Annotated in this window: 46 protein-coding genes (2 of these 46 cut by a window edge); 30 read left to right on the top strand and 16 right to left on the bottom strand. The window is 71.4% G+C overall.

The features are described 5' to 3' along the window. Positions 1-823, top strand: the 3' portion of a protein-coding gene (locus HTV45_RS00930; RefSeq protein WP_215203757.1) for a sensor histidine kinase. Its footprint begins 449 nt before the window's first position; the window shows 823 of its 1,272 coding nt (coding positions 450-1,272); its start codon lies beyond the left edge, outside the window; its stop codon occupies positions 821-823. Further along, on the top strand, positions 811-1,470 hold the full coding sequence (locus HTV45_RS00925; protein ID WP_215203604.1) for a response regulator transcription factor: 660 nt from the start codon (positions 811-813) through the stop codon (positions 1,468-1,470). Before HTV45_RS00930 ends, HTV45_RS00925 begins: the two co-directional genes overlap by 13 nt. A gap of 203 nt (positions 1,471-1,673) precedes the next feature. Here HTV45_RS00925 and HTV45_RS00920 read toward each other — a convergent pair whose 3' ends face one another. Together HTV45_RS00920 and HTV45_RS00915 are read right to left on the bottom strand one after the other, a co-directional pair. Further along, positions 1,674-2,030, bottom strand: a complete 357-nt coding sequence (locus HTV45_RS00920) for a MazG-like family protein (RefSeq protein WP_215203603.1) — start codon at positions 2,028-2,030, stop codon at positions 1,674-1,676. A gap of 93 nt (positions 2,031-2,123) precedes the next feature. Beyond that, positions 2,124-2,666, bottom strand: a complete 543-nt coding sequence (locus tag HTV45_RS00915; RefSeq protein ID WP_215203602.1) for a DoxX family protein — start codon at positions 2,664-2,666, stop codon at positions 2,124-2,126. Positions 2,667-2,795: 129 nt separating this feature from the next. Here HTV45_RS00915 and HTV45_RS00910 point away from each other — a divergent pair, with 129 nt between their 5' ends. The 6 genes from HTV45_RS00910 (at position 2,796) to HTV45_RS00885 (ending at position 13,535) form a co-directional block, all read left to right on the top strand. Next, positions 2,796-3,122, top strand: coding sequence for a nuclear transport factor 2 family protein (locus HTV45_RS00910; protein WP_215203601.1), 327 nt, complete (start codon positions 2,796-2,798; stop codon positions 3,120-3,122). Positions 3,123-3,434: 312 nt separating this feature from the next. Next, positions 3,435-4,643 (top strand): S8 family peptidase, encoded by a 1,209-nt coding sequence (locus HTV45_RS00905; RefSeq protein WP_215203600.1) that lies wholly within the window; start codon positions 3,435-3,437, stop codon positions 4,641-4,643. Positions 4,644-4,822: 179 nt separating this feature from the next. After that, positions 4,823-8,197 (top strand): pyruvate carboxylase, encoded by a 3,375-nt coding sequence (locus tag HTV45_RS00900; protein ID WP_215203599.1) that lies wholly within the window; start codon positions 4,823-4,825, stop codon positions 8,195-8,197. A gap of 519 nt (positions 8,198-8,716) precedes the next feature. Then, positions 8,717-9,529: an SAM-dependent methyltransferase gene (locus HTV45_RS00895; RefSeq protein WP_215203598.1), complete on the top strand. Its 813-nt coding sequence runs from the start codon at positions 8,717-8,719 to the stop codon at positions 9,527-9,529. A 59-nt stretch (positions 9,530-9,588) separates the two neighbouring features. Further along, entirely contained in the window at positions 9,589-10,332 is a 744-nt protein-coding gene (locus HTV45_RS00890) for a bifunctional 2-polyprenyl-6-hydroxyphenol methylase/3-demethylubiquinol 3-O-methyltransferase UbiG (RefSeq protein ID WP_215203597.1), read from the top strand. Between the two features lie 191 nt (positions 10,333-10,523). Next, positions 10,524-13,535: a family 16 glycoside hydrolase gene (locus tag HTV45_RS00885; RefSeq protein WP_215203596.1), complete on the top strand. Its 3,012-nt coding sequence runs from the start codon at positions 10,524-10,526 to the stop codon at positions 13,533-13,535. On the opposite strand, the gene HTV45_RS00880 is transcribed toward HTV45_RS00885, so the two are convergent. Together HTV45_RS00880 and HTV45_RS00875 are read right to left on the bottom strand one after the other, a co-directional pair. Beyond that, entirely contained in the window at positions 13,532-15,172 is a 1,641-nt protein-coding gene (locus tag HTV45_RS00880; protein ID WP_215203595.1) for an MFS transporter, read from the bottom strand. The genes HTV45_RS00885 and HTV45_RS00880 overlap by 4 nt on opposite strands. Before the next feature lie 215 nt (positions 15,173-15,387). After that, the gene (locus HTV45_RS00875) at positions 15,388-16,164 is read right to left on the bottom strand and encodes an IclR family transcriptional regulator (RefSeq protein WP_215203594.1); all 777 of its coding nucleotides are present in this window, start codon (positions 16,162-16,164) and stop codon (positions 15,388-15,390) included. A gap of 75 nt (positions 16,165-16,239) precedes the next feature. Here HTV45_RS00875 and HTV45_RS00870 point away from each other — a divergent pair, with 75 nt between their 5' ends. The 8 genes from HTV45_RS00870 to HTV45_RS00835 all read left to right on the top strand — a co-directional run bounded on the left by HTV45_RS00870 (position 16,240) and on the right by HTV45_RS00835 (position 23,381). Next, positions 16,240-17,400, top strand: coding sequence for a cupin domain-containing protein (locus HTV45_RS00870; RefSeq protein WP_215203593.1), 1,161 nt, complete (start codon positions 16,240-16,242; stop codon positions 17,398-17,400). Between the two features lies 1 nt (position 17,401). Then, the gene (locus HTV45_RS00865) at positions 17,402-18,229 is read left to right on the top strand and encodes a fumarylacetoacetate hydrolase family protein (protein WP_215203592.1); all 828 of its coding nucleotides are present in this window, start codon (positions 17,402-17,404) and stop codon (positions 18,227-18,229) included. Next, the gene (locus HTV45_RS00860; protein WP_215203591.1) at positions 18,226-18,858 is read left to right on the top strand and encodes a maleylpyruvate isomerase N-terminal domain-containing protein; all 633 of its coding nucleotides are present in this window, start codon (positions 18,226-18,228) and stop codon (positions 18,856-18,858) included. Before HTV45_RS00865 ends, HTV45_RS00860 begins: the two co-directional genes overlap by 4 nt. Positions 18,859-18,869: 11 nt before the next feature. Then, positions 18,870-20,138, top strand: coding sequence for an FAD-dependent oxidoreductase (locus tag HTV45_RS00855; protein ID WP_251690866.1), 1,269 nt, complete (start codon positions 18,870-18,872; stop codon positions 20,136-20,138). Then, positions 20,135-21,328: a thiolase family protein gene (locus tag HTV45_RS00850; RefSeq protein WP_215203590.1), complete on the top strand. Its 1,194-nt coding sequence runs from the start codon at positions 20,135-20,137 to the stop codon at positions 21,326-21,328. Before HTV45_RS00855 ends, HTV45_RS00850 begins: the two co-directional genes overlap by 4 nt. Further along, complete coding sequence (locus HTV45_RS00845) at positions 21,325-22,017, top strand: 3-oxoacid CoA-transferase subunit A (RefSeq protein WP_215203589.1); 693 nt, start codon at positions 21,325-21,327, stop codon at positions 22,015-22,017. Before HTV45_RS00850 ends, HTV45_RS00845 begins: the two co-directional genes overlap by 4 nt. Next, the gene (locus HTV45_RS00840; RefSeq protein WP_215203588.1) at positions 22,017-22,679 is read left to right on the top strand and encodes a 3-oxoacid CoA-transferase subunit B; all 663 of its coding nucleotides are present in this window, start codon (positions 22,017-22,019) and stop codon (positions 22,677-22,679) included. The genes HTV45_RS00845 and HTV45_RS00840 overlap by 1 nt, the downstream gene beginning before the upstream one ends. A gap of 93 nt (positions 22,680-22,772) precedes the next feature. After that, the gene (locus tag HTV45_RS00835; RefSeq protein WP_215203587.1) at positions 22,773-23,381 is read left to right on the top strand and encodes a TetR/AcrR family transcriptional regulator; all 609 of its coding nucleotides are present in this window, start codon (positions 22,773-22,775) and stop codon (positions 23,379-23,381) included. A 15-nt stretch (positions 23,382-23,396) separates the two neighbouring features. Here HTV45_RS00835 and HTV45_RS00830 read toward each other — a convergent pair whose 3' ends face one another. Next, positions 23,397-23,882 (bottom strand): LysR substrate-binding domain-containing protein, encoded by a 486-nt coding sequence (locus tag HTV45_RS00830; protein ID WP_308308947.1) that lies wholly within the window; start codon positions 23,880-23,882, stop codon positions 23,397-23,399. Positions 23,883-24,450: 568 nt separating this feature from the next. Between HTV45_RS00830 and HTV45_RS00825 the strand changes: the two genes are divergently transcribed. The 7 genes from HTV45_RS00825 to HTV45_RS00795 all read left to right on the top strand — a co-directional run bounded on the left by HTV45_RS00825 (position 24,451) and on the right by HTV45_RS00795 (position 32,135). After that, entirely contained in the window at positions 24,451-25,425 is a 975-nt protein-coding gene (locus tag HTV45_RS00825; RefSeq protein ID WP_215203586.1) for a phosphotriesterase, read from the top strand. A 49-nt stretch (positions 25,426-25,474) separates the two neighbouring features. After that, positions 25,475-26,431: a phosphotriesterase gene (locus HTV45_RS00820; RefSeq protein WP_215203585.1), complete on the top strand. Its 957-nt coding sequence runs from the start codon at positions 25,475-25,477 to the stop codon at positions 26,429-26,431. A gap of 13 nt (positions 26,432-26,444) precedes the next feature. Next, a complete protein-coding gene (locus HTV45_RS00815; RefSeq protein ID WP_215203584.1) occupies positions 26,445-27,560 on the top strand; it encodes an NAD(P)/FAD-dependent oxidoreductase in 1,116 nt (371 codons plus the stop codon). Between the two features lie 4 nt (positions 27,561-27,564). Continuing rightward, positions 27,565-28,488: an alpha/beta hydrolase gene (locus HTV45_RS00810; protein WP_215203583.1), complete on the top strand. Its 924-nt coding sequence runs from the start codon at positions 27,565-27,567 to the stop codon at positions 28,486-28,488. A gap of 35 nt (positions 28,489-28,523) precedes the next feature. Beyond that, a complete protein-coding gene (locus HTV45_RS00805) occupies positions 28,524-29,468 on the top strand; it encodes an MBL fold metallo-hydrolase (RefSeq protein ID WP_215203582.1) in 945 nt (314 codons plus the stop codon). Between the two features lie 29 nt (positions 29,469-29,497). Continuing rightward, the gene (locus tag HTV45_RS00800) at positions 29,498-31,234 is read left to right on the top strand and encodes a CocE/NonD family hydrolase (protein ID WP_215203581.1); all 1,737 of its coding nucleotides are present in this window, start codon (positions 29,498-29,500) and stop codon (positions 31,232-31,234) included. Positions 31,235-31,334: 100 nt separating this feature from the next. Continuing rightward, the gene (locus HTV45_RS00795) at positions 31,335-32,135 is read left to right on the top strand and encodes a VOC family protein (protein WP_215203580.1); all 801 of its coding nucleotides are present in this window, start codon (positions 31,335-31,337) and stop codon (positions 32,133-32,135) included. A 125-nt stretch (positions 32,136-32,260) separates the two neighbouring features. Here the strand turns inward: HTV45_RS00795 and HTV45_RS00790 are convergent, their stop codons facing one another. Continuing rightward, entirely contained in the window at positions 32,261-32,926 is a 666-nt protein-coding gene (locus HTV45_RS00790) for a phosphoribosyltransferase (protein WP_215203579.1), read from the bottom strand. 86 nt (positions 32,927-33,012) lie between these two features. On the opposite strand from HTV45_RS00790, the gene HTV45_RS00785 reads away from it, so the two are divergent. Beyond that, complete coding sequence (locus HTV45_RS00785; protein ID WP_215203578.1) at positions 33,013-33,438, top strand: VOC family protein; 426 nt, start codon at positions 33,013-33,015, stop codon at positions 33,436-33,438. 374 nt (positions 33,439-33,812) lie between these two features. Further along, positions 33,813-34,253, top strand: coding sequence for a nuclear transport factor 2 family protein (locus HTV45_RS00780; protein ID WP_215203577.1), 441 nt, complete (start codon positions 33,813-33,815; stop codon positions 34,251-34,253). Between the two features lie 84 nt (positions 34,254-34,337). Here HTV45_RS00780 and ligA read toward each other — a convergent pair whose 3' ends face one another. Further along, positions 34,338-36,425 (bottom strand): NAD-dependent DNA ligase LigA, encoded by a 2,088-nt coding sequence (ligA, locus tag HTV45_RS00775; protein ID WP_215203576.1) that lies wholly within the window; start codon positions 36,423-36,425, stop codon positions 34,338-34,340. A 107-nt stretch (positions 36,426-36,532) separates the two neighbouring features. Between ligA and HTV45_RS00770 the strand changes: the two genes are divergently transcribed. The 3 genes from HTV45_RS00770 (at position 36,533) to HTV45_RS00760 (ending at position 41,999) form a co-directional block, all read left to right on the top strand. Further along, complete coding sequence (locus HTV45_RS00770) at positions 36,533-37,105, top strand: TetR/AcrR family transcriptional regulator (RefSeq protein WP_215203575.1); 573 nt, start codon at positions 36,533-36,535, stop codon at positions 37,103-37,105. A 69-nt stretch (positions 37,106-37,174) separates the two neighbouring features. Further along, positions 37,175-38,365, top strand: coding sequence for a GDSL-type esterase/lipase family protein (locus HTV45_RS00765; protein ID WP_215203574.1), 1,191 nt, complete (start codon positions 37,175-37,177; stop codon positions 38,363-38,365). Between the two features lie 364 nt (positions 38,366-38,729). Next, positions 38,730-41,999 carry a LamG-like jellyroll fold domain-containing protein gene (locus HTV45_RS00760; protein ID WP_215203573.1) on the top strand — a complete coding sequence of 1,090 codons (3,270 nt, stop codon included), beginning with the start codon at positions 38,730-38,732 and terminating at the stop codon, positions 41,997-41,999. A gap of 67 nt (positions 42,000-42,066) precedes the next feature. Here the strand turns inward: HTV45_RS00760 and HTV45_RS00755 are convergent, their stop codons facing one another. From HTV45_RS00755 to HTV45_RS00715, 9 genes are all read right to left on the bottom strand, one after another. Beyond that, a complete protein-coding gene (locus tag HTV45_RS00755; RefSeq protein ID WP_215203572.1) occupies positions 42,067-43,569 on the bottom strand; it encodes a family 43 glycosylhydrolase in 1,503 nt (500 codons plus the stop codon). Positions 43,570-43,652: 83 nt separating this feature from the next. After that, the gene (locus tag HTV45_RS00750; RefSeq protein ID WP_215203571.1) at positions 43,653-46,013 is read right to left on the bottom strand and encodes an AbfB domain-containing protein; all 2,361 of its coding nucleotides are present in this window, start codon (positions 46,011-46,013) and stop codon (positions 43,653-43,655) included. Between the two features lie 141 nt (positions 46,014-46,154). Beyond that, a complete protein-coding gene (locus HTV45_RS00745) occupies positions 46,155-47,192 on the bottom strand; it encodes an ABC transporter permease (protein WP_215203570.1) in 1,038 nt (345 codons plus the stop codon). Beyond that, complete coding sequence (locus HTV45_RS00740) at positions 47,189-48,151, bottom strand: ABC transporter permease (RefSeq protein WP_215203569.1); 963 nt, start codon at positions 48,149-48,151, stop codon at positions 47,189-47,191. The genes HTV45_RS00745 and HTV45_RS00740 overlap by 4 nt, the downstream gene beginning before the upstream one ends. Then, complete coding sequence (locus HTV45_RS00735) at positions 48,144-49,703, bottom strand: sugar ABC transporter ATP-binding protein (protein ID WP_215203568.1); 1,560 nt, start codon at positions 49,701-49,703, stop codon at positions 48,144-48,146. Before HTV45_RS00735 ends, HTV45_RS00740 begins: the two co-directional genes overlap by 8 nt. A gap of 70 nt (positions 49,704-49,773) precedes the next feature. Then, positions 49,774-50,871 (bottom strand): ABC transporter substrate-binding protein, encoded by a 1,098-nt coding sequence (locus HTV45_RS00730; protein ID WP_215203567.1) that lies wholly within the window; start codon positions 50,869-50,871, stop codon positions 49,774-49,776. 697 nt (positions 50,872-51,568) lie between these two features. Next, on the bottom strand, positions 51,569-52,600 hold the full coding sequence (locus HTV45_RS00725; protein ID WP_215203566.1) for a LacI family DNA-binding transcriptional regulator: 1,032 nt from the start codon (positions 52,598-52,600) through the stop codon (positions 51,569-51,571). Between the two features lie 362 nt (positions 52,601-52,962). Next, positions 52,963-54,528 carry an MDR family MFS transporter gene (locus tag HTV45_RS00720; RefSeq protein WP_215203755.1) on the bottom strand — a complete coding sequence of 522 codons (1,566 nt, stop codon included), beginning with the start codon at positions 54,526-54,528 and terminating at the stop codon, positions 52,963-52,965. 147 nt (positions 54,529-54,675) lie between these two features. Beyond that, the gene (locus tag HTV45_RS00715; protein ID WP_215203565.1) at positions 54,676-55,362 is read right to left on the bottom strand and encodes a TetR/AcrR family transcriptional regulator; all 687 of its coding nucleotides are present in this window, start codon (positions 55,360-55,362) and stop codon (positions 54,676-54,678) included. 99 nt (positions 55,363-55,461) lie between these two features. Between HTV45_RS00715 and HTV45_RS00710 the strand changes: the two genes are divergently transcribed. Together HTV45_RS00710 and HTV45_RS00705 are read left to right on the top strand one after the other, a co-directional pair. Continuing rightward, the gene (locus HTV45_RS00710) at positions 55,462-56,652 is read left to right on the top strand and encodes an MFS transporter (RefSeq protein WP_215203564.1); all 1,191 of its coding nucleotides are present in this window, start codon (positions 55,462-55,464) and stop codon (positions 56,650-56,652) included. A 115-nt stretch (positions 56,653-56,767) separates the two neighbouring features. Then, positions 56,768-57,671 carry the 5' portion of a pirin family protein gene (locus HTV45_RS00705; protein WP_215203563.1) on the top strand. It continues 68 nt past the right edge of the window, so the window shows 904 of its 972 coding nt (coding positions 1-904); its start codon is at positions 56,768-56,770; the stop codon falls past the right edge of the window.

Below are 57,671 nucleotides of genomic sequence, written 5' to 3'. Positions count from 1 at the left end.
CCTGCCGGAGCAGGAGGCCACCGCGGCCGTGGGCTGGTGGACCGTGCGCGACTGGCCCGGCGCCCTCTTCATCACGCTGCTGGGAGCGCTGTGGGTCGGGATCATCGTGCTGTGCGCGCCCCCGCTCGCACGGCTGCAGGCGTGGCCCGGCCGACGGCTGCTGACCCCGGACTCCGGGACCGACCTCGTCCTGCGGGTCGCGGAGCTCACCGCCACCAGGGCCGCCGCCCTCGACGCCCACGCCACCGAGCTGCGCCGCGTCGAGCGCGCGCTGCACGACGGCACACAGAACCGGATCGTCGCGGTCACCGTGCTGCTCGGCGTGGCCCGCCGCGCCCTGACCCGGGACCCCGCGGAGGCCGAGGCCGTCCTGGCGCGCGCCCAGGACGCCGCCGAGCAGGCGCTCGCGGAGTTGCGGGGGGTGGTCCGCAGCATCCTCCCGCCCGTCCTCGCCGACCGAAGCCTGCCCGACGCCCTCACCGCCCTGGCGGCCGACTGCCCGGTGCCCTGCAGCCTCGACGCCGACGTGCCCGGCCGGTGCGCCGCGGCGGTGGAGGCGACGGCGTACTACGTGGTCGCCGAGGCACTCACCAACGTCGCCAAGCACAGTGGCGCCGGTACGGCCGGAGTCGTCGTGCGGTGCCTGCACGAGCGGCTGCACGTGGAGATCCACGACGACGGCCGCGGCGGCGCCGACGAGCGGGGCGGTTCGGGACTCACCGGGATCCGCCGCCGCACCGAGGCGCACGACGGAACACTCGAGCTGGCCAGCCCACCCGGCGGCCCGACCACCCTGAAGGTGACCCTGCCATGCGGATCGTGATCGCCGAGGACGACGCGTTGCTGCGTGAGGGGCTCGCGCTGCTGCTGCGCGCCGAGTCCCTGGACGTGGTGGCCACGGCCGAGAACCCCGAGACCTTCCTGCAAGCCGTGGACGCGGAGCGGCCGGATGTCGCCATCGTCGACGTACGGATGCCGCCCACCCATACGGACGAGGGGATCACGGCGGCCGTGGAGGCCAGGCGGCGCCGCCCCGAACTCGCCGTCCTCGTCCTGTCCGCATACGTCGAACAGGCCTTCGCGACGGAGCTGCTCGCCCAGGGCACCGCCCGGATCGGCTATCTGCTGAAGGAACGGGTCGGCCGCGTCGAGGAGTTCCTCGACGCACTGCACCGGGTGGCCGGTGGCGGTACCGCCATCGATCCGGAGGTCGTCGCGCAACTCCTCACCCGCACCCGGCCCGACGCCCGCCTGCAGCGGCTGAGCCCCCGTGAGCGGGAGGTACTGGCGCTGATGGCGGAGGGACTGGGCAACACGGCGATCGCGGAACGGCTCGTCGTCTCCGACGGTGCCGTGCACAAACACATCCGCAACATCTTCGCCAAACTCGATCTGGCACCCACCGACCGGACGGACCGCCGGGTCGCCGCCGTGCTGCACTACCTGGACGACGCCCGGCACCGGGACTGACGGCGCGCCGGGCGTCCCCGGGGGCACCGTGCCGGGCCGTCCGGCCAGTGCCGGGGTGCCCGGTTCCCGCGACCGGTCCGGCCGCGTCCCGCGCAGCGGCCCCACCGGACGCGCGGCCGGCGCTCAGGGGCCGGGGGGCGGCCGCCGGCACGGGGCCGCAGGGGTCCTCGGCCTTCCGGCTCCGTGCCCCGGCCGGACGGGCGCTACCCGCCGAGCGAGCGGCGGGTGAGCCCGTCCAGGTGGCGGGTGAGGACCTCGCGGGCGTCGGGGGTGAGCGTGCGCAGCGCCACCAGCGCCGTGACGGCGACATCGCACAGCTCGGATCTGACGTCGTCCCAGGTGTGGGTGGTGCCCTTGCGCGGGTTCTGGCCGGTCGCACCGATGACGGCCTGGGCGACCTCCCCGACCTCCTCGGACAGTTTCAGGATGCGCAGCAGTACACCGTCCGGGCCGTCGACGGGACGGTTCGCGTCCAGCCAGCCGCACAGGCCCTCGACGGACTCCCACAGATCCGCTCCGGCCGCCGCCGGCGGCGGGGGAGGAGGCGCGTGTTCGCTCATGGCGTCGAGCCTGACACGGGCCACTGACAACCCACGGCGCGGCGGTCCCGCGGCCGTCCCTCGACGGCCCACCACCGGCCCGGACAGCACTCGTTACTCGAACAGCACCTCCTGCTCGCCCTCCCTGGCCTTCCGCAGGCGGCGGTCGCGCGCTCCCAGGATCACCGCCGTGGCCGCCGCCATCGCCGCGAAGGCCGCCGGAATCATCCAGTTCCGGTTGACCGTATGGCCGAGGACGTGGTCCAGGGAGAGCCGGCCGGGTCCCGTGACGGCGAGACCGGCGGCCGTCAGGCCGAGGGACGCGGCATACTCGAAGCCGCCCTCCTGGTTGAAGAAGCCGTTGGGCGCGTGCACGGCGGACGCGCCCGCCATCGCACCGGCGGCCGCCGCGCCCGCCGCGGGGGTCGCGAGGCCGAGCGCGAGCAGCGTGCCGCCGCCCGTCTCCGCGAGGCCCGCCACCGTGGCACTGGTCCGGCCGGGCGCGTAACCGATGGACTCCATGAACTGACCGGTGCCCTCGATTCCGCCACCGCCGAACCAGCCGAAGAGCTTCTGCGCGCCGTGCGCCGCGAGCACCCCGCCCGTTCCCAGCCGGAGCAGCAGCAGTCCCAGATCGCCTCGGTCGTAACAGGTCACGTCGTCTCCCCGGGAGCGTTGGCTTGGCCGGACCACCGTCGCACCCCCGGCACGGGCCGGGCCCGTCGCCGGTCGCCGTTCGGGTGACGCGGGTGGCGGGGTCCGGCGGCCGGTACGACGCTGGCGGACATGACCATTCAGATCACGCGTCTCAGCGACCCGGCGGTGCGTGGCTTCGTCACGGCCGTCAACCACCACGACCGGGAGAAATTCATGGCCCTCCTCGCGCCCGGCGTCACGATGGCGGACGACGGCACCGAGCGGGACCTCGAGGAGTGGACCGACCGGGAGATCTTCTCCTCCAACGGTCACATGGAGGTCGAGAACGAGTCCGACGGCGGCCGCCGCCTCGTCGCCCGCTACAGCAACGACACCTACGGCGAGATGCGCACCCGCTGGAGCTTCACCGTCGACGAGGACGGCCGCATCTCCCGCTTCGAGACCGGTCAGGCCTGACCGGTCCCGACGGTACGGGGTGCGGACGGGGCGGCACAACAAACGTCCCCGCCGTGAGAGTTGGGTGAGGGGACGGTCACAGACCTCGCCCAGCCGCTCATCGAGGGTTTCGAGCAACGCGCTCAGCTCGGTCTTTGCCCGGCGGTTGGCTCCGACTTGGGCGGACGTTGTGGAGATCGGCCGGCACAGCGCCCCGGCCGCCGGACCGGCCCATTGAACTGACCGCGACAAGTAGTCACTCTTCTCGTCAGCCTCCGGAGCGACACCGCGCCGGAGGCCCACCCCCCACACCTGACGAGGAGATCCCTCTTCATGACCCATCAGACGCGCACCGCCGCCATGAAGGTCACCGCCGCCGCCTGCGCGGTCACGGCCGCGACCACGGCAGCCCTGCTCGGGGCGTCCTCCGCCCGGGCGGCCGAACCCGCCCAGGGCACCGTCCTCGGCCTGAACGCCGAAGGAGCCGTCGCCGGCAGCTACATCGTCCTGCTCGACGAGAAGACCACCTCCGCCGACAAGGAGGACCTGGCCCAGGAGTACGGCGGTGAGCTCAGCCGGTCCTACCGGGCGGCCCTCGACGGGTTCGCCGCGGACGGCCTGAGCGAGACCGAGGCCAGGCGCCTCGCCGCCGACCCGGCCGTCGGCGCCGTCGTGGCCAACCGCACGTACCGCACCACGGCCACCCAGGACGACCCGCCGTCCTGGGGCCTGGACCGGGTGGACCAGACGGACACCGCCGGAGACAGCAAGTACACCTACCCCGACCAGGCAGGCGAGGGGGTCACCGCCTACGTCATCGACACCGGCGTACGCGTCACGCACCAGGACTTCGAGGGCCGTGCGACCCACGGGTACGACGCGGTCGACAACGACGACACCGCCGACGACGGCAACGGCCACGGCACGCACGTCGCCGCCACCATCGCCGGCTCCGCGCACGGCGTCGCCAAGAAGGCGAACGTGGTGGCCGTCAGAGTCCTGGACGACAACGGCTCCGGCACCACCGAGCAGGTCATCGCCGGCATCGACTGGGTCACCGAGAACCACCGGGGCCCCTCGGTGGCCAACATGAGCCTCGGCGGCGCGGCCGACCCCGCCCTCGACGCGGCGGTCCAGAAGGCCATCGCCTCCGGGGTCACCTTCGCCGTCGCGGCCGGCAACGAGTCCGCCGACGCCTCCGGGGGCTCACCCGCCCGCGTTCCCGAGGCCCTCACCGTCGCCTCCAGCACCGAGGACGACGCCCAGTCCGACTTCTCCAACTTCGGCACGGCCGTGGACCTCTACGCGCCCGGCTCCGACATCACCTCTGCCTGGAACGGCAGCGACGAGGGCACCAGGACGATATCCGGCACCTCGATGGCCTCCCCCCACGTGGCCGGCGCGGCCGCCGTGTACCTGGCAGGCCACCCGGACGCCGGCCCGGCGGCCGTGGCGGACGCGCTGACCGGCGGGGCCACCGCGGACAGGATCGGCAACCCCGGCACCGGCACCCCGAACAAGCTGCTCAAGATCACGGAATGATGTGCGGCGTCCCGGGTAGGGGTCGCTGACACGCGTGCGGGGCCGCAGGAGGACGAATCGTTCCTCCCGCGGCCCTCACACACCTCGGCGGCCAGGTGTGAGTGGCCCGGCTCACATGGCGTACCGGACCTGCCACGGACACGATGGTCTTCGTCAAAGGCAGGCTGAAGGGATCGAGAATGTTCCGCAAGGTGCTGGTCGCCAACCGCGGTGAGATCGCGATTCGGGCGTTCCGGGCGGGCTACGAGCTGGGCGCCCGAACCGTCGCCGTCTTCCCCCACGAGGACCGCAACTCGCTGCACCGCCTGAAGGCGGACGAGGCGTACGAGATCGGCGAGCCAGGGCACCCGGTGCGGGCCTACCTCTCCGTGGAGGAGATCGTCCGCGCCGCACGGCGGGCGGGCGCCGACGCCGTCTACCCGGGCTACGGCTTCCTGTCCGAGAACCCGGAACTGGCCAGGGCCTGCGAGGACGCGGGTATCACCTTCGTCGGACCCAGCGCCGAGATCCTGGAACTGACCGGGAACAAGGCCCGGGCCGTGGCCGCCGCCCGCGAGGCCGGCGTGCCGGTCCTGGGCTCCTCGGCACCCTCCACCGATGTCGACGAACTCGTCCGCGCCGCCGGTGACGTCGGCTTCCCCGTCTTCGTCAAGGCGGTCGCGGGCGGCGGCGGTCGCGGTATGCGCCGCGTCGAGGACCCCGCCCAGCTGCGGGAGTCCATCGAGGCGGCCTCCCGGGAGGCCGCCTCGGCGTTCGGCGACCCCACGGTGTTCCTGGAGAAGGCCGTCGTCGAACCGCGCCACATCGAGGTGCAGATCCTCGCCGACGGACAGGGCAACGTCATGCACCTGTTCGAGCGGGACTGCTCGGTGCAGCGCCGCCACCAGAAGGTGATCGAACTCGCGCCCGCGCCGAACCTCGACCCCGCGCTGCGCGAGCGCATCTGCGCCGACGCCGTACGCTTCGCCCGGCAGATCGGCTACCGCAACGCCGGCACCGTTGAGTTCCTCCTCGACCGCGACGGGAACCACGTCTTCATCGAGATGAACCCGCGCATCCAGGTCGAGCACACGGTCACCGAGGAGGTGACCGACGTCGACCTGGTCCAGTCGCAGCTGCGCATCGCCGGCGGCGAGACACTCGCCGACCTCGGTCTCTCCCAGGACACCGTCACCCTGCGGGGGGCCGCGCTGCAGTGCCGCATCACCACCGAGGACCCGGCCAACGGCTTCCGCCCGGACACCGGACGGATCAGCGCGTACCGCTCGCCCGGCGGCTCCGGCATCCGGCTGGACGGCGGCACCACCCACGCGGGGACGGAGATCAGCGCCCACTTCGACTCGATGCTGGTGAAACTCACCTGCCGGGGGCGGGACTTCGGTGCGGCGGTGGGCCGGGCCCGGCGCGCGGTGGCCGAGTTCCGCATCCGCGGCGTCGCCACCAACATCCCCTTCCTGCAGGCGGTCCTCGACGACCCGGACTTCCAGGCCGGACACGTCACCACCTCGTTCATCGAACAGCGTCCGCAGCTGCTCACGTCGCGTCACTCCGCCGACCGCGGCACCAAACTGCTCACCTTCCTCGCCGACGTCACGGTGAACAAGCCGCACGGCGAGCGTCCCGAGCTGATCGACCCGCTGACCAAGCTGCCGCCGGCCGCCACCGGTGAACCACCGGCCGGCTCCCGGCAGCGGCTGGCCGAACTCGGCCCCGAGGGCTTCGCGGCCTGGCTGCGCGCCTCGCCGGCCATCGGCGTCACCGACACCACGTTCCGCGACGCCCACCAGTCGCTTCTCGCCACCCGGGTCCGCACCAAGGACCTGCTCGCCGTCGCCCCCGTGGTGGCGCGCACCCTGCCCGGACTGCTCTCCCTGGAGTGCTGGGGCGGCGCCACGTACGACGTCGCCCTGCGCTTCCTCGCCGAGGACCCCTGGGAGCGCCTGGCCGCCCTGCGGGAAGCCGTACCGAACATCTGCCTGCAGATGCTGCTGCGCGGCCGCAACACGGTGGGCTACACCCCGTACCCCACGGAGGTGACCGACGCCTTCGTCCAGGAGGCGGCGGCCACCGGCGTCGACATCTTCCGCATCTTCGACGCGCTCAACGACGTCTCCCAGATGCGGCCCGCCATCGACGCCGTACGCGGGACCGGCACGTCCGTCGCCGAGGTGGCCCTGTGCTACACCGCCGACCTGTCCGACCCGTCCGAGCGGCTCTACACCCTGGACTACTACCTGCGGCTGGCCGAGCAGATCGTCGAGGCGGGGGCCCACGTCCTGGCCGTCAAGGACATGGCGGGACTGCTCCGGGCACCCGCGGCGGCGACCCTCGTGTCGGCCCTGCGGCGGGAGTTCGGCCTGCCGGTGCACCTGCACACCCACGACACCGCCGGCGGTCAGCTCGCCACCTACCTCGCCGCGATCCAGGCGGGCGCGGACGCGGTCGACGGGGCGGTGGCGTCCATGGCCGGCACGACCTCCCAGCCGTCCCTGTCGGCGCTCGTCGCGGCGACCGACCACTCGGAGCGGCCCACCGGCCTGGACCTGGCGGCCGTCGGTGACCTGGAGCCCTACTGGGAGAGCGTCCGCAAGGTCTACGCCCCCTTCGAGGCCGGCCTCGCCTCACCGACCGGCCGCGTCTACCACCACGAGATCCCCGGCGGTCAGCTCTCCAACCTGCGGACCCAGGCCATCGCGCTCGGCCTCGGCGACCGTTTCGAGGACATCGAGGCGATGTACGCCGCCGCCGACCGGATGCTCGGCCGTCTGGTGAAGGTCACCCCGTCCTCGAAGGTGGTGGGCGACCTGGCCCTGCACCTGGTCGGCGCGGGCGTCTCGCCGCGCGACTTCGAGGAGGAGCCGGACCGTTTCGACATCCCCGACTCCGTCATCGGCTTCCTGCGCGGCGAGCTGGGCACTCCGCCCGGCGGCTGGCCGGAGCCCTTCCGCAGCAAGGCCCTGCGGGGTCGCGGCGAGGCCAAGCCCGTGCAGGAACTGTCCGCCGACGACCGGGAGGGCCTGGCGAAGGACCGCCGGCCGACCCTCAACCGGCTGCTGTTCCCCGGCCCCACGCAGGAGTTCGAGACGCACCGGCAGTCCTTCGGTGACACCGGCGTCCTGGACAGCAAGGACTTCTTCTACGGACTGCGCCCGGGCAAGGAGTACAGCGTCGACCTCGAACCCGGTGTCCGGCTGCTGATCGAACTGCAGGCCGTGGGCGACGCCGACGAACGGGGCATGCGGACCGTGATGTCCACGCTGAACGGGCAGTTGCGGCCGATCCAGGTCCGCGACCGGTCGGCGGCCTCCGACGCACCGGTCACGGAGAAGGCCGACCGCACCGACGCCGGCCATGTCGCGGCGCCGTTCGCCGGTGTGGTGACGCTCGCGGTCGCCGAGGGCGACGAGGTGGAGGCCGGCGCCACGGTGGCCACCATCGAGGCGATGAAGATGGAGGCGTCGATCACCGCGCCGAAGTCCGGCACGATCGCCAGGCTGGCGATCAACCGGATCCAGCAGGTGGAGGGCGGAGACCTGCTGGTGGAACTCGGCTGAGCGGCGGAGCCCGCCGGGCTCTCGCGGCCCACGGCGACATCAGGGCCCTGGGCCGTGACAAGCTGCGGCGCGTCACGCCGTCCGTCGCTGCTCGCGGCGGTCACCGCCCTCGGCCCCCCCCGCGCCCGCGCGGCGGAGCCGGCAGTTCCGCGCGCCCCCGCAGGGGCGCGCGGAACTGCGCGAGCAACCCCACTCACCTGACCCGCACGTCGGGGGGGGCAAGGGTGCAGCGCACCTCGAGGACGGGACGGGACGGCGGGGGCGGTCAGCGCCCCGCTCGGCGCGGGCCCGCTCCCCGGACCGCCCGGCGGCCACCGCGCGGTGGGGTGGGGGAGCCACAGGAAGGCGGGCGGGCATCCCCGCCGGATCCGCCGCGCGGCGCAGGACCTGACCCTTCGCGCAGGCCGGGCCGTGTGAAGTCGCCGGGTGTCCCTTTCGAACAAGCCTGCGCCGACAAGCTGTGGGAACGTAGATTATGCGTTGGCCAGAACAGCCCTCGAACAACTACGGACGGTACACATGACCGACCCCGCCGCGGCGCCCGGATCAGCGCAGCAGAAGATCGACACCTCGGTGCCGCACTCGGCCCGCATCTGGAACTACTGGCTGGGGGGGAAGGACAACTACCCCGTCGACGAGGAAGCCGGTGACGCCTACACCGCCGTCTTCCCGGGGATCGTCACCATCTCCCGCAGCAGCCGGGCCTTCCTGCGGCGCAACATCACCCATCTGGTCGCCGAGCAGGGCATACGCCAGTTCCTGGACATCGGGACGGGGCTGCCCACGGCCGACAACACCCACCAGGTCGCCCAGCGGATCGCGCCGGACTCCCGCATCGTCTACGTCGACAACGACCCGATGGTCCTGGCCCACGCCCGTGCGCTGCTCTACTCCACTCCGGAGGGGGCCACGGCCTATGTCGACGCGAACGTCCTGGACCCTGACCGCATTCTTGAAGCCGCGGCCCAGACACTGGACTTCACGCGTCCCACCGCCCTGATCCTCAGCAACATCCTGGGCCACATCGCGGACTACGACCAGGCGCGGTCCATCGTGACCCGTCTGATGGCGGCCCTGCCGTCCGGCAGTTATCTCTCCATCAACGACGGCTCGCGCGGTATCGACCCGGACTTCGAGCAGGCCCAGGACGCCTACAACGAGAGCGGCGCCGTGCCCTACAACCTGCGTACCGTCGAAGAGATCACGGCCTTCTTCGACGGGCTGGAGCTCGTCGACCCCGGCGTCGTGTCGGTGCAGCTGTGGCGTCCGGACGCCACCGCGCCCGAGCCGGTCGTCATCGCCGAGCACGGCGGCCTCGCCCTCAAGCCCTGACCTCCGGGCCTGACCCAAAGCATTGGACAACGCCCCGCCCTGCGGGGAGCGTTGACGGTATGAATCAGGAGGAAATCTGGAACGCGGACGCCGCCCGGCGTTATGACACGCCGGGTACGGGCATGTTCGCGCCCGAGGTTCTGGGGCCGGCCGTGGACCGGCTGGCCCGTCTCGCGGAGGAGGGAGCGGCCCTCGAGTTCGCCATCGGCACGGGCCGGGTGGCCGTTCCGCTCGCCGGCCGCGGAGTGCCCGTGACCGGTATCGAGCTGTCCCCGCCGATGCTGGCGCAACTGCGCACCAAGGCGGACGAGTCGGCGATCCCGGTGGTCATCGGGGACATGGCGACCACCACTGTGCCCGGCGAATACACCCTCGTCTACCTCGTGTACAACACGATCTCCAATCTGCTCACCCAGGCCGAGCAGGTCGAGTGCTTCCGTAACGCCGCCCGTCATCTCGGGCCCGGCGGACGGTTCCTGGTCGAGCTGTGGGTGCCCGAACTGCGCAAGCTTCCCCCGGGCCAGGAGGCAACGGTCTGGGAGTGCGCGCCCGGCTACATCGGCCTGGACACCTATGACGTCCTGCGCCAGCACGTCGTCTCGCACCACTTCCGGTTCGACGCGAGTGAACAGGCCCGGCTGCTGCGCAGCCCGCACCGCTACATCTGGCCGGCCGAGCTCGACCTCATGGCCCAACTGGCTGGTTTCGAGCTGGAGTCCAGGCACGCGGACTGGAATGGCGCGCCCTTCACGGCCGATTCGCGCTCCCACGTCTCCGTCTACCGCCTTCCCGCGGCCCCGTAGCGGCGCACCGGTCCGGCGGCACGCCCGGTCGCCGGGGAGATGCTGCCCACGGGACGGACTTTGAACTCATCGATGACAAAGTATGGACGAGTTCAGTAGAAGTCTCCTAGCGTGTCGGCCGCAACCGTTGACGTTTCGCCTATTCGGCACCGGAGTTATCCGGCCCTCCGGTCGACTCAGCAGGAGGAAGCATGGACGCACGGCTGTACCGGCGTGCCCGAAGATGGCTGACAGGGCTCGTCGTCGGCACGTTCGTCGCGGGAGGGCTCTGGGTGTCTCCCGCGGCATCGGCCCGGCCCGGCTCCGCGCAGGCGGCCGATGTGCCGCCCCAGGAACCCGGTGTCACCCTGCGTGTCTTCGACGTCCAGGTCCCGCTCGACGAGATCTGCACCCTCAAGCCCGGACAGACCCCCAACGTCGACAAGCTGATGCCCGTCGTCGACTGGAGCACCACCGACGACTTCGGCGGGTTCAGCGACAACTTCGTCACCCAGGTCACCGGCAACATCCATGTGCCGGCCGACGGCTCGTACACCTTCCGGCTGACCAGTGACGACGGCTCACGGCTGCTGATCGACGACCACCTGGTCATCGACCACGACGGACTGCACGGCGCGGAGCCCAAGGACGGCACCGTCCAGCTCACCGAAGGCATCCACCCGCTGCGCATCGACCACTTCGAGCGCGGCGGCGGGGAGCAGCTCACCCTCGCCTGGCAGCCGCCGGGCGCCGACGGATTCGCGACCGTGCCGAACGCGGCACTGAGCACCGACGCCGGCGTGGTCCGCGTCACGGCCCCGGGCCGCAAGGAGTGCGAGGGCATCACCGATTCCCCGGGTGACGGCCTTCCGCTCAACGCGGTACGCCCCGACCACACCCTCACCGACCTGCGCCCCGAGGGCTTCGAACCGCAGGTCACCGGCATGGACTGGCTGCCCGACGGCCGTCTGGTGGTGAGCACCTGGGGCGGCACCGACAACACCGCCGGCGAGGTCTACGTCATGGACGAGGTCACCGGCACCACGGGCCCGGACAAGGTGAAGGCCACCAGGATCGCGGAGGGCCTCAAGGAACCGATGGGCCTCAAGGTCGTCGACGGCACCATCTTCGTCTCCCAGAAGCACGAGCTGACGGAGCTGGGCGACAGTGACGGCGACGGCGTCATGGACAGGTTCAAGACGATCGCCACCTGGCCGTACGGCGGCAACTTCCACGAGTTCGCCTTCGGACTGCTGTACAGCAAGGGCTACTTCTACCTGAACCTGTCCGTCGCCATCGACTACGGCGGCGCCACCACGGACCCGCAGCCCGCACCCGGCCGCGGCGCGACCATCAAGGTGAACAAGAAGACCGGCAAGGTGAGTTACATCGCCGGTGGTCTGCGCACCCCGAACGGCATCGGCTGGGGGCCCGGAGGCGACATCTTCGCCACCGACAACCAGGGCGGCTGGCTCCCTTCGTCGAAACTGGTCCACATCAAGCAGGACCGCTTCTTCAACCACTTCACCAACCCCGCGGGCCCCTTCGACTCCGAGCCGGTGACCCGGCCGGTGCTCTGGCTCCCGCAGAACGAGATCGCCAACTCGCCCAGCACGCCGCTCTACCTGACCAAGGGCAGGTTCAAGGGGCAGATGCTGTTCGGTGACGTCACCTACGGCGGTCTGCAGCGTGCCTACCTGGAGAAGGTCAAGGGCCAGTACCAGGGCGCCGTCTTCCGCTTCACCCAGGGCCTCGAAGCCGGCGTCAACCGGATCACCATGGGCCCCGACGGCGCGATCTACGCCGGCGGACTGGGCGCGGACGGCAACTGGGGCCAGGAGGGCAAGCTCCGGTACGGCCTGCAGAAACTGTCGCCCAACGGCAAGAACACCTTCGACATCCAGGCCATGCGGGTGAAGAAGGGCGGCTTCGAGCTGGAGTACACCCAGCCCCTGTCACAGGAGACCGCTGACGACCTCGTCAGCCACTACGAGGCCGAGCAGTGGCTCTACACCCCGACACGCGACTACGGCGGAGCCAAGATCGCCGAGGAGACCCTGGAGGTGACCTCGGCCAGGCTGTCGCGCGACCGCACGAAGGTGACCCTGGCCGTCGACGGACTCGAGCCGGGCCGCGTCGTGCACCTGCGCTCCCCGCGTCCGTTCAGCTCGGCCTCGGGCGAGACCCTGTGGAGCACCGAGGCCTGGTACACGCTCAACGCACTGCCGGGCAAGCAGCCCGCGCCGGGCCCGCTGTACGAGGCCGAGGAAGCGTCCCTCACCGGCGCGGCCGGCATCAACACGGACCACCGGGGTCACTCCGGCAGCGGCTTCGTCGACCGGTACGGCACCGAGGGGGCCACGACCACCTTCGACGTCGAGGCCCCGCGAGGAGGCACGTACGACCTGGGGCTGCGCTACTCCAACGGTCCGAACCCCTTCCAGGGCACCAAGTCGCTGTCCCTGTACGTCAACGGGAAGAAGGTGAAGCAGACCGCACTGCGCAGCACCGGTGACTGGGACACCTGGTCGACGCAGACGGAGACGGTGCGGCTGCGGGCCGGACACAACACCGTCGCCTACCGGTACGACACGGGCGACACCGGCCACGTCAACCTCGACCTTCTCACCGTCCGGCGGCACGGCGGTCCGGTCACCCTGTTCGACGGCGACGGCCTGGAGGAGTGGCAGCACACCGACGGGCGTCCGGCGCAGTGGCCGGTCACCGGCGGGGCGATGGAGGTCTGCTGCGGGGACATCCGCACCAAGAGCGGCTACGACGACTTCCGACTGCACCTGGAGTACTGGCTGCCAGAGCTTCCCCCGGACGTGACGGGGCAGGACCGCGCCAACAGCGGCGTCTACCTCCAGGACCGCTACGAACTCCAGATCCTGGACTCCTACGGCGACACCACACTCGCCGACAACGAGGCGGGAGCGATCTATCTGAAGAAGGCCCCCGATGTGAACGCCGCCCAGGCGCCCGAGACCTGGCAGTCGTACGACATCGTCTTCCGTGCGGCGCGCTACGACGCCGCGGGGAACAAGACCGCCGACGCCCGGGTCACCGTGGTGTGGAACGGCAAGAAGATCCACGACGACGTCGCCATCGACGGTCCGACGGGAGGCGGAGCGCCCGAAGGCCCCGCGGCCGGGGCGATCCGGCTGCAGGACCACGGGAACGCGGTGCGCTACCGCAACATCCGTATCGAGCCGCTGAGTTAGCGCGCGGTGACCGGGTCCGGCGTCCTTCCGTCCGCAGCGGGCGGGAGGACGCCGGACTCCGCGTCGCCGGCCCCCAGTGTGCCCTTGAGGCCGATCATGCCGAACGCGGTCAGGGCGGCGGCGGCGACGGCCGCCACGGCGCACACCACGTACGCGGTGCTGAAGCCGCTGCCCAGGGCCTCCAGCGCGACGCCCTGCGCCGCGGAACCGGGGGCGCCGGGCGGCAGGCTGTTCACGGCGATGGGCCCACCGGCGGTGGCGATCTCCCGCGCCGCGCCCAGCTGGCCGCCGTTCAGGCCCGCGCCGGCCAGGTTGGCCGTGAACGCCGAACCGGCGCCGCTGAAGGCGACCGCGCTGACGACCACGGGACCGAGGACGAAGCCGAGGTCGCGCAGCATGTTGGTGGTGGCGCTGGCCATGCCGGCCAGGTGCGCCGGAACGCTGTTGAGCGCCACGGCCGTCACGGAGCTCACGGTCAGGGCGAAGCCGATGCCGATCAGCAGGGACGGCGCGACGAACGCGCCGAGCCCGGTGTCGGTGACGTCCATCCGGGAGAACAGCAGGCTGCCCGCCGCGATCAGGAGGAAGCCGGAGGTCAGCAGCCAGGTCGCGGCGACCCGGTGCAGCAGTCGGGAGACGACCGGGATGAGCAGGAAGGCGGGCCCCTGGAGCAGCAGGAAGGGAACCGCGACCCGGATCGGGTCCTGGTGCTGCACCGGACCCAGCCACATGCTCGTGGCGAAGCAGGCGCCCAGGAAGGCGAGCATGCCGATGACCGCGACGACGGAGGACACGGTGAAGGCCCGGTTGCGGAACAGCTTCAGGTCGAAGATCGGGGACGGGGCGCCCAGTTCCACCAGGACGAACGCGGCGAGGAAGCACGCGCCGATGGCGAAGGCGAGCATCACGGGGAGCGTCGTCCAGCCGGACTCGGGGCCCTCGACGGCGGCGAACAGCACCAGGACGAGGCCGATGGCGAAGGTGATCTGACCGGGGACGTCGAGTTGGCGGCCTTCGGGGGCCTTGGACTCCGTGGCCAGCAGGGCGGTCAGCGCCATGCTGACCAGGGCGAGCCCCACGAGCACCCAGAAGGAACCGCGCCATGATCCGACCTTGGCGAACACGCCGCCGACCAAGGGGGACACGGCGGCGCCGGCGGACAGGAAGCCGCTCCAGAGGGCCACCGCCTGCGCACGTTCCCGCGCGTTGCGGGTGACGGAGCTGATCGCGGTGAGCGAGCCGGGGAACATGGCGCCGGCGCCCAGGCCGTTCAGCGCGGCGCCGATCCACAGCACCTGGACATTGGGCGCGAGCGCGGCCACGGTGCTGCCCACGGCGACCAGTGCCGTACCCGCCATGATGAGCCTGCGCCTGCCGAAGAGATCGCCGAGGACACCGAAGGTGAACTCGAAGCAGACCACGGCGATCATGAACGCCGCGGTGATCCAGGTGAGTTGTGAGCCATGGGTGTTCAGGTCCTGCTGGAAGAGACCGTTCAGGGAGACCGGCAGGGCGTTCGCGACCTGGGCCACGAAGACCGCGGCGCAGGCGGCGGCCAGTGTTCCCGCGTAGCCCGGCGTCCGGGCGGCCCCCGCGGTCGGGCCCTGGGACGTTCTCGCCCCGTTGTTGAGCGTCATTGCTGTATCTCCCTGGCTGGGAAAGCGGGGCCCGGTAACGGGCACCCTGAGAGCGTGAAGGCGCTCGGCACTGTGGACGTGGTGGGGGAGGGCACGTCGCGAGTCCGGCGTGGTGCCGTGGAGAATGACACTTCGCTTTACGTCGCGTCAATGAAATCTGCACAACTTAAGGTGAGTGGCCGATACGTAAGACAACGTCCCGTCCGGGCGGGCGCTCAGTGCCCCGGCGCGAGGTCCGTCTCCAGGGCGCGCGCCGCGGCCTCCAGCGTGGCCACCAGGGGCTGCAGGCGGTGCGGGTCGTAGCGCACGCCCGGCATCGACACCGACAGGCCGGCCAGCGCGGAGCCGTCACGGTCACGCACCGGCACCCCGACGGCGACGAGGCCACGCTCCGACCGCTCCTGGTTGACGGCGAAACCGTTGCGGCGCAGCCGCGCCAGCTCGGTCCGCAGCCGGGCGAGGTCGGGCCGGTCGCCCGGCCGGTCCCGGTACCGCTCGGGGGCGTACACCCCGTCCAGCTCGTCCTCGGACAGGTCGGCGAGCAGCAGCAGTCCCGCCGTCGTGCGGTGGGCCGGGAACACCATGCCCTCACGGGACCCCACCCGCAGGGCCTGCCTGCACTCGACGCTGGCGATGAACCGGGCCGTGTCTCCGGTGCGCACGATCAGGTTCGCGGTCTCGTCCAGCAGATCGACGATCCGGTGCAGATGCGGCAGGGCCGCCGCCCGCAGCCGTGACACCAGGGACTGCGAGTGCGCCGCGAGCTCCAGCACCGGCCCCGCCCGGTAGACCCGGTCCTCGCCCTGCACCGCGAAGTCCCGGTAGACCAGCATCGCCAGGACCCGGTGGGCGGTCGACCGGGCGACGCCCAGCCGCTCCGCCATCCGGGAGACGGTCGCGCCCCCCTCCATCTGCAGGATCGTCGCCGCCCGCAGGGCGTGGTCCACGCTGGCGATGGGGTAGGGCGGGGGTGTCTTGAGCGGCTTGTCCATGGCGTGGCCTCACTCGGGATTCTGCTCTCCAGAATCTACAGGTTCTCCAGGAAGACACGGTGCACGCTGAGCCATGTGACTCAGTCCTCCATCGCACCAGACACCGCTACGGGTTCCCCGGTCCGGCTGCAGGCCGTCTCCGCGGAAGGGCAACCCGAGGTCACCCCGGCGCTCGAAGAGCTGTACCGGGGCTTCGAGCAGGAGCTGCTCGTCCCGCTGTGGACCGAGATCGGCGACCTGATGCCGGCCCAGCCGCGCTCGCGCGCCGTGCCGCACCTGTGGCGCTGGGAGAGGCTCCGGGAGCTGGCGGACCGGGCCGGCGCACTGGTGCCGGTCGGCCGCGGGGGTGAGCGCCGCGCCATCGCGCTGGCCAACCCCTCCCTCGGCGGCCGGCCCTTCGCCACCCCGACCCTGTGGGCGGCCATCCAGTACCTGATGCCCGGCGAGGACGCCCCCGAGCACCGGCACACCCAGCACGCCTTCCGCTTCGTCGTCGAGGGCTCGGGCGTGTGGACGGTCGTCGGCGGCGACCCGGTGCCCATGAACCGGGGTGACTTCCTCCCCCAGGCGGGCTGGAACTGGCACGCCCACCACAACGCGACCGCCGAACCGATGGCCTGGATCGACGGCCTCGACATCCCCTTCCAGTACGTCACCGAGGCACAGTTCTTCGAGTTCGGCCGTGACGAGATCACCGACGCCGAGCGGATCACCCCCGAGCGGTCGCGCTCCGAGCGGCTGTGGGGCCATCCCGGCCTGCGCCCGCTGTCGGCCGTACCCGCCACGCCGGGCAGCCCGCTGCTGTCGTACAAGTGGGCGTACACCAACGCGGCCCTGCGCGAGCAGCTGCTGCTGGAGAAGGAGGGCTTCGGCGGCACCGTCGAGCCCGGCCACGCCGCGGTGCGCTACTCCAGCCCGCACGACGGCTCGGACGTGCTGCCGACCCTGCGCGCCGAGTTCCACCGTGTCGCCCGGGGCGCCGAGACAGCCCCGGTGCGCGAGACCGGCTCGTCCGTCTACCAGGTGTTCGACGGATCGGGGGTCGTGACCGTCGGTGACACGTCCTGGACGGTGACCCGCGGCGACCTGTTCGTCGTCCCCTCCTGGGAGCCGTTCACCGCAAGGTCCGAGGCCGGTACGACCGACTCCGACGAAGGCGCCCTCGACCTGTTCCGCTTCTCCGACGCGCCCGTCCTCGCGGCGCTCAAGCTCGACCGCACCCAGAAGGACGCCTGACATGAAGCTCGCCACCATCCGCACCGCCGACGGCACCCGCGCGGTCCGCCTCGACGGCGAGAGGCACGTCGACCTCGGACACGCCGACCTGGGCGAGCTGTTCGCCGAGGCGGACTGGCAGGACCGGGCCGCCGCCGCCTCCGGTCCCGCGTACCCGGTCGAGGGGGCGGACTTCGCCCCGGTCGTGCCGAACCCCTCCAAGGTCGTCTGCGTCGGCCACAACTACACCGAGCACATCAAGGAGATGGGACGGGACCTGCCCAGCTACCCGACCCTCTTCCCGAAGTTCGCCGAGACCCTGCTGGGCGCGAACGACGACATCGTCAAGCCGGCCGAGACCGAGGCGTTCGACTGGGAGGTCGAGCTGGCCGTCGTGATCGGCAGGCAGGTGCGCCGCGCCGACGAGCAGCAGGCCGCCGACGCCATCGCCGGCTTCACCGTCATGAACGACATCTCGGTGCGCGACTGGCAGTTCCGCACCATCGAGTGGACCCAGGGCAAGATCTGGGAGGCCACCACTCCGGTGGGCCCCTACGTCGTCACCCCGGACGAGGTCGGCGGCGTCCGTCCCGCACTCGAGGTCAGGACGGTCGTCGACGGCGAGGTCATGCAGCGGGACGACACCGGCACCCTGCTGTTCGACCCGGTCTTCCTGGTGCGGTACATCTCCACCGTCATCACCCTGAAGCCCGGGGACATCATCGCCACCGGCACCCCGGCAGGCGTGGGCAACGCCCGCGACCCCAAGGTGTTCCTGCTCCCCGGCCAGGACGTGGTCACCGAGATCGCCGGCCTGGGAGCCTGCGCCAACAAGGTGGTCGCGGGATGACCGGCACGCGGACCCTCACCGAGGCGCGCGCGTGGGCGCGCACCGGTACCGAGCTGATGATCGACGCCGTCGCGGGCCTCGACGAGGACGGCTTCTCGGCCCCGAGCGTGCTGCCGGGGTGGACCCGCAAGCACCTGGTGGCGCACGTCGCCGCCAACGCCGACGCCCTGGGCAACCTGGTGCACTGGGCGGCCACCGGCGAGGAGAGGCCGATGTACGCCTCCCCCGAGGAGCGCGCCGCCGGCATCGCCAGGGGGCCCGCCCTCCCGGCCGGCGAACTCCGCTCCTGGCTCACCGACTCCGCGCACAAGCTCGCGGCGGGACTCGACGGGCTCACCGACGAGCAGTGGCACCACGAGGTCGTCACCGCTCAGGGCCGCACCGTCCCCGCCACCGAACTCCCGTGGATGCGCGCCCGCGAGGTGTGCGTCCACGCCGCCGACCTCGGTACCGGAGTCGTCACCTTCGCCGGCCTCCCGAACGGCTTCCTGACCGCCCTGGTCGCCGAGATCAGCGCGCGACGGGAGCTGACCGGACTTCCCGGCGGCCCGCTCCCCGAGGTGGCGGCCTGGCTGGCCGGCCGTCCCCACTCGCTCGCCGACGCTCCCGAGCTCGGCCCGTGGCTGTAGAGGTGAGTCATATGTCCCACCCTGATGTGATCGTGGTCGGCGGCGGCATCGGCGGCCTCGGCGCGGCGTTCTCCCTGACCCGCCAGGGCCTACGCGTCCGCCTGCTGGAGAGCGCCCCCGCCTTCGGCGAGGTCGGCGCCGGCATCCAGCTCGCCCCCAACTGCACCCGCATCCTCGACGACTACGGCCTGCTGGACGAGGCCAGGAGCCTCGGCGTCGTCCCGGACGCGATGGTCATGCGCGACGCCGTCGACGGCGAGGAGCTGACCCGGCTCGACCTGCGTGACCTCGAGCGGCGTTACGGCTACCCGTACCTGGTCATCCACCGCAGCGACCTGCACGGCCTGCTGCTGCGCGCCTGCGAGCGCGCAGGTGTCGAGCTGGTCAACGACGCGCACGTCACCTCGTACGAGAACACCGTCGGTGGCGCCCGTGTGACCGTCGCCTCCGGCGGGACCCACGAGGCCGGTATGGTGATCGCCGCCGACGGCATGCACTCGGCGGCACGCGGACTGCTCGTCGACGACCGGCCCGTCTCCTCCGCCTACGTCGCCTACCGGGGCACCGTCCCCGCCGACCAGCCGCGGGTGAAGTCCGTCGACCTCAGTGAGGTCGTCGTCCACGTCGGCCCCGGCTGCCACTTCGTCCACTACGGACTGCGCGGCGGCGCGATGCTCAACCAGGTCGCCGTCTTCGAGTCGCCCAAGGCGCTGGCCGGACGGGACGACTGGGGCACCCCCGACGAGCTCGACGCGGCCTTCGCCCGGACCAGTGAGTTCGTCCGCGACGGCCTGCCCTTCATGTGGCGGGAGAAGTGGTGGCGGATGTTCGACCGCGACCCGGTCATGACGTGGGTGCACGGCCGGATCGCGCTGCTCGGCGACTCCGCGCACCCGCCGCTGCAGTACATCGCCCAGGGCGCGATCATGGCCCTCGAGGACGGCTGGGTACTGGGCGAGCACGTCGCCCGCAACCGCGCCGGGGACGGCACGGTCGACTGGGGTGCCGCACTCGCCGCCTACGAGGCCGTCCGCCCGGAGCACTGCCGCCGCGTGCTGACCACGTCCCGCACGTGGGGCGAGCTCTGGCACCTGGACGGTCCCGCCCGCGAGCGGCGCAACGCGCTGCTGCGCGCCCGCGACACCTATGACTACGGCTTCACGGACTGGCTGTACGGTCCGACCGCGCTGACCCCGGACCAGGAGCCGGAGATGTTCACGCCGATCCCGCTGGACTCGGTGTCCGCCGGGGACGCGGTGCCGGCGGGGGAGGCGGCATGAGCGACGCCTACCTCTACGCCACGGCCCGCACCCCGTTCGGCCGGTTCGACGGCGCCCTCGCCGGGGTGCGCCCCGACGACCTCGCCGCCACCGCGCTGACCGGCCTGCTGGACAGGGCGCCCGCCCTCGACCGCGCCGCGATCGGCGACGTGGTGTGGGGCAACGCCAACGGCGCGGGTGAGGACAACCGCAACGTCGGCCGGATGGCGGTGCTGCTGGCCGGACTGCCGGTGAGCGTCCCCGCCACCACCGTCAACCGGCTGTGCGGCTCCGGCCTCGACGCGGCGGTCATGGCCGCCCGCACCCTGGAGTCCGGCGACGCGGACATCGTCGTCGCCGGCGGTGTGGAGTCCATGACCCGCGCGCCCTGGGTGCTGCCCAAGCCGGACCGTGCCTTCCCCGCCCGCGATGTCACGGCCGTCTCCACCACCCTCGGCTGGCGGCTGGTCAACCCCGCCATGCCGAAGGAGTGGACGGTGTCGCTGGGGGAGAGCAACGAACTCCTCCAGGAGAGGTTCTCGATCTCCCGGGAACGGCAGGACGCGTTCGCCGCGCGTTCCCACCGGCTCGCGGACGCGGCCTGGGACGACGGTTTCTACGACGACCTGGTCCTCCCCATGGACGGCCTCACCCGTGACGAGGGCATCCGGCCCGGCACCGACCCCGGGAAGCTGGCCGCGCTGAAGCCGTCGTTCCGCCCGGACGGGACGATCACGGCGGGCAACGCCTCCCCGCTGAGCGACGGAGCCTCGGCCGTACTGCTGGGCACCGGGTCGGCCGCCGGCCGGATCGGACTGGAGCCCGTCGCGCGTGTCGCCGGACGCGGTGTGCACGCGGTCGAGCCGCAGATGTTCGGATACGCCCCCGTGGAGGCGGCCGCCAAGGCGTTGCGCCGGGCCGGGATCGTCTGGGGCGACGTCGGGGCGGTCGAGCTGAACGAGGCGTTCGCGGTGCAGTCGCTCGCCTGTGTGGACGCCTGGGGCATCGACCCCGGGATCGTGAACACCCGGGGCGGCGCGATCGCTCTCGGGCACCCGCTGGGAGCCTCGGGTGGCCGGCTGCTGGGCACCCTGGCCAAGGTGCTGCGCGAGCGGCGGCGGCGCTGGGGCGTCGCGGCGATCTGCATCGGCGTGGGCCAGGCCCTCGCCGTGGTCCTGGAGAACGTGACGGACGAGGTGAGCCAGGGATGACCACGGCCATCGCCGCCACGACCGACGAGGCCGTCGCCGGCATCGAGGACGGCTCGACGGTGCTGGTGGGAGGATTCGGTCTGGCGGGAATGCCGTTCGACCTGATCGACGCCCTCATCCGCCAGGGGGCCGGCGGTCTGACCATCGTCTCCAACAACGCCGGCAACGGCGACGTGGGCCTGGCCGCGCTGCTCGGGGCCGGCCGGGTACGCAAGGTGATCTGCTCGTTCCCCCGGCAGAGCGACTCCTACGTCTTCGACGACCTGTACCGCGCGGGGCGCGTCGAACTGGAGGTGGTCCCGCAGGGCACCCTCGCCGAGCGGATGCGGGCCGCCGGAGCGGGCATCGGCGCCTTCTACAGTCCCGTCGGCGTCGGCACCCCGCTGGCGGAGGGCAAGGAGACGCGGGAGATCGACGGCCGCGTCCACGTCCTCGAGTACCCGATCAGGGGAGACGTGGCCCTGATCTCCGCACACCGGGCGGACACCCTGGGCAACCTCGTCTACCGCAGGACCGCCCGCAACTTCGGCCCCGTCATGGCCACCGCGGCGACCACCGTCGTCGCCCAGGTCGCCGGGATCGTGCCCGCCGGCGGGATCGACCCGGAGGCCGTGGTCACCCCGGGCATCTACATCGACCGACTGGTACGGGCCGAGGCCCGCCGGCTGACCGTGCAAGGAGCCCGCTGATGACCGCCACCGTGCCGGAGCGGACGGACCGGGGACCGCTCACCACCGACGAACTCGCGGCCCGTATCGCCCGCGACATCCCGGCCGGTTCCTACGTCAACCTCGGCATCGGTCAGCCGACCAGGATCGCCGAGCACCTCTCGCCGGACGCGGGGATCGTGCTGCACACCGAGAACGGCATGCTCGGCATGGGCCCGGCCGCGACCGGCGACGAGGTCGACCCCGACCTCACCAACGCGGGAAAGGTACCGGTCACCGAGCTGCCCGGAGCGGCGTACTTCCACCACGCCGACTCCTTCGCGATGATGCGCGGCGGTCACCTGGACGTGTGCGTGCTCGGGGCGTTCCAGGTCTCCTACCGCGGCGATCTGGCCAACTGGCACACCGGGGACCCCGGCGCCATCCCCGCCGTGGGCGGCGCGATGGACCTCGCGGTCGGGGCGCGGCAGGTCCTGGTGATGATGAAGCTGTTCACCCGGGACGGCGCCCCCAAGCTCGTCCCCGCGTGCACGTACCCGCTCACCGGGCCCGGCTGCGTCCACCGTGTCTACACCGACCACGGCGTCTTCGCGGTCGGTCCGGACGGGCTCCGGGTGCTGGAGACGTACGGGGCCTCGGTGGCGGAACTGGGGGAGCGGCTCTCCGTCGAGCTGCGCACCTGAGTGCTTGACGTCACGTAAGGATCGCATCTTCGGTGTCAGGTTCGAGGTCGGCGCGTGTGTTCGCCGTGCGCGGGCGGCGTTAGGATCTCCGGCATGGCGAACCTTCGTGAGGCGCAGAAGCAGATGACCCGCCGTCTGCTCCTGGAGTCGGGACTCGAGCTGTTCAAGGCGAAGGGGTATGCCGCCACCACGGTCGACGACATCGCGACCGCCGCGGGCACCACACGCGTGACCTTCTACGCGTACTTCCCCTCCCGCAGCGAACTGATGAAGGCGCTCATCGACGAGCAGCTCAACGAGACGCTGCAGCGGGTCCGCTCGCCCGAGCACGGCTCCACGGCCCGGGACCTCGTCGCCACCGTCGCCGCCGGAACACCCGAGGCGATCATGGCGTGGCTGCGGCGCACCGCCGACATCTGGCCGGCCATCCGGCCGATCATCCGCGTCGGCCGCGACGCCTCGGTGGTCGATCCGGAACTTCCCGACCTGGTCGAGCGCTGGATGGAGGAGGCCATCGGCGACATCGAGGAGGGACTCACGGCGGCCGGGCGCCTCGAACCCCACCAGCGTCACTTCCGCGGCGTGCTCGCCATGTCCCAGCTCGACTACGTCGCGCAGCACTGGGACCGCGCCGACTGGAAGCTCGACCGCGAGCAGATGCTCGACGAACTCGGCGCCAGCTGGGTACGACTGCTGACCTGACCGCCTCGGCCGCCGTCAGGAGGGCTCCGCCGCGTCGAACAGCAGCGCGCGGAGCCACTCGGCGAAGTACTGGTCGCTCAGCCGGGGGTTCCACACCATGTCGATCCCGAGCCCGGGGAGCGGGAACGGGAACTCCTCGATCCGCAGGGCGGCGAGCGTCCGCATGGTGACGGCGACCCGGTGGCGCCGCAGGGCGACGCCGCCCGCGCGTGCGACCAGGAACGGAACCAGCAGGTGGTCGGAGCTTAACTGGCCGACCCGGTAGGGGATGCCCTCGTCCTCCAGCGCCGAACAGGGGAGGACCCGCCGCTCGGTGTCGACGACGACGTGCGGCTGGGTGGGCAGGAGGTCGAGCGCGCCCGCCTCCGGTGGCGTGTCCGCCGAGGCCACCACCACACAGCGGTCGTCGTACAGCCGCTCGCGCGGGTGCGGCGAGGAGTGCCTCGCGGAGATCAGCACCACGTCGACGCCCTGGTCGGCGAAGGTGGCCTCGGAGGGCACCGCGATCGTGCTCAGCCGCCGTGAAGCCGATCAGGTCGGCGACGACCTCCAGCGGGAAGGTCCGGGCGAGGGCGTCGATGTCCTGGAAGGAGCCCTTGAGTTCTTCGGGATCAGCCCGGCGACGAGGGCGTCCGCCTTCGTGTCGATCCCGGCCTTGAGACCGCGCAGCGCACGCGGCGAGAGGTTCTCGGTGAGCGTGGCGCGCGCGGCTGGGTGCGCACGGGCGGGTCGGACGGGCGGGTCGGAGGCGAGCGATGTGCCGGTGAGGGCCTCGTTGGCCATCGGATCGAACGCGATCGAGGCCGACGACAACGACTCCCGGTCAGCGAGGGCGTCACGGACGACGTCGTATCGCGTCAGCGCGTAGGCGTCGTTCTCCGGGAGGCGGACGGCGGGGCCCCGTTCCCGCAGGTCGCGGGTGGAAGAGATCGGCGGAGGTTCGCACGACCCCCGGAACTTTCTTTTTTCGTGGCGTTCGTTTCATTGACGTCATGTAAAGCGAATGGCTACCGTGACGGCAGCCACAGGGAGTGCGAGCCGCACCCCCACCGGAAGACGTGAGGCAGGCATGAGCGTCAAGAGCAACACCGTGAACACCGTCCTGGGCCCGGTGCCGGCCGATGAGCTGGGCGTCGTCTCGGTCCACGAGGCGCTGCTGTCGGTGGTGCCGGGCGCCGAGCACGGCTACGACATCCGCTTCGACCGCGCGGAGATCTTCGAGACGCTCGCCGCGAAGCTGAAGGACTTCCGCGCCCACGGCGGCGGCACGATCGTCGACAGCACCGGTATGTTCCACGGCCGGGACGTCCGGCTGTACGAGTCCCTCGCCCGCGTGACCGGCGTGCACATCGTCGCGTCCACCGGCCAGGGCCCGGAGGAACTGCTCGGCGGCTACTTTCTCACGCCGCAGACCGACCCGCCGGCGCCGTGGCCGGCCGAGAAGTTCGCCGGCCTCTTCACCCGGGAGGTCACCGAGGGCATGGTGGTTCCGCGCGTGGAGCGCCGCGGGGCGGCCGGCCTGGTGGCCACCACGGCGACCCGCGAGGGCATGACCGCGACCGACGAGAGCCTGTTCCGGGGTGCGGCCCGGACCGCTCTGAGCACCGGCGTCGCGCTCTCCGTCCGCTACGGCGATGACGCCCTCCACGACCTCGACGTCGTCCTCGACGAGAAGCTCCCCGCCGACCGCGTCGTCGTCGGCGGCCTCGACCGCAGGGACGCCGCAGCCACCGGAGCGCCCCACGAGGTCGCCCGCCGCGGTGCCTACGTCGCACTCGACCACGTGGGCACCGAGGACGACGCCCACCTCGGCGACGCCGGGCGCGCCGATCTGGTCACCGGCCTCGTCGAGGCCGGCTTCGCCGACCGGATCCTGCTGTCGGCCGGCGCGACCGGCGTGGCGAAGGGCCACACCGGCAACGACCTGCCGTACAGCTACCTCCTGACCACCTTCGTCCCGCTTCTGAGGACACGGGGTCTCAGCGACGAGGACGCGCGGCGGATTCTCGTGGAGAACCCGCGCGACCTGCTGTCGGTGCGCTGAGCGCACCGGCACCGAAGACCATCTGGCTACTTACTCGAAGGTGAGTGTTGTGTCGAGAGTGAACACGGTCCTGGGACCGGTCCCGGCCGAGGAACTGGGACTCGTGGCCGTCCACGAGCACATCGGGTACGGCATGCCCGGCTCCGAGCTGGACACCACATGGTGGAAGACGCCCGAGCAGCGGTACGAGGAGACCGTCCCGAAGCTGCGCGCGTTCCACGAGTACGGCGGCGGCACCTTCGTCGACGCGACCGGCATCTGCAACGGGCGTGACGTCGACCACTACAGGTCGCTGTCCGCGAAGACCGGCGTCCACATCGTCGCCTGCACCGGCTTCGTCGGCGGCGACACCGCTCTGCCGCACTTCGCGAACGCCGGCGTGGACTACCTGACGCGGCAGTTCGTCCACGAGATCACCGTCGGCATCGGGGCCACCGGGGGCCTCGCCGGTGTCATCAAGGTCGGCGTCAGCCGCGGCGGACGCATGACGGACCTGGACAAGCGCATCTACCGCGCCGCCGCCCGCGCCTCGCTCACCACCGGCGCGCCCCTGCTGACCCACCTCGCGATCGACGCCGAGAACGCGATCTCGATCTTCGACGAGGAGGGCCTGCCGCTGCACCGCGTCCTCTTCGGACACGTCGACGACGGTGTGAACGCCGAGAAGACGCGCGACGTCTGGATCGCCGAGCAGGGCGGACGCATCGGCTTCGACACCTTCGGCTACGAGACCGAGCTGCCCGACCCGCCGTTCTGGGCCCGCCCCCGCAAGGAGCGCCTCGACCACTTCCTGCGGTTCATCGACGGAGGACGGCGGCTGAAGCAGGTCCTCGCCTCCGCCGACGCCAACTGCAGCCCGCTCGGCTGGCCGGGCGTCAGGGGACACACCGTCAACTACCTCTTCGAGGACCTCATCCCGGACCTCCGCGCCGCGGGTCTCGACCACGCCGCCATCGAGACGATCTTCGTCGACAACCCGGCCGGCTTCCTCACCCTTCAGAAGTAGAGAGAGAACCACCATGCAGTCCTCAGAGCTGAAGAACCTGAAGATCGCCGTCGTCGGAGCGGGGTACGGCGGCGCGGCGGCGGCCAAGGCCCTCAGCCTGCTCGGCGCCCGGGTCGACGTCTACGAGCAGGCCCACCGGATCCGCGAGGTGGGCGCCGGCATCGGGCTGCGTCCCGCCACCATGAACCGGTTCCGCGAGTGGGGGATCTTCGACGCCATCGCGAAGGTGACCTCGCCGAGCGAGTACTTCGAGATCCTCACCGCCACCGGTGACCCGATCATGAAGGAGGCCTGGCCGGCCGACGGCGAGCAGACCCGCACCCACCTGATCCACCGCGGCGACTTCATCGAGGCCCTCATGGGCGTGCTCCCCGAGGGCATGGTGCACCTCGGTCACAGACTGGAGAGCATCGAGGACAAGGGCGACCGCTCCGTCCTCACCTTCGCCGGCGGCGGGACCGTCGAGGCCGACCTGGTCGTCGGCGCCGACGGCATCAAGTCGGTCGTCCGACAGGAGCTGTCCGGCGACCGGGGTCCCGTGTTCGCCGGCGAGCACGCCTACCGTGCCGTCATCTCCCTCGACGCCGCCCACGGCATGGTCACCGACGACAACCTCCGCATGTACATCGGCCGGGGCACCAAGGTCTACCTGCTGCCGCTGCGCCACCGGGGCCAGGTGTCGTTCGACATCACCGCCCTGTGTCCGGACGGCGCCTGGACGCCCCAGGTCACCAGGGACGACCTCCTGAAGACGGTGGAGGGCTTCGACGAGCGTCTGGTGAGCATCACACGCGACCTCGACATGGACACCGTGAACGTCCGCGCCGTGTACGACATCGACCCGGTCGACCGGTGGCACTCGGACTCCGTCGTCCTCGTGGGCGACGCGGCCCACTCGATGCTGCACCACCAGGGCCAGGGCGCCAACTCGGCCATCGAGGACGGCGGCGCGCTCGCCGACGCCCTGCGCCGGGCCGGCTCCGTGAAGGAGGCGCTCGCCCTGTACCAGGCCACCCGCAAGCCGGTGACCGACGAACTGCAGCGCGTCTCGCGCCAGGGCTGGTCCGAGGACGAGATCAACGAGGTCTTCCCCGGCCAGAAGCCCGCCGCCGCTGCCCCGCAGGAGTGACACCATGACACTGCATCCCGAGATCGCCGCCTTCCTCGCCGGCCTGCCGGCCCCGGACGGGGGCCCGCTCGACCCGGCCGCCCTGCGCGCCGCCGACGAGGCCCACGTACCCCCGCCCGAGGAGCGCCTGCCGCTCCACGCGGTCGAGGACGTCACCGCGAGGACGGCCGCCGGCGAGGTGCCGGTGCGCGTCTACACCCCGGCCGAGGCCGACAGCCACGGCGTGCTGGTCTACTTCCACGGCGGAGCGTTCTTCCTCGGCAGCCTGGAGACCCACGACCACGTCGCGCGCTCGCTGGCGAAGGAGACCGGCCTCAAGGTCGTCTCCGTCGGCTACCGTCTGGCCCCCGAGGCGGCCTTCCCGGCCGGCCTCGACGACTGCTGTGCCGTGGTGCGCTGGGTGGCCGAGCAGGGCACGGGCCTGGGCTGGGACGGTACGACCCTCGCGGTCGCCGGTGACAGCTCCGGCGGCAACTTCGCCGCCGCCGTCGCGGCCAGGGCACACGACGAGGGCTTCGACCGCATCACCCACCAAATCCTCTACTACCCCTCGCTCGACCTGGACTTCGACGTCGAGCGCTACGCCTCCCTGCGGGAGAACGCCAAGGGGTACGGCCTGGAGACGGAGGGACTGAAACCCTTCAACGCCTTCTACCTCGACAGCGGCGCCGACCCCGCGGATCCGCGGGTGTCACCCGTCAAGCGGGCCGATCTCACCGGGCTGCCGCCCGCGCTGGTCGTCACCGCCCGGTACGACCCGATGCGCGACGAGGGCGAGCTGTACGGCGAGCGGCTGCGCGAGGCCGGGGTGGAGGTGAGGGTCAGCCGCTACGACGGCGCGGGCCACGGTTTCGTCCAGCACTTCTCCTGGATCCCGGAGTTCCACCAGGTCTTCGCGGAGACGCGCGACTTCCTCGGCCGGCGCTGACCCGGCCGGCCCGGTACGAGTTCGGAAAGAGGACCATGACGCAGACAGTCGACGTCCACCCCCTGGTGTCGCCGTGGGGCCGGTTCGGTCTGTACAGCTTCTTCATCGACGCACCCGAACCGGCGATCGTCGACACCGGCATCGCCTCCTCGCCCGCCGAGGGGATGGCCCCCGCGCTCGAGGCGATCGGGCGCCGCATCGAGGACGTGCGCTGGATTCTGCTGACCCACGGTCACATCGACCACGTCGGCGGCGCCCACGCCCTGTGGGAGCTCACCGGGCGGCGCGCCCAGGTGGTCATCCACGAAGCGGACGCGCCGATGCTCCGCTCACGCCGGGCCCATGTGGAGGAGTACCTCACGGGCCGGGGCCGGTACCTCGGCGACCCCGGGGGCGAGGCGAAGGTGACGGCCGCGACCCGGGCCGTCATCTCCGGGGAGATGGAGCCGTCCCTGCTGGTCAAGGGCGGCGAGACGCTTTCCCTCGGCGGCGCGGTCACCGTCTCGGTGCACGCGGTGCCGGGGCACACGCCCGGATCGGTCGCCTATGCCGTCGACGGGCAGCGCTCGGTGTTCACCGGGGACGCCGTCCAGGTCCACGGGGCGGCCAACGGCTTCCCCGGCTACACCGACCCGGTCGCCTACCGCGCGAGCCTCGCCCACCTGCGCGACGAGATCCGTCCGCGCCGTCTCTACCTGGGGCACCCCTACCGCCGCGCCGACGGTACGCCGTACGGCGTCGAGCTCGACGAGGCCGAGGCGAGGGAGGCCATCACCCAGAGCCTGGACAACGAGGCCCGTGTCGCCACGGCTGCCCGCGGATGCCTGGAGGCGGGTCCGCGGGAGACGGATTCGCCGTACTCCCCCTTCGCCGCAGCCGCCGGGGAACTCGGTTACACGGGCAACCCCGCCCTCGAGCCGTCACCGTTCTTCACCTCGATGGCCGGCTACCGCACGCACTTCGAACAGAACCTGCAGTAACAGACCTTGCAGTACAGGAGCCCCACCTCATGACCGACCTTCATACGATCCGGGCGGGCGCCCGGCCGATCGGTGTCCGCAAGGATCTCCGGGTGCCGATGCGCGACGGCGTCACACTGGCCGCGGACGCCTACAGTGGCGTGGACGACACCCCCCGGCCCGCCCTGGTGGCCCTGAGCCCGTACGGCAAGGAACTCCAGGCCCTGGCCCTGACGACCCCGCCGCAGCGCAGGCCGAGCCCCATGTGGGACGGCTGCATCGAGGCCGGCGACATCGCGCGCGTCGTCGAGGAGGGTTACGTCCACGTCATCGGTGACCTGCGCGGCTCCGGTGCCTCCGGCGGTGAGCACATCGGCAACTACAACGCCGGCGGCGTCTCCCTCGGCCAGGACGCGTACGACTTCATCGAATGGGTCGCCGCGCAGCCGTGGTGCGACGGCAGCGTCGGCATGATCGGCATCTCCTACTTCGGCTCGATGCAGGTGCTGGCGGCGGCCGAACGGCCCCCGAGCCTCAAGGCGGTCTTCGTCAGCGGCGGCCACTACGACTTCTACGAGACCACCTACCACGGCGGCGTGATGTGGTTCATGCCGCGCGCCGCCCGTGAGGGCCGCGGCGGCGACTCCGGCTGGGCCTTCACCGACGGGGTGAAGTCCCGCATGCTGGAGACCTGCTCGCCCGAGGAGATCAGGAGGCGCGTCGCCGAGCGCCTGGAGGACCCGGACGTGGCCGCCTGGCCCAACCTGGTCCATGTGCTCAACTACCCGAAGAACCACGAGGCCTGGTTCGACATCGTGATGAACGAGGTCGACGGCCCATGGTACGGGGAGCGCAACCCGGTCACCCTCGCGCCGGACATCGACATCCCCGTCTGGCTGCAGATCGACCAGGGCCGCGGCTGGACCCTGGACGGCACCATCGAGCTCTACAGCCGGCTGGGCGGCCCCAAGAAGCTGGACATCGGCCCCTACCCGCCCATGCAGTCGCGCCCCTTCATCGAGGAGCACGACAAGATGTTTCGGTGGTACGACCACTGGATCAAGGGCATCGACAACGGGGTCATGGACGAGCCGGCCGTCACCGTCCACGTCGAGGGCTCGCGCCAGTACGTCACCGGCGCGCAGTGGCCGCCGAAGGCGGTGGAGTACAGGTCCCTCTACCTCCGCCCGCGCCACCGGCTCTCCTTCGAGCCCGAGCCCCTGGGCGCCGAGCACGCCGCTCCCGACGGCTTCTACCAGGCGCCGCTCACGGTCACCGACAAGGTGGAGATGCTGAGCTGGAGCACCGAGCCGTTCACCGAGCCCACCGAGATGATCGGCCAGGGCGCGGCGCATCTCTTCGCGGAGATCGACCAGAGCGACACCAACTTCATCCTGCGGATGTGGGACGAGGCGCCGGGCGGCAAGCGGCAGCTCATCACCACCGCCTATCTCAAGGCCTCGCACCGCGAGCTCGACGAGGAGCGCACCACCGAGGGCGACCCCCACCACCCGCACACGCGCGCCGTGCCGGTCGAGCCGGGGAGGATCCACGAGTACGTGCTGCGCGTCTACCCGTTCGCGGCGGCGTTCCTGCCGGGCCACCGGCTGGTCGCGGAGCTCTCCAACAACGAGCCGCCGGCCGACGCGCACAACGCGCTGCTCCCGCCGGACGCCTTCCACCTGCCGGTGGGCCGCCCCGTCACCCACAAGATCTACCGTGACGCCGCCCACCCCTCGCGGCTCGTGCTGCCGTTCACGCGGCGCGAGGCGGCGGACGGGGCGTAGCACGGCACGCCCCGGAAACGACCGGACGGCGAAGCCGGAGGGCGAGTGCCGGTGCCCGGTGGCAGGCTGAGACAGAAGGAATCAGCGAAAGGACACCGCGGTGATCACCACTGACTTCGCCCCCGGCTCGCCCTGCATGCTCGACCTCGGTACCCCCGACGTCCCGGCCGCGGCCGCCTTCTACGGCGCGGTCCTCGGCTGGGACTACGAGCCCATGGGGGCCGGGGACGACGGGGAGGACATGGAAGGCGGCATGTTCAACCAGAACGGCAAGATGGTCGCCGGCCTCGGCAAGCTCACCGAGGAGGGCGCCCGCCCGGCCTGGATGATCTACTACAGCGTCTCCGACGCGGACGCCACCACCCGGGCGGTGGAGCAGGCCGGCGGGACCGTGCGGGTGCCGCCGATGGACCTCGAGCAGTGGGGCCGCATGGCGCAGTACAGCGACCCGCTGGGCGGCCAGTTCGCCGTCTGGCAGCCGGGCGAGAGCAAGGGCGTCGACCTGGTGGACGAACCGGGCTCACTGTGCTGGACCGAGCTGTACACGAGCGACGCCGCCGCCGCGAAGGAGTTCTACGGCGGAGTCCTCGGCTGGCAGTACAGCGACACACAGATGCCGGGAGACGAGGGTACCTACACCATGATCACGCCATCCGGTCTGCCCGAGGAGCGGATGCACGGCGGCCTGATGGAGCTCGGCAAGGAGGACCTCGACCTCGCGGGCGGGCGCCCCTACTGGCACCCGGTCTTCAGGGTCACCGACTGCGACGCGGCGGTCGCCAAGGTGACGGAACACGGAGGGAGCGTGCAGATGGGGCCCGAGACCGCGGAGGGCGTGGGCCGCCTGGCCGTCTGCCTCGACCCCTTCGGCGCGGACTTCGTGGTGCTCGCCGAGAGCTGAGGACGCCGCCGCCGGGCGCCGGTCCGACGATGTGGGCCGGCGGACGCGCACCCCGGTCCCGATCTTCGTACGGGGGCGGCCGGAGCCCGCATCGGGTTTCCGCCCGCCCCGCGACGACGGGCAACTCACCGCGGGCTCCGGCCGGCCGCGCGCGGCTCCCGGAGGGTGTCGAGTACTTCCTGGTCGGAGATCTGATGGAAGTCGTCGTACCACTCACCCACGGAGCGCAGCCGCTCCGGCTGGTGCAGGGCGACGACGTCATCGGCCTCGTCCCGCAGCGCCGCGGCGGTCCGTGGAGGGCACACCGGAACCGCGAGAGTCAGACGCAGCGGACCGGAGCGCCGCAGCTGCCGCAGCGCCGCGCGGGCCGTGATCCCCGTGGCCAGCCCGTCGTCCACCACCACTACGCTGTGACCGTGGTTGTCCGGGGCGGAACGTCCGTGGCGGTAGACCGCCGCACGCCGGTGCACCTCGACGCGTGCCCGGGCCACCTCCGCCCCGAGCTCGTCCTCGGAGAGATCCAGGGCACGCAGCCCCGTGCGGTCGAACACCGGCGGATCGTCCCCGGCCACCGCCCCGATCCCCACCTCGGGGGAGCCGGGAGCCCCTATCCTGCGGACGACGAGGACATCCAGCGGCACGGACAGCACCCGGGCGATCTCCGCCCCGACCGGAACACCGCCGCGCGGCAGCGCCACGACGGTCACATTCGCGAGATCGCCGCTGCTCGCCCACTCCAGCAACCTGACGGCCAGCTCCTGGCCGGCTTCCTCACGGCTTGGGAATCGCACGGCTCGCTCCCTTCCTCGGGCCCCGGGTGCCGGGTAACCGCGGGCTCCCCCGTCACTCACGTGCCTGCGTGCGGCACAGTGGAGAGATGAACGAACGCGAGGAAGGGCTGGCGGCCGGGGCCCGCGTGGCGGCCCGGCTCCCGGCCCGGGATCTCGGCCGGGCACGGCGCTTCTACGCCGAGCGGCTCGGCCTGGAGCCGGTCGACGAACGGCCGGGCGGGCTGCTGTACCGCTGCGGAGGTGCGGAGTTCGCCCTGTACCGGTCCACGGGCGCCTCACCGGGTACCTTCACCCAGATGGCGTTCGAGGTCGATGACATCGAGCGCGTCATGGCGGAGCTGCGGCGGCGCGGCGTGGTGTTCGAGGAGGTCGACACTCCCGGTCTGCGCACCACCGGCGGCGTCGCCGAGGTCGACGGAAACTATCCGACCAAGGGTTACCGGGCCGAGCGCGCCGCCTGGTTCCACGACAGCGAGGGCAACCTCCTGGGCGTGGGCGAGCCGGTCGCCTGAGACGGCGGACCGGTCCCGCCGGTCACCACCCAGGGCGCGACGCTGGTGCGGCCCTCGGGAGCGGCAGAAGTCTGCGCGATGATCAGGCGGTGTGCATTCGCCGTGGTCGGATGCCCAGCAGGCCATGGAGGCAGTGGGTCGCTCGATGTCCTCCCTGGGCACGGTCGGGGAAAGCGGCGGATCGAAGGGGACGGGGCGCAGCTCCTTCTGCCGGGCCGGCGTGCGTGCTCGGTGGCCGGGGCAGCCGCCGGCCCCCGTCGCCGGAGCGCATGACGTCCGAGGTAATCGACCGTTCCCCCCGCCTGGCGAGAGGATCGACCGCGTCAACCGGAACGCCCCGGCCGTCACCCGGCCGCAGCCGTGAGGAGAGCGCCATGCGCACCGACCCCGCCGCCACCACGACCTCCGTCGCCGAGGCCACTCGCGCCGTCGTGCAGCGGTTCCTCGCGGCCCGGCTGTCCGGGGACACCGGACGGCTCGTCACGCTCTTCGCCGACGAGGTCGACTGGCTGCTCGCCGACAATCCCGCCGTCCCCTGGATCCGCCCGCGCTCGACCGCCGCCGAATGCGCGGCCCAGTTCACGGAACTGACGGAGCACACCGTGCCCGAGGACGCGCGTGCGACCGTCGACACCTTCCTCGTCGACGGCAGGGACGCGGTCCTGCTGGGGCAGCTGTCCGGGAGGGTACGGGCGACGGGACGGTCCTTCCAAGGACCGTTCGCCCTGCGCCTCACCGTGGAGGACGGCCGGATCACCCGCCACCACCTCTACGAGAACAGTCTGTCCATCGCCGAGGCCTGTGCGACGCCCTGACGGCCGGCGCGGTGCGGCCACAGCCGCCAGGTGTCTCCGGAGCACCTCGCCGGCCCGAACTCGTCAGGCGGGGCGGACACGTGTTCAGCCGAGGAGCCCGGAGACCATGGCCGCGAACTCGTCGGGGGTGGCCAGGCGCACGCCGAGCTGTTCGGCCTTGGCCCGCTTGGAACCGGCGCCCTCGCCCGCGACCACCAGGGTCGTTCTCCTGGAGACGCTGGAGGAGGAGCGGCCGCCGGCCCGCTCGATGAGTTCGTTCATCTCGTTGCGGGAGAGCTTCTCCAGGCTGCCGGTCATCGCACCGGTGACCACCACCGCCATGCCGTCCAGCGGGCCGCCCGCCGGCGCCGCGGCCGGACCGTCGTCGTCGGACGCGGCTTCGGCGGCCGGGGGCCAAGTGGCCCCGGGCTCGGTCATGTTGACGCCGGCGGCGGTGAGCTTGTCGATCAGCGGGGCCAGTTCGGCCATCTCCGCCACGATCGAAGGTGCCTTCTCCGATCCGATGCCGTCGACCCGCTGCATGGCGTCGGCGTCGGCCGCGCGGACGTGGTCCATGGTGGCGAAGTAGCGGGCGATGCGCCGTGACATGGACCGTCCGGTGCCCCGGACACCCAGCGCACAGAGCACCCGGGACAGCGGCTGCTCCTTGGCCCTGGCGATCGCGGCGAGCAGATTGTCGGTGCTGGTCTCTCCCATCCGCTCCAGTCCGAGCAGCTGCTCCCGCCGGAGCGTGAACACGTCGGCGAGGTCGGAGACGAGGCCCGCGTCGACGAGCTGCACGACACGGGTGGCACCGAGGCCCTCGATGTCGAGCTGGTCCCGGCCCGTGGCATAGGCGAGGGAAGCGACCAGGTGGCAGTTGCGGCCCTGGGCGCACCGCCAGCGCTCCTCCCGGGTGTCGATGTCCGAACCGCAGCGCGGACACTGCGCCGGGAACTCGATCGGCCGCTCCTCACCGGTGCGCAGATGCGCGACCGGGGCCTCGATGCGGGGGATGACGTCACCGGCGCGGTGCACCATGACCTGGTCGCCCAGGCGCAGATCGCGGCGGGTGATGTCGGCCGGGTTGTGCAGCGTGGCGTAGGTGATCGTGGAGCCGTCGATGACGACCGGCTCGAGGACACCGCGCGGAGCGATGATGCCGGTGCGGCCGACGTTCCACTCCACCTCGAGGAGCCGGGTGATCTTCTCCACGGCCGGCAGCTTGTAGGCGATCGCCCAGCGGGGCGCGCGGGTGCCCGATCCGGCGCTCTCCCGGTCGGCGGCGAGGTCCGCCTTGATGACGATGCCGTCGATGCCGAACGGCAGCTCGGCGCGGAGCGCGGCGATCTCCTTCACCCGGAGCAGGACCTCCTCGGGCGTCTCGGCGAGGGTCTCCGGGACGGCGGTCCGCGCGCTGGTGTGCACCCCGAGGCCGGCGGCCAGCCCCATCAGGTCGCTGTGGGCCATCCCGTGCATCCGCTCCGCCGGCGCGGAACCGGTGCCGGGCAGCGGCAGCAGTCCGTAGCCGAAGAACGTCATCGGCACCGTGTAGGCCCGCTCCTTCGCCCGCAGGGTGCCCGCGGCCGCGTTGCGCGGGTTGGCGAAGGGCTGCCCGCCGTGTCCGGTGCGCACCTCGTTGGCATGCTCGAACTGGGCGGACGTCATGAGGACCTCACCGCGCACCTCCACGGTGACCGGCTCCTCCAGCGTCTCGGGAAGGCCCTCGATGGTGCCGATCGCGTGCGAGACGTCCTCCCCGGCCGTCCCGTCCCCGCGGGTGATCAGCCGGCTCAGCCGGCCGTCGGTGTAGCGGGCGGCGATCGCCAGCCCGTCCAGCTTCGGCCCCACACTGAAGCGTGTCGTCTCCCGGCCGGTCCGGCGCGCCAGCGACGCCGTCCAGGCGGTGAACTCCTCCTCGGAGAACACGTTGTCCAGGCTCAGCATCGGCACCGTGTGCGGCACGTCGCCCTCGATCGCGCCACCGGCGACCTTCCCGGTGGGGGAATCCGGGAGGACCCCCTCGGGGTGTTCCGCCTCCCAGTCGGCGATGCCCCGTACCAGCCGGTCGTACGTGTCGTCGTCCAGCGCCGAGGTGCCGCCCTCGTAGTAGGCGGCTGCCGCGCGCACGGCGTCCTGGACCGCCTGGGCGTAGGCGGCGGCGTCGACGATCACTGCTGCAGGAGTTGTCATACGTCACATCCTGCCGTCTGCCACTGACAATCGATCACACAGACTAGGCATTTGCCTAAAGGTATTAGGCGAATGCATACTCGAATCAGCTGACCGGAAGGATGGGCATGGCACGCGCGCGACTGACCCCGGAACGCCTGACCCGGGCGGGAGCGGATCTGGCCGACGAGCTGGGCTTCGAGCAGGTGACCGTCTCGGAGCTCGCCCGGCGCTTCGACGTCAGGGTGGCGAGCCTGTACTCCCACCTGAAGAACTCGCACGACCTCAGGACGAGGATCGCGCTGCTCGCCCTGGAGGAACTCGCCGACCGCGCCGCGGACGCCCTGGCCGGGCGGGCGGGCAAGGACGCCCTGACCGCCCTGGCCAACGTGTACCGGGACTACGCGCGCGAACACCCCGGCCGCTACGCCGCCGCCCAGTTCCGCCTCTCCCCGGAGGCCGCCGCCGCCGGCGCGGGGGTGCGGCACGCGCAGATGACCCGGGCCCTGCTGCGCGGTTACGACCTGGCGGAACCCGACCAGACCCACGCGGTCCGGCTGCTGGGCAGCGTCTTCAACGGCTACGTCAGCCTCGAGATGGGGGGCGGATTCAGCCACAGCGCCCCCGACACCCAGGAGACCTGGTCGCGCATCCTCGACGCGCTGGACGCCCTGCTGCGCAACTGGCCCCCGGCCCCCTGACGGCGTCCCCCGCCCACGCCCCGGCCGGCCGTGCACCCACCCCACACCGACAACAGACGGACGAAGAAGATGCCCTCCACCCCGTACACCTGGATCACCACGCCCATCACCGCCGCCCTGGTCCGCGGCGCGCTCGACCTGGAGCCCACCCCGCGGGGACTGCTGCCGCACCGCCTGCCGGCCTGGGCCCGCGCCCAGAACACCGACGGGCAGCTCGCCATGGCCGAATCCCAGCCGTCCGGCGTACGACTGGCCTTCCGCACCCGCGCGACCGCCGTCGAGCTGGACACCCTGCCCACCAAGCGCATCTACGTGGGCGCCCCGCCCCGCCCGCCCGGCCACTACGACCTGCTCGTCGACGGACGCCCGGCCGGCCGGGCCACCGCGGCCGGCGGCAACACCCTGACCGTCGACGTGGGCACCGGGACCGCCGAGCACGGCACCGGCCCCGCCGCCACCCTCCGTTTCACCGGCCTGTCCGGGGACGACAAGCACGTCGAGATCTGGCTGCCGCACAACGAGACCACCGAACTCCTCGCCCTGCGCACCGACGCACCCGTGGAACCCGCGGACACCTCCGGTCGCCGGACCTGGCTGCACTACGGCAGCTCCATCAGTCACGGCTCCGACGCGGCGAGCCCCACCACCACCTGGCCGGCACTCGCCGCGGCCCACGGCGGCGTGGAACTGATCAACCTCGGACTGGCAGGCAGCGCCCTGCTCGACCCGTTCGTCGCGCGCACCATGCGCGACACACCCGCCGACCTGATCAGCGTCAAGATCGGCATCAACGTGGTCAACGCCGACCTGATGCGGCTGCGCGCCTTCGCCCCCGCCGTCCACGGCTTCCTCGACACGATCCGTGAGGGCCACCCCACCGCGCCGCTGCTGGTCGTCTCGCCGGTCCTGTGCCCCGTCCACGAGGACACGCCGGGCCCCACCGCCTTCGACTTCACCCGCCTCGGCGAGGGGCAGCTGCTCTTCACCGCCACAGGCGACCCCGCGGAGCGGGCGGAGGGGAAGCTGACACTCAACGTCATCCGCGAGGAACTCGAGCGCGTCGTGACGCGCCGCGCGGCGGACGACCCGAACCTGTACCACCTCGACGGCCGCGAGCTCTACGGTGAGGCCGACCACGCGGAACTGCCGCTGCCGGACCGCATCCACCCCGACGCGGCCACCCACCGCCGCATCGGCGAACGCTTCGCCGCCCACGCCTTCGCGCCCCGAGGCGGCCCGTTCGCCGAGGCCGCGGTCTGACCCGCCCGCAGTACCCGTGGTCTCGGCCGGTGTCCGTACGCCGTGGACGGGGTCCGCCCCCGTGCACGGTGCGCCTTCGCCCGCCGCGCGGGACCTCGCGGTCCGTGGGCGGACCCGCTCCGGTGCCGTGGCGGGGTCAGGACACACCGGCTGCCGGGGTGCTTCCCCCGCGCGCACGCACGTTCAGCCCGGCGCAGGTTTTCTGACGTCACATCAGCTTTTGCGCGAAGCCTGGACAGGCGTCGGGCGGCGTGTTGTCATTCCGCTGCACGGCAGATTTCCAACGTTGGAAGGAACCTCACTCCGAGCCGTGGCCGTGCCCGCTTCGTCCTGGCCCCCTGCCCCCTGCGCGAGGAAAGGTTCGATGACAAGACAACACAGCCGCCCGACGTCCCGATGGTGGGCTCTGCTGACCGTGACGGCTCTGGCCCTGTCCACCGGCGCCCTGGCACCCGCGGCGACAGCCGCGGCGCCGGCGGCCGGCGACTCCGTCCGCGCGGCCGCCGAGGCCGACGTCCGGGTGCACGGCCTCAAGGGCGAGTACTTCAGCATGTCGGCGCCGGGCGCCCGGGACTTCGCCGAGCTCGGCGGCACCCAGCTCGAGCCGCAGATCAACTTCGCCGGCCTGACCGGCACGTTCGAGGAGCTCACCGGGCGGACGGAGCACACCACCGCCCGGTGGACCGGCCAGATCGAGGTGCCGAAGACCGACGACTACACCTTCTACGCGATCGGTGACAACGGCTTCCGCCTCTTCATCGACGGCGAGCCGGTCATCGACCACTGGGAGCCCGACTGGGACCGGGAGCAGACCAGCGCCGCGGTCAAGCTGACCGCCGGCAAGAAGTACGACTTCCGCATGGAGATGTTCCAGGATCTCGGCGGGTCGAACATGTACCTGCGCTGGTCGACGCCGACGCTCGCCAAGGAACTCGTGCCGATGACGGCGTTCACCCCGCCCGCCGACTTCGAGGTCTACCCGGTCGAACTGACCGTGGGCCAGGACGGACGCAGGCTGCGCGCTCGCTTCGACGGCCGGGTGAGCGACCTCGCCGGGGTGGCGGAACACCTCAAGGTCGAGGCCGACACCACCGCCATGCCGATCAAGTCGGTGAGGACCGTCCCCGGTGACCGCACCTCCCTCCAGGTCACCCTCTCGGAGGCCGTCCAGAAGGCCCAGACGGTCCGCTTCGTCTACGACGGCGAGGGCGGCCTCAAGGCCGGCGGCGAGACCGTGCCCCGCGTCGCCCGCTACGCCGAGAACGTCTCCACCCACCGCATCACCACGCCGTGGGGCGACAAGGTCGACAGGAGGAATCCGCTGCCGGAGTACCCGCGCCCGCAGCAGGTCCGCTCGCAGTGGAAGAACCTCAACGGGACCTGGCAGTTCAGCGCGGCCGAGGCGGGCCAGCAGCCCGTCTTCGGAAAGAACCTGAACGAGAAGATCACCGTGCCGTTCCCCGTCGAGTCCCAGCTCTCCGGGATCGAGCGGCACGAGGACCACATGTTCTACCGCAGGCTCGTGGACGTGCCGGAGAACTGGAGAGTCGGCAAGGGCGGCAAGGAGCGGCTGAAGCTCCATTTCGGCGCCGTCGACTACCAGGCCCGCGTCTGGGTCAACGGCAAGAAGGTCGCCGACCACACCGGCGGTTACAACGCGTTCAGCGCCGACATCACCGACGCGCTCAAGCGCAAGGGCCGGCAGGAGATCGTCGTCGCGGTCACCGACACCGGCGGCGCCGACCAGCCGCTGGGCAAGCAGTCCACCAGCCCCAGCGGCATCTGGTACACCCAGTCCTCCGGCATCTGGCAGACCGTGTGGATGGAGCCGGTCGCCGAAACGGCCATCGACAACGTCGTCACCACGCCCGACATCGACACCAAGACCCTCGCGGTGACCGTCGAGTCCGCCGGCGCCTCCAAGAAGGCGCGCGTCGAGGCCGTGGCCCGCGACCACCGCGGCAAGGTCGTCGGAAAGGTGACCGGCCCGGCCAACAGCAAACTGCGCCTGCCGGTGGCGAAGCAGCACCTGTGGAGCCCGGACGACCCCTACCTGTACGACCTCGACGTCAAGCTGACGGACGGCAGGTCGACCGACAAGGTCGGCAGCTACTTCGGCATGCGGAAGATCGGCATCGAGGACGTGGGCGGTTACAAGAAGCTCGTCCTCAACGGCAAGCCCGTCTTCTCCCTCGCCACGCTGGACCAGGGCTTCTGGCCCGACGGCCTCTACACCGCGCCCAGCGACGACGCCCTGGCGTTCGACCTGAAGGCGCACAAGCAGCTCGGCTTCAACGCCGTCCGCAAGCACATCAAGGTGGAGTCGCCGCGCTGGTTCTACCACGCGGACCGGCTCGGCCTGCTGGTCTGGCAGGACTTCGTCTCCGGCGACATCACCAACGAGACCGGCCAGAAGGCCTTCATCGACCAGGGCCGGGAGATGATGCGCCAGCACCACAACTCGCCCTCCGTCATCGGCTGGATCGTCTTCAACGAGGGCTGGGGGGAGTGGAACCGCGAGGAGACCGGCGAGCTCACCGACGCCGTCAAGGCAGCCGACCCCTCCCGCGTCGTCAGCGCCCACAGCGGTGTCAACTGCTGTAATTCCAAGGGTGACTCGGGCAAGGGCGACATCATCGACCACCACGACTACAACAATGAGGACCCGCCCTTCCCGGACCACCGCGCGGCCATGGACGGTGAGCACGGCGGCTTCACCCTGCGCACCCCCGGGCACATGTGGCCCGGCCCGCCCACCGTCATCTACAGCGGCGTCGACAGCAAGGAGGCGCTGACCCGCAAGTACGTGGAGAACACGGAGGAGTTCTACCTCGAGCAGGCCCGCGAGGAACTCTCCGGATCCGTGTACACGCAGATCACCGACCTGGAGAACGAGCTCAACGGCCTCTACACCTACGACCGCCGGGAGATCAAGGTCGACCCGGTCAAGGTCCGCGAGGTCAACCGCAAGGTCATCGCGGCCGGCGCCGCGGCAGGCCAGCGCGAGCAGCTCAGGGGCGGCGGCCACTGGTCCCTCGACGAGGGCTCCGGCACCACCGCGAAGGACGACGGGCCGAACACCAGGGCGCTGACCCTGTCCGAGGGCACCGCCTGGGCCGACGGCGTCAGCGGGAGCGCGCTGGAGTTCGACGGGCGCGGCCAGTACGCCGAGACCGGCAAGCCGGTACTCGACACCACCGGCAGCTACACGGTCTCCGCCTGGGTCACCCTGGACGCGCTGCCGGACAACTACGCCACCGCCCTCAGCCAGGACGGGCGGCACCAGGCGAGTCCGTTCTACCTCCAGTACGGACAGGGCGCCTTCGCCTTCAGCACGCCCGGCGGACAGCGGGCGCGGCTGGAGACCGTGCCCGAACTCGGCCGCTGGTACCACCTGGTCGGCGTGCGGGACGGCGCCACCGGTCAGATCACGCTGTACGTCGACGGCAGGAAGGCGGCGACCGTCAGCAGCGGTCCGAACTACGTCGGCTCCGGGCCCCTCGCGGTCGGCCGCGCCAAGTGGAACGGTGACAACACCGACTTCTGGAACGGCTCCGTGGACGAGGTGCACGCGTACGACAAGGTGCTCACCGACGACGAGGTGAGCGCTCTGTACCAGGCGGAGAAGCCGTAGCCGCCAGGGACACCACGCACGAGGGGGCGGGCGCCCGATGGCGCCCGCCCCTTGGCGCGTTCCGCGGTCAGGCCGCGGGACCCACCGCCACGTTGTCGAACGTGGCCGCCGTGTCGAACACCCGCACCCCGTTCGCCCCCGTGGGGAACGTGGCGTCCGTGACGGAGATCCTCGGTGTCCGCATGTCGTCGACGTACACCTTGAGGGAGGAGCCGACGGCCGTCACCCGCAGCCTGTGGGTCGAGCCGGGGTCGATCCGCAGGGGCACGGTCCGCAGCGGGGTCCACCCGTTGTCGACCCTGCCGAGCACCACCTTGCCGTCCGCGCCGATGCCCGCGTAGTAGCCGCGGTAGCTGTCGGTGCCGACCGCGGGCGCGGTCACCCGGAACGTGAGGCCGGCGTCACCGCCGCGCGCGGACACGGTGACGTCCGCCTCCTGCGTCAGGTCCCCGAAGTTCGTGTCCAGCAGCGCTTTGCCGCCGGCGGAGCTGCCCGCCCGGTAGGCACCCCCGGACGCGGTCCAGGTGCCGCCGTAGGTCTTCCAGCCCAGCGCGTTGCCGTCGGCGAAGTTGTCCCGCACCTTCATCTGGATCCGCCGGATCGTGCCGTCCGAGTTGAAGTACATCCGGTCGTAAGCGAGTTGGCGGTGGTTGCCGTCGGTCTCGCCGAGCGGGCGCCGGTGGTAGAGGATGTACCAGATGTCCGTGCCGGGCACGTTGACGACCGAGTTGTGGCCGGATCCCTTGGCGACCGCCGGGTCCTGGGCGAGCACCTTGTCGAGCTTGGTGAACGGGCCCGTCGGGGAGTCCGCGACGGCGTACGACACGGAGTAGTCCGGGCCGGTCCAGCCACCCTCGGACCACATCAGGTAGTACCTGCCGCCCCGCTTGAACATCTGCGGGCCCTCGACGTAGTCGGCGGGCGTGATCTCCTTGTAGGTGCTCCCGTCGGCGAACGTGCCGAGGCTCGTCATGTCCGGGTTGAGCCTGACGACGTTCGCGTGCCCCCAGCCGCCGTAGTACATGTACGCCTGGCCGTCGTCGTCGATGAACACGTCCTGGTCGATGGGCTGGGCGCCGTTGTGGAACCGCGATATCAGCGGCCGTCCGATCGCGTCCTTGTAGGGTCCCTCCGGCCGGTCGGACACCGCCACGCCGATGCCGCCGAGCTCCGCGTCGCTCTGGATGTCGTTGGCCGCGAAGTACAGGTAGTACCTGCCGTTGCGCTCGATCGGCGCGGGCGCCCACACCGCGTACTCGGCCCAGCTGACGTCCTCGGTGGTCAGGGCGTCGCTGTGCTTGGTCCAGTGCACGAGGTCGGGGGAGGAGAAGGCGTCGAGCCTGGTCTGCTCCCGGTAGACCTTCGAGGTGGTGGGAAACACCCAGTAGGTGTCGTCGTAGATCGCCACGTCGGGGTCGGCGTACCAGCCGTCGACGAACGGGTTGCCGGACTCGGCGGTGGTGTACTCGGGCACCGCGGCGGCGGGCGGCGCGGTGACGGCCGCGATCATGCCGGCGGCGAGGAGGGCGGTGCAGGACCGGGCGACCAGCCCGGTGGTTCGGGCACTCATGCTTGGCTCCCTCGGAGGTGGGGGACACGGGCGCGGTGACGGCCACCGGGCCGCCACCGCGCGTGCGGGGACGTGACGGGACATCAGGGGGTCCAGGGGGCCTCCACGGCCCAGGTGCTGTCCTCGGTGAACAGGGCAGGGGTGTCGTGGGCGCGCGTCCCGCCCGGGACGGCCAGCCACAGCTCGGCGTCGTAGTGCCGCAGGTACTGCCCGGGGAAGTTGTACGCGGACAGCCGGACCCCGCCGTTCGCTCCCTGGACCGGGCAGAACGTGGCGTCCGCGCGGAACAGGTCGCCGCTCCCGGACTCCTTGTACACGCGGGAGTCGCGGTGCCGCAGGTACTCGCCCGGGTAGTTGCGCGACTCGAAGGAGTAGCAGGAGGTGTCGGCCAGGCCGGGCACGATCCGCCAGGTGGCGTCGGCCTTCAGCAGTCCGTCACTGCCGCTGGTGACGACCTCGGTGAAAGCGGCGCCGTCCTGGTGCCGTGCGTAGCGGTCGGTGTACCCCGGCGTCGTCACGCGCAGGGACCTGAACTGGTCGACGGGCAGGGTCACCGGGGCGGACGGCGAGCGGGAGGCGTCGATCAGGGCGCGGTTGGCCGCCCGGACCCGGGACTCGTCCACCTTGACCACCTGACGGTCGTAGGTGAGCAGGCCGTTGGCCTCGTTCTCCACGTCGGTGATCTCGGTGTAGACGGCGGCGGACAGGCCCCGGGGCAGGCGCACCTGGCGGATGCCGTCCAGGAGCCCGATGAAGCGGTCGTTCAGGTGGGCGAGGTCCGGCTGGTCCTCGTAGCTGAAGCCGCCGCCCGGGTACCACTCGTGGCCGGCCACCTTGAAGCCCAGCCCGCCGTACTCGCCGAGCACCGCGGCCCGGGTGCTGCTGGGCTCCGTGGTGCCGGGGCCCACGTAGACGTGGTGGTCGACGACGTCACCGTTGCCGCCGTCCACGGCGCCGCAGCAGTTGACCCCGCTCATGTTGTTCACCAGCCGGGACGGGTCGTACGCCTTCACCTCGTCGGCGATACGCGCCTGGTCGTACTGGCCCCAGCCCTCGTTCTGGTTGACCCACATGATCAGTGAGGGGGAGCTGCGGTGCTGGTCGATGACGCGGTCGTACTCGGCCTCCCACTGGGTGCGCGCCGCGGCGTCCGGGGTGCGCTCCATGGACGGCATGTCCTGCCACACCAGCAGACCGAGCCGGTCGGCCCAGTAGAACCAGCGCTGCGGTTCCACCTTGATGTGCTTGCGCACCATGTTGAAGCCCATGTCCTTGTGCTTCTGGAGGTCGAACCGCAGGGCCGCGTCGGTCGGCGCGGTGTAGATGCCGTCCGGCCAGTAGCCCTGGTCCAGGGTGCCCGTCTGGAAGACGAACCGCCCGTTGAGGACGGGGCGCAGGACGCCGTCCACCCGGGCCAGTCCGACGGTGCGCATGCCGGTGTAGCTGCCCACGGAGTCGACCGTCGCGGCACCGGAGAGCAGGTCCGCCCTGACGTCGTAGAGGAACGGGTCGTCGGGCGTCCACCGGCGGGCGTTCGGCACCGGGACGGTGAACTCGGTGCCGGCCGGCCCGGTGGCCGTGCCGACCGTGGAGCCGCCGGAGGAGACGGTCACGCGGGCCTGGTGCCCGCCCGTCCCGGTGCTCCGCACGGTGACCTTGAGCCGGTTGTTCGTGAGGTCGGGCACCATGTCGAGCCGGGTGATGCGGTCCGCCGGCGTGGGCTCCAGCCACACCGTCTGCCAGATGCCGGAGGCGGCCGTGTAGAAGATGCCGCCACCCGGATGGGGCGTCACGTCGTTGAGCCGCTGCTTGCCGACCGCCTGGGTGCCGTTCTGGGTGGGGTCCCACACGGAGACGACGATCGTGTTGGTGCCGCTGTCCAGCAGACCGGTGATGTCGTGGGAGAAGGCGTCGAAGCCGCCGTCGTGGGTGGCTCCGGCCTGCCGGTCGTTGACCCACACGGTGGTGCGCCAGTCACTGGCGCCGAAGTGCAGCTGGACGCGCCGGCCGTTCCAGCCCGGCGGGACGGTGAAGGTGCGCTTGTACCAGAGCTTGTCGTTCTGGGTGATGCGGCGCTGGATGCCGGAGAGCGCCGACTCGGCGACGAACGGCACCCGGATCTGCTCCGGGAACGAGGCGGGCCGGCCGGCGTTCGCCGAGGTGACGGCGAAGTCCCAGATGCCGTTGAGGTTCGCCCAGTCCGGGCGGGTGAGCTGCGGCCGCGGATACTCCGGCAGCGGGTTGTCGACGGAGACCTGACCGGTCCAGGGTGTGGTCATCGGCGCGGGCTTGGGGGCCCAGGCCCGGGGCGCCGCGGTCGCGGTGCCGGAACCGGTGAGGGCCGCGCCGGCCAGCACGGCCAGCACGGCCGACAGCGCGGTGAGCCACCAGGACCGGCGTCTGGACCGGGGGAGGCGGGCAGGTGGGGCGATTACTCGACGCATCGTCACTCCTTGGTGAGCGGGGGGTGGGAGCCGTGCGCGTGCGAGAGGCGGCCGGTGCACGTCGGAGCGTGGCCGGCCGCCTGGTACCGGACGCGGCGGGGCGGGGTCCTTCGGCGGGCCCGCCCCACCGCGTCCGCGGTCCTACATCAGTTGCCGCCGCCGGCCGAGCCAGGTCTGGGCGACGACCACGACGGCCAGGAAGGCACCGCTGACGACCTGCTGGTAGGAGGAGTCGAGGGAGCCGATCTGGTTGATGACGTTCTGGATCACCTTGAGCAGCAGCACCCCGACCAGCGCGCCGCTGACGTAGCCGAGTCCGCCGGTGAGCAGGGTGCCCCCGATGACGACGGCGGCGATGGCCTCCAGCTCCATGCCGTTGCCGAGAATGGTCACCCCCGAGGCGAGCCAGGCCGCGTTGAGCGCGCCCGCCAGTCCGGCCGTCACTCCGGACAGGGTGTAGACGAGGATCTTCGTACGGGCCACCGGGGCACCCATCAGCGCCGCCGCGTCCTCGTTGCCGCCGACCGCGTACACATGCTGCCCGAAACGGGTACGGCGCAGCAGGACGGCCCCGGCGACGAACAGCGCCAGCGTGATCCACACGGGGTTGCCCAGGCCCAGGGTGCTGCCCTGGCCGAGTTCGGCGAGGAAGGAACCCTTGCCGATCAGATAGGTGTCGGCGCCCTCGTCGGTGAGCGCCAGCATCAGACCGCGCGCTCCCAGCATGGCCGCCAGGGTCACGATGAAGGGCGCCAGCCGGGAACGGGCCACCAGCAGGCCGTTGACCACACCGACCGCCCCGCACACCACCAGGGGCAGCAGCAGGGCCACCAGGGTGCCGTGCCGGGACCCCCAGGCCGCCAGGACACCGCCGAGCGCGAACAGCGAACCGACCGACAGGTCGATGCCGCCGGTGATGATCACGAAGGTCATGCCGAGCGCGACGATGGCCAGGAAGGCCGAACTCGTCGCCATGTTGCTGACGTTGTCACCGGTGGCGAAGGAGTCGAAGCTGAACGACGCCACCAGCGAGACGACCAGCAGCACCGCCAGCGCGCCGTGCTGCTGGACCAGCGCGCTCACCCGCTCGGAGCGGGTGGAGCCCACCGGTTCCCCGGCCGGGGCCGGCCGCTCCTCACGCGTCGCGGTCACCGGGGCGTCCGTCTTCGTGGCGGTCATCGCTTCCCCCGTCCCCGTGCCGCGTAGACCGCGCACACGATCACTATGGCCTGCGCGATCTGGGTCCAGGAGGGCGGCAGATCGTGCTTGATGAGGGTGGCGGTGAGCAACTGGATGAGGACGGCTCCCGCCACCGTGCCGGCGATGTTCACCCGGCCACCGGTCAGCGGCGTTCCGCCGACCACGACGGCGGTGATGGCGGACAGCTCCATCAGATTGCCCAGCGAGGTCGGGTCGCTGGCCTGCAGCCGCGCCGTGGCCAGTACGCCCGCCACGGCGGCCAGCAGCGCGCAGACGACGTACACCACGATCAGCACCCGGCGCACCGGCAGTCCGGCGAGCTGCGCCGCGGGCCGGCTGTCACCGATCGCCAGGAGCTGCCGGCCGAACGTGGTGCGGCGGACGACGAAGGACACCAGCAGCGCCAGCACGGCTGCGATCAGGATCAGATAGGGGATGCCCAGCACGGCCCCGGAGCCCAGCGAAGACAGCGCGGGGTTGCGCAGGTCCTCCAGCTGCGGCAGCAGCACCAGGGCGAGGCCCCGGCCGCCGACCATGAGCGCCAGTGTCGCCACGATCGGCTGCACCCCGACGAACGCCACCAGCGCTCCGTTGGCGAGCCCGATACCGGCGGCGAACACCGCCACCACGAGCAGCGCGGGCAGCAGCCCGTAGCCGAGGTACAGGGCCGTCACGGAGGCAGCCAGCGCCATCACGGCACCGACCGAGAGGTCGACGCCCTCGGTGCCGATGACCAGGGCCATGCCCAGCGCGACGATGATGACGGGGGCGACCTGCACGGCCTGGGTGCGGAAGTTCTCCGTCGACAGGAAGTGCGGGGTGATGAGGATGTTGACGGCCATCAGCAGTGCCACGCCGGCGTAGACGCCGTAGGTCTGCAGCCATGGCAGGACGCGGGACCTGTCCAGGGGGACGGTCTTGAGGGCGGCTTCAGCCATCGGTGGCCGCCTCCTCCACCACGTCCCCGTCCGGGGAGTGCCCGGCGATGGTCCGCATCAGCTTGTCCTCGGTGACCTCGTCGCCGGTCAGCTCGCCGACGACGGCACCGTCCTTCAGTACGACCACGCGGTCGGACCCTTCGATCAGTTCCTCCAGGTCGGAGGAGATGAGCAGCACGCCCAGGCCGTCGGCGGCCAGTTCGTCCACCAGCTTCTGCACCTCGGCCTTGGCTCCGACATCGATGCCCCGGGTGGGCTCGTCCAGCAGAAGCACCTTCGGGTTCATCGCCAGCCAGCGGGCGAGCAGCACCTTCTGCTGGTTGCCGCCGGACAGTTCGCCGACCTTCTGGTTCGGCGAGGACGCCTTGATGCGCAGCCGGTCGATGAAGGTGTCCACGATGCTGTCGACGCGTGCCTCGGAGACCAGGCCGAAGCGGGAGAGCCGGGGCAGCGCGGCGAGGGAGATGTTCTCCCGGACCGACAGACCCGGCACGATGCCCTCACTCTTGCGGTCCTCCGGCAGCAGACTGATACCCGCCCGGATGGCCGCGGGGGTGGAACCGGCGCGCAGCGGCACCCCGGCCACCGTCACCCTGCCCGAACTCGTGCCCAGCGCACCGGAGATGGCCTTGGCGGTCTCGGTGCGTCCGGAACCGAGCAGGCCGCCCAGTCCGACGACCTCGCCGGGACGGATGCTCACGGAGACGCCGTGCAACTGGTGCGCGACCCTCAAGTCCCGTGCCTCGAGGACGGGTTCGGTGTCAGTGGCGTGGTGGTCGCCGGTGAACTTCGTCAGGCCCTCCTTGCGGACCTCGCCCAGTTCCCTGCCGAGCATGGTGGACACCAGGGAGAGCCGGTCGAGTTCGGCGAGGCGGCCGTGATGCACACGACGGCCGTCGCGCAACACGGTGACCGTGTCACACACCGCGTACAGTTCGTCGAGACGGTGACTGACGTAGATGACGGCGATCCCCTCGTCGCGCAGCCGGCGGATGACCGAGAACAGCGTCTCGACCTCCCGCGGCTCCAGGGAGGATGTCGGCTCGTCCATGATGACGATCCGCACCTCGCTCGCGACGGCGCGGGCCAGGGCCACCATCTGCTGCGCGCCCACACCCAGACTGCGCAGCGGCCTGCGGACGTCCACCCGCACCCCGTGGGCGCCGAGGGCCTGTTCCGCCTCGTGGTGCATACGGGCGAAGTCCAGCAGCCCGAAGCGGTTGCGCGGCTCGCGGCCCAGGAAGAGATTGCGGGCCACGCTCAGCAGCGGGATGAGGTTGACCTCCTGGTAGATGGTCGAGATCCCGGCCTTCTGGGCCTCCAGCGGGGTGCCGAAGGAGACCGTGCGGCCCTGGAAAACGATGTCACCGGCGTCGGGCCTGTGGACCCCGGTGAGCAGTTTGATGAGCGTCGACTTGCCGGCGCCGTTCTCGCCGATCAGCGCGTGCACCTCACCGGCGTGCAGGGTCAGGTCCACGCCGTCCAGGGCCCGGACGCCGGGGAAGGTCTTGCTCAGTCCGCGGACGGCGAGGACTTCGGCGGGGGGAGCCACCTGTGCCTCCAGGAAGAAAAAGGGGTGACGGACGGACAGGGGCCCGGGATCCCCGGGCCCCGCGGCGGGATCAGTAGGCCTTGCCGAGGTCCTTCTCGGCGTTGTCGGCGCTGTAGGCGCTGTCCTGGATAACGATGTCCTGGGGGACTTCCTTGCCCTGGGTGAAGGTGTCGAGCGTCTGGAACGCCAGCGGTCCGAACCTCGGGTTGGACTCGATCACACCGCTGATCCAGCCGTCGACGACGCCCTGCACGGCGTTGCGCGTGCCGTCGACCGTGACGATCTTTATGTCACCGGCCTTCTTCCCGGCGCCCTTGAGCGCGGCCACCGCGCCGAGGCCCATCTCGTCGTTCTCCGCGTAGATGCCCTTGATGCCGGGCTTGGACTGGATGAGCTGCTCGGTGACCTGCTGGCCCTTCTCCCGGGTGAAGTCACCGGTCTGCTCGAAGACGACCTTCAGACCGGGGGCCTTCTCGGCGACGCGCTCCTTGAAGCCCTGGGTGCGCTCGGTGGTGACGTTGTTCCCGGCCGAGCCCAGCAGGATGGCGACCTCGCCCTTGCCGCCGGTGGCCTCGATCATCTGGTCGGCGGCACGCCGGCCCTGCTCGACGAAGTCCGAGGCGATGAAGGAGACGTAGTCCTTGCAGGCCGTGGCGTTGATCTTGCGGTCGATGGTGACGATCGGCACCTTCTTCGCGGCGGCGGCCTGCAGCACCGGGTCCCAGCCGTCGGAGTTCAGCGGGGCGATCACCAGCAGGTCGGCGCCCTTGGCGAGCAGGTCCTGCACGTCGCTGATCTGCTTGGAGAACTGCGACTGGGCGTTGGCCGTCAGCAGCTTGACGCCCCTTTTCCCGGCCTCGTCCTTGATGGACTGCGTCTCGGCGATGCGGAAGGGGTTGGCCTCCTTCTCCGACTGGGAGAAGCCGACCGTGGCGTCCTTCAGGTCGATCTTCTCGCCGCCGTAGGCGTCGATGGTGCAGGTCTCGCTGCCCGGCTTCGGCGTGACGACCTTCTGACCGGCGTCGTCGGCGGCCGCCGGGGACTTCTTGCTGTCGGTCGCGTCGTCCTCCGACTTGGCGCAGGACGTGGCGGTCAGGGCCACGGCGGCGGCCAAGGCGACGACCACGGGGCGGGCGAGAAGGAGAGAACGGTGAGTGGTGCGCTGCATGGTGACCCCGATCCGGGTGACGCTGAAAAGGGAACTGAGGAGCCGAAGGACGCGCGGATGTGGAACTGCTCCCCCTGTGCACGACGGCGTCCGGTGCGCCGCAAGGAGGTTTTACATCGTTGGAAGGATGCTGTAAACCCCTTGCGCGCAAGGTGGGAGAGGGGAGGGGGCGGCCTGGTGGGTCGTGGCCCGTGTGTCGCGGCTGAGGTCGGCGGAGGGGAAGCGCTTGCTCGGGCGGGCGGACGTGCTGTTGGAGCCGTAGTCGATGAAGTGCCCTGACGGCACGGGAGGTTCGGAGGAGGGAGGGCGGGCGTCCTGCCCGTGTCCGGGCCCGTGTCCGTGTCCGGGCCCGGACACGGACACGGGCCCGGCGGATGCTGCGCGGATGGCGTCGTTGGGGGTGAGCTGCGGGGGTGTTCGGGATGTTCTTCGCCCCCGCCGCCCCTTCCCGTCCCTCGCGCTCCGCCCCGGACCCCGTTCGCGCAGTTCCCCGCGCCCCTGAAGGTGTGCTGGGGCTCGCACCCTTGTGCGATTCTTGGTGGCTCTCCAAGGCGGCCGGTGCTCTCGCTCGTCTCCCTGGAGCAACCCCTCCGCAGTGAATCCCACGGTCGCGCTACACGCAGCGACGCGCGCCCTCCGCCCTTCACGGAGCAGACGGTCACCGGGGGCGGAGGCAGCACACGTCCGGGAACGTCCGTCAGGTGGTCCCCCGGCCCGCGCTCGGGGGGCGGCCCAGCGTGCTCTCCCGTTCCACCAGCTGGTAGTCCGCCCAGATGCGGCGGGGCTCAGGCGCCCGGTCGCCCAGCCGGGCGAGCACCGATTCCACCGCGAGCCGGCCGATGGCCGCCTTGTCCGGGGACACGGAGGTGAGCGTGACCGCACCGAAGCGTCCCTCGATCACATCGTCGAAGCCCACGACGGCGAGGTCCTCCGGCACCCTCAGGCCCCGCTCGTGCAACACCCGCATCGCCCCGATCGCCATCGGGTCGTTGTAGGCGAACACCGCGTCGGGCCGCCGGCCGCTGTCCAGGATGTGGTTCATGGCCAGCGCCCCGTCGGCGTGCCCCCAGCCGTCGGTGGCCGCGACGAGCGCCTCGTCGGCGGGCAGGCCCGCGGCCGTCAGTTCCTCACGCCAGCCCTGTACGCGCAGTTGGGCGGGCTCGCTCCGCCGGCGCCGGGCCCCGATGAACGCCACCTCCCGCCGTCCCAGGCCGAGCAGATGCCGGACGGCGGCGCGGGCCGCGGCGACGTTGTCGATCGCGATGTGGTCGTAGGGCAGGTCGTAGTGCCGTTCGCCGAGCAGGACCAGCGGGACGTCCTCGGACCGGTCGCGCAGGTCCTCGGTATCCAGCTCGATGGGGCTGAGGATCAGCCCGTCGATGACCCGGGCCCGGAAACCCTGGCTCACCAGCAGTTCCTGGTCGCGCGATCCACCGGTGTGGTCGAGCAGCACGGTGTAGTCGTGCTGGGAAGCGGCGTCGATGACCGAGGCGGCCAGTTCGGCGAAGTAGGGGTTGCCCAGCTCGGGCAGGGCGAGCGCGATGATGCCCGTGCGCCCTTTGCGCAGGTGCCTGGCGGTGAGGTTGGGCTGGTAGCCGAGCGTGTCGATGGACCGCTGGACACGCTCGCGCATGGCCGGGGTGACGTGCTGGTAGTTGTTCACCACGTTGGAGACGGTCTTGATGGAGACCCCCGCGTGCGCGGCGACGTCCTTGAGGCTGACCCGCACGACAATCCCTTCGTGAGCGGCCCGACTCGGTTGGCCGGTGCGGAGCAACTGCCGTCACCATGAGTCGTGCGCCGGGCCGCTGGGCTCAAGTTTTACAACGTTATACACGCCGTTCCGTAGCAGTGACAAGGCTATCGAAGCTGCCGTTCGGAGTACCTGTCGCCGTGTTCCCTCGCCCGATCGGACCACCGTGTGGTTCACCGCGGTCTCACCGCGCCCCGGTGGCCCTCGCGCCGTGCCGGACGGTTCGGCGGTCGGTTCAGTGGTCGGTTCAGTGGTCGGTCCAGTGGCTCCGGAATGAAGAACGCCCCGGGGCCGCGTGTGTGGTGCGGTCCCGGGGCGAACCGGCGCGTGGGCCGGCCTCAGTCGCCGACCGTCACCTTGCCGTTGTCCGCCGTCGCGGCGGCTTCCTCGGCGAGACGCTCCATGCCGCTGGTCGTCTTCAGGGGCTTCTCCTTGAGGAACAGGACCGTGATCAGCGCCAGCAGCGCGCAGGGGGTCGCGACCAGGAAGAGGTCGGCGGTGGCGACGCCGTAGGCGTGCTCGACGATGCCCCGCACCGGCTCCGGCAGGGTGCTCATGTCCGGGACGCTGGACTCCGCGCCGCCCGAACCCTGACCCGGGGGGATACCGGCCGCGTCCAGGCCCTTGGTCATCTCGGATGCGACCCGGCCGGCGAGGATCGCGCCCAGCACGCTGGTGCCGATGGTGCCGCCCATGCTGCGGAAGAAGGACAGGACGGATGTCGCGGCGCCCAGCTCACTGGCCGGCACGTCGTTCTGGGCGGCCAGCACCAGGTTCTGCATCAGCATGCCGACACCGACGCCGAGCACCGCCATGTAGAGGCTGAGCAGGCCGAAGGACGTGTCCGCGTCGATGGTGGAGAGCAGCGCGAGACCCGCGGTCATGCTCACCCCGCCCGCCACCAGATAGCGCTTCCAGAAGCCGGTCCTGCTGATCAGCTGCCCCGCGACGGTGGACGACACCAGCAGACCGAGGATCATGGGCAGGCTCATCAGACCCGCGACGGTCGGCGACTTGCCGAGCGACACCTGGAAGTACTGGGAGAGGAAGACCGTCCCGCCGAACATGGCGACACCGACCAGGAGGCTGGCGACGGTGGTGAGCGTGACGGTGCGGTTGCGGAAGATGCCCAGCGGAATCACCGGCTCGTCGGTCCGGGCCTCGACGAACACGGCGGCGGCCAGCAAGAGCAGACCGGCACCCGTGAGCGCGGCGGTCTGCCAGGAGGCCCAGTCGAACTCGTTGCCCGCCAGCGTCACCCAGATGAGCAGGGCGCACACACCCGCCACGATGAGGAAGGCACCCAGGAAGTCGATCCTCACCTCGCGCCGGGCCACCACCGGCAGCTTCAGGGTGCGCTGGAGCAGCGCGATGGCGAGCAGCGCGAACGGGACGCCGATGAAGAAGCACCAGCGCCAGCCCAGCCAGGAGGTGTCCACCAGCACACCGCCGACGAGCGGGCCGGCCACCGTCCCGGCGGCGAACACCGCGCCGAAGATGCCGGCGTACTTGCCGAGCCTGCGGGGCGGGATGATCGCCGCCATCACGACCTGGGCGAGCGCGGTCAGTCCGCCCGCGCCGATGCCCTGCATGACACGGCTGAAGATCAGCAGCTCGACGCCGTTGGAGAAGCCCGCGAGCAGCGAGCCGATCACGAACATGCCCAGGGACAGCTGGAGCAGCAGTTTCTTGTCGAACAGGTCGGACAGCTTGCCCCACAGCGGGACGGTCGCCGTCATGGCCAGCAGTTCCGAGGTGACGACCCAGGTGTACGAGGACTGGCTGGCCTCCAGGTCGGCGATGATCGTGGGCAGTGCGTTGGCCACCACGGTCCCCGCCAGGATCGCCACGAACATGCCGGCCATGAGACCGGACATGGCTTGGAGTATCTGCCGGTTGGACATGGGGGCCGGTGGTGCCGCGTCGGGCGCCAGTGTTGCGGTCACGAGAACTCTCTCAGCGGTCGGTGGTGAAAGCGTGGTCGTGCCCCCGTGAGGGAGCAGGAGAAAAAGAGGGAGGGGAGGGCGGGCCCCGGCGTCGGCGGGCTGTGCCTACCGGGCCGGTGCCGGCAGCCCGGCCGCGAGGAGGGCGAACACCTCGCGGAAGACGTCGGCGAAGGCGATGTCGTCCTGCCGGTCGCACCAGTGCTGCACGCTCACCCGCACCGCCGTACCGGCCACGGCCGCGAGCAGCCGGGGATACAGGCCGATCGCCCCGTGCCTGTCGCCGGCGCCGGCACCCGCCTCGGAGGTGACGGCGGCCGGGCTCCCCGCCGGAACGGAGGCGATCCGCCGGGCGATCGCCTCGGCCAGGCCCGTCTCGTCGGCCATGTGGGCGCCGAGGCTGCGCACGAGGAGGTGAGGTGCCGTACGCAGGACCTCGGCGTGCAGATTCCACAGTTCGTGCTGCCGTTCGGCCTCCGAGAGCTCCGCGGCGAGTGCCTCGCGCAGGGCCTCCAGGGGCGTCAGGGCCGCCGGAGCGTCGAGGAGCGACTGGCGCACCCGGGCACTCGCGTCCGCGTCGACGACGACGAAGGCGTCGTCACGTGAGTCGAAGTAGTTGAAGAAGGTGCGCACCGATACCCCGGCGGCGGCGCTGATCGCCTCGACGGTGACGTGGTCCGCCCCGTGTTCGGCGGCGAGGCGCACCGCGGACTCCGTGAGAGCCGCACGCGTCGCCCGCTTCTTGCGCTCCCGCAGTCCGCCGCGCGCGCCGTCCCTTCCTGTCATGCCGTGCATGCTATGTAAAAATGCACTCGCTGCAAAATTCTGCGCCCTTCGGGACGGTCCGTGGCGCGCCGGAGGGGGCGGTGGCCGGGTGCGGGTTAGCGTCGGCCCATGTCCGGTGATCGCCGCGGTTGGCGGGTGTGTCTGCTGGGGGGCGCCGTCTTCGCGGTGTGCATGACCGGCACCACGCTGCCGACTCCGCTCTACCCCCTCTACCAGGAGAAGTTCGACTTCTCGGAGCTGACCGTCACCGTCGTGTACGCCGTGTACGCCTTCGCGGTCATCGGAGTGCTGCTGCTCGCGGGTAACGCCTCGGACGCCGTGGGCAGGCGTCCGGTGCTGCTGTGGGGCCTCGGCTGCGCGGCCGCGAGCGGAGTCTGCTTCCTGTGTGCCACAGGCCTGGGATGGCTGTACGCCGGACGGCTGCTGTCGGGTCTGTCCGCCGGCCTGTTCACCGGGGCCGCCACGGCGTACGTCATGGAGTCGGCACCGCCGGGCGCCGGCACCCGGGCCACGTTGGTCGCCACGGCCGTCAACATGGGCGGGCTCGGCTGCGGTCCGCTGCTCGCCGGCCTGCTCGCGCAGTACGCGGCCTGGCCGCTGTATCTGCCGTTCGCCGTGCACCTCGCCCTGGTGGCCTGTTCGGTCGCGGTGTTGCTGCGGCTGCCCGAGACGGTGGGACGCCGGCGGCCGCTCGGCACCGTACGTCCGCAACGGCCCGGCGTCCCCTCGCAGGTGCGCCCGGTCTTCGGCGCGGCGGCGGCCGCCTCGTTCGTGGGCTTCGCTCTGTTCGGTGTGTTCACCTCCGTCAGTCCGGCCTTCCTGGCGCAGTCCCTCGACGTGACGGACCGCGCGGTCGGCGGAACGGTCGTGGCGCTGGCCTTCTTCACCTCGACCGGCGGTCAGCTGGCCGTGGGCCGGGTCGGTGTGCGGCGGTCGCTGCCACTGGGGTGCGCCGGGCTCCTCGCCGGGCTGGCGCTGCTCGCGGGCGCACTCCACTGGGAGCTGTTGACGCTGGTGGTGCTGAGCGCGGTCGTCGGGGGATTCGGCCAGGGACTGGCCTTCCGCGGGGCGCTGTCCGCGGTGGGCGGGGCGTCCCCGGCGGACCGGCGTGCGGCGGTGATCTCGTCGCTGTTCGTGGTGGCGTACGCGGGGATCTCGGTGCCGGTCATCGGGGTGGGCCTGCTGTCGCGGCCGATGGGTCTGGAAGGCGCCGGGTTCGTTTTCATCGCCTGCATGGGAGCCTTGGTGGTGAGCGCGGCCGGCTATCTGCTGCGGCACCCGGTGGCGACGGATGCGTGACCGGTCGAGAGGCGGTCGCGGGATGCGGGAGCCCTCTCGCGTGACCCTGTCCGGCGCCCTGTGATCAGTCCCGTAGATGTCAGAACTGCAACTTTCTGGGTGGAGGGCAGGCGGTATGAGCAACACGGAGACACGGCCCCCGGAGCTGACGTGCGGAGGCGAGGCCGAGGCGGCGCGCCCGGCCGATGCCGAGGTTCTCATCGCGCGTGACGTGCCGCTCGGCGGCCCGCGCGCGATGAGGGTGCGGCGCACCCTGCCTCAGCGGGCCCGGTCCCTCATCGGTGCCTGGTGCTTCGCCGACCACTACGGTCCCGACGACGTCACCGTGCGGGGCGGGATGGATGTCGCCCCCCATCCGCATACCGGTCTGCAGACGGTGAGCTGGCTGTTCAGCGGGGAGATCGAGCACCGTGACAGCCTGGGCAGCCACGCTCATGTCCGGCCGGGCGAGCTCAACCTGATGACCGGCGGTCACGGCATCAGCCACTCGGAGGTGTCGACGCCCGGCACCACGCTCCTGCACGGGGTCCAGTTGTGGGTGGCGCTGCCGGATGAACACCGTTTTGCGGAACGGGACTTCCAGCACTACGTACCGGAACCGCTCCCGCTGGACGGTGGCGAGGCACGCGTCTTCCTGGGTTCGCTCGCGGGCGATACCTCACCCGTGCGCACCTTCACTCCTCTGCTGGGCGCGGAGCTGTCCGTGGCCCCCGGAGCCGAGACGGTCCTCGCCGTCGATCCGGCCTTCGAGCACGGCGTCCTCGTCGACGCGGGCGACATCCTCGCCGGGGGAACGGCAGTACGGCCGGCCGAACTGGGCTACCTCGCTCCCGGCCGCACCAGCCTCACCCTCACCAACCGGGGGAGTGAACCGGCGCGGCTGGTGCTGCTGGGCGGGCCGCCGTTCGGCGAGGAGATCGTCATGTGGTGGAACTTCATCGGCCGGTCGCACGACGACATCGTCCAGGCGCGCGAGGACTGGATGACGGGGACCCGTTTCGGTGAGGTGCAGGGGTACG

The organism is Streptomyces sp. CHD11 (assembly GCF_018638295.1).
Classification (GTDB): Bacteria; Actinomycetota; Actinomycetes; order Streptomycetales; family Streptomycetaceae; genus Streptomyces.
The sequence above is the reverse complement of the archived record's forward strand: the minus strand, read 5'-3'. Positions and strand labels throughout refer to the sequence as shown.

Excerpts from the sequence above, each read along its gene's own strand:
- HTV45_RS00925 (WP_215203604.1), top strand. The coding sequence starts at position 811 with ATGCGGATCGTGATCGCCGAGGACGACGCGTTGCTGCGTGAGGGGCTC.
- HTV45_RS00920 (WP_215203603.1), bottom strand. The coding sequence starts at position 2,030 with ATGAGCGAACACGCGCCTCCTCCCCCGCCGCCGGCGGCGGCCGGAGCG.
- HTV45_RS00910 (WP_215203601.1), top strand. The coding sequence starts at position 2,796 with ATGACCATTCAGATCACGCGTCTCAGCGACCCGGCGGTGCGTGGCTTC.
- HTV45_RS00905 (WP_215203600.1), top strand. The coding sequence starts at position 3,435 with ATGACCCATCAGACGCGCACCGCCGCCATGAAGGTCACCGCCGCCGCC.
- HTV45_RS00900 (WP_215203599.1), top strand. The coding sequence starts at position 4,823 with ATGTTCCGCAAGGTGCTGGTCGCCAACCGCGGTGAGATCGCGATTCGG.
- HTV45_RS00895 (WP_215203598.1), top strand. The coding sequence starts at position 8,717 with ATGACCGACCCCGCCGCGGCGCCCGGATCAGCGCAGCAGAAGATCGAC.
- HTV45_RS00890 (WP_215203597.1), top strand. The coding sequence starts at position 9,589 with ATGAATCAGGAGGAAATCTGGAACGCGGACGCCGCCCGGCGTTATGAC.
- HTV45_RS00885 (WP_215203596.1), top strand. The coding sequence starts at position 10,524 with ATGGACGCACGGCTGTACCGGCGTGCCCGAAGATGGCTGACAGGGCTC.
- HTV45_RS00880 (WP_215203595.1), bottom strand. The coding sequence starts at position 15,172 with ATGACGCTCAACAACGGGGCGAGAACGTCCCAGGGCCCGACCGCGGGG.
- HTV45_RS00875 (WP_215203594.1), bottom strand. The coding sequence starts at position 16,164 with ATGGACAAGCCGCTCAAGACACCCCCGCCCTACCCCATCGCCAGCGTG.
- HTV45_RS00865 (WP_215203592.1), top strand. The coding sequence starts at position 17,402 with ATGAAGCTCGCCACCATCCGCACCGCCGACGGCACCCGCGCGGTCCGC.
- HTV45_RS00860 (WP_215203591.1), top strand. The coding sequence starts at position 18,226 with ATGACCGGCACGCGGACCCTCACCGAGGCGCGCGCGTGGGCGCGCACC.
- HTV45_RS00855 (WP_251690866.1), top strand. The coding sequence starts at position 18,870 with ATGTCCCACCCTGATGTGATCGTGGTCGGCGGCGGCATCGGCGGCCTC.
- HTV45_RS00850 (WP_215203590.1), top strand. The coding sequence starts at position 20,135 with ATGAGCGACGCCTACCTCTACGCCACGGCCCGCACCCCGTTCGGCCGG.
- HTV45_RS00845 (WP_215203589.1), top strand. The coding sequence starts at position 21,325 with ATGACCACGGCCATCGCCGCCACGACCGACGAGGCCGTCGCCGGCATC.
- HTV45_RS00840 (WP_215203588.1), top strand. The coding sequence starts at position 22,017 with ATGACCGCCACCGTGCCGGAGCGGACGGACCGGGGACCGCTCACCACC.
- HTV45_RS00835 (WP_215203587.1), top strand. The coding sequence starts at position 22,773 with ATGGCGAACCTTCGTGAGGCGCAGAAGCAGATGACCCGCCGTCTGCTC.
- HTV45_RS00825 (WP_215203586.1), top strand. The coding sequence starts at position 24,451 with ATGAGCGTCAAGAGCAACACCGTGAACACCGTCCTGGGCCCGGTGCCG.
- HTV45_RS00815 (WP_215203584.1), top strand. The coding sequence starts at position 26,445 with ATGCAGTCCTCAGAGCTGAAGAACCTGAAGATCGCCGTCGTCGGAGCG.
- HTV45_RS00810 (WP_215203583.1), top strand. The coding sequence starts at position 27,565 with ATGACACTGCATCCCGAGATCGCCGCCTTCCTCGCCGGCCTGCCGGCC.
- HTV45_RS00805 (WP_215203582.1), top strand. The coding sequence starts at position 28,524 with ATGACGCAGACAGTCGACGTCCACCCCCTGGTGTCGCCGTGGGGCCGG.
- HTV45_RS00800 (WP_215203581.1), top strand. The coding sequence starts at position 29,498 with ATGACCGACCTTCATACGATCCGGGCGGGCGCCCGGCCGATCGGTGTC.
- HTV45_RS00785 (WP_215203578.1), top strand. The coding sequence starts at position 33,013 with ATGAACGAACGCGAGGAAGGGCTGGCGGCCGGGGCCCGCGTGGCGGCC.
- HTV45_RS00780 (WP_215203577.1), top strand. The coding sequence starts at position 33,813 with ATGCGCACCGACCCCGCCGCCACCACGACCTCCGTCGCCGAGGCCACT.
- ligA (WP_215203576.1), bottom strand. The coding sequence starts at position 36,425 with ATGACAACTCCTGCAGCAGTGATCGTCGACGCCGCCGCCTACGCCCAG.
- HTV45_RS00770 (WP_215203575.1), top strand. The coding sequence starts at position 36,533 with ATGGCACGCGCGCGACTGACCCCGGAACGCCTGACCCGGGCGGGAGCG.
- HTV45_RS00765 (WP_215203574.1), top strand. The coding sequence starts at position 37,175 with ATGCCCTCCACCCCGTACACCTGGATCACCACGCCCATCACCGCCGCC.
- HTV45_RS00760 (WP_215203573.1), top strand. The coding sequence starts at position 38,730 with ATGACAAGACAACACAGCCGCCCGACGTCCCGATGGTGGGCTCTGCTG.
- HTV45_RS00755 (WP_215203572.1), bottom strand. The coding sequence starts at position 43,569 with ATGAGTGCCCGAACCACCGGGCTGGTCGCCCGGTCCTGCACCGCCCTC.
- HTV45_RS00750 (WP_215203571.1), bottom strand. The coding sequence starts at position 46,013 with ATGCGTCGAGTAATCGCCCCACCTGCCCGCCTCCCCCGGTCCAGACGC.
- HTV45_RS00745 (WP_215203570.1), bottom strand. The coding sequence starts at position 47,192 with ATGACCGCCACGAAGACGGACGCCCCGGTGACCGCGACGCGTGAGGAG.
- HTV45_RS00740 (WP_215203569.1), bottom strand. The coding sequence starts at position 48,151 with ATGGCTGAAGCCGCCCTCAAGACCGTCCCCCTGGACAGGTCCCGCGTC.
- HTV45_RS00730 (WP_215203567.1), bottom strand. The coding sequence starts at position 50,871 with ATGCAGCGCACCACTCACCGTTCTCTCCTTCTCGCCCGCCCCGTGGTC.
- HTV45_RS00720 (WP_215203755.1), bottom strand. The coding sequence starts at position 54,528 with ATGTCCAACCGGCAGATACTCCAAGCCATGTCCGGTCTCATGGCCGGC.
- HTV45_RS00715 (WP_215203565.1), bottom strand. The coding sequence starts at position 55,362 with ATGCACGGCATGACAGGAAGGGACGGCGCGCGCGGCGGACTGCGGGAG.
- HTV45_RS00710 (WP_215203564.1), top strand. The coding sequence starts at position 55,462 with ATGTCCGGTGATCGCCGCGGTTGGCGGGTGTGTCTGCTGGGGGGCGCC.